Source organism: Streptomyces sp. NPDC052043 (assembly GCF_044548235.1).
Taxonomy (GTDB): Bacteria; Actinomycetota; Actinomycetes; order Streptomycetales; family Streptomycetaceae; genus Streptomyces.
On sequence record NZ_JBIUBT010000024.1, the window covers coordinates 1 to 56,926 of the forward strand.

A 56,926-nucleotide genomic window follows, 5' to 3' on the forward strand; every position below is an offset into this window, starting at 1 on the left:
AGTGGAAGGCCATGTGGCACTCGTCGCCGCCGGCGGCGTAGTCGCCGAAGTAGTCGACCACGTCCTCCGGCCACTGGTTCGCCTCCGCCAGCAGCGCCTTGTCGGGGTACTGGGCGTCGATCTCCTTGCGGACCCGCTTCAGGAACTCGTGCGTGGCCGGGAGGTTCTCGCAGTTGGTGCCCTCCTGCTGGTACAGGTAGGGCACCGCGTCGAGGCGGAAGCCGTCGATGCCCAGGTCCAGCCAGAACCTCAGCGCGGAGATCATTTCCTCCTGGACGGCCGGGTTCTCGTAGTTGAGGTCCGGCTGGTGGGAGAAGAACCGGTGCCAGTAGTACTGCTTGCGGACCGGGTCGTAGGTCCAGTTGGACGCCTCGGTGTCGACGAAGATGATCCGCGCGTCCTGGTACTGCTTGTCGTCGTCGGCCCACACGTAGTAGTCGCCGTAGGGGCCGTCGGGGTCCTTGCGGGACTCCTGGAACCACGGGTGCTGGTCGCTGGTGTGGTTCATGACGAAGTCGATGATCACGCGCATACCGCGCTGGTGGGCGGCGTCGACGAACTCCACGAAGTCGGCCAGGTCGCCGAACTCGGGGAGCACGGCGGCGTAGTCGGACACGTCGTAGCCGCCGTCCTTGAGCGGGGACTTGAAGAACGGGGGCAGCCACAGGCAGTCGACGCCGAGCCACTGGAGATAGTCGAGTTTGGCGGTCAGGCCCTTCAGGTCACCGACGCCGTCGCCGTTGCTGTCCTGGAAGGAGCGGACGAGGACCTCGTAGAACACGGCACGCTTGAACCACTCCGGGTCCCGGTCCTGGGCCGGAGTGTCCTCGAACGTGTCCGGGACGGGCTCATTGACGATCATGTTGTGGGTGACCCTCCGATCTGCGAGGGGGACGGTCGCAGGACGGTGAGGACGTGCGCGGGCCGGTGGCCCGGCTCGAGACGCACATAGTTGGCCCTGCCCCAGTGGTAGGTCTCGCCGGTGAGCTCGTCGCGCACCGGCACCGACTCGTGCCAGTCCAGGCCGAGTTGCGGCATGTCCAACGAGACCGTGGCCTCCTGGGTGTGGTGGGGGTCGAGGTTGGCGACCACCAGAACCGTGTTCGATCCGCTCCGCTTCGAGTAGGCGATCACCGCGTCCTTGTCGGCGTGGTGGAAGTGCAGGTCCCGCAGCTGCCGCAGGGCCGGACTCCGTCGGCGGATGTCGTTGAGGCGGGTGATGAGGGGGGCGATGGTGCGGCCCTCGCGTGCGGCGGCCGCCCAGTCACGGGGCTTGATCTGGTACTTCTCCGAGTCGAGGTATTCCTCGCTGCCCGGTTTCACGGGGGTGTTCTCACACAGTTCGTAGCCGCTGTAGATGCCCCAGGAGGGGGCGAGGGTGGCGGCCAGGACAGCGCGGACCTCGAACGCGGGACGGCCGCCGTCCTGGAGGTAGGCGTGCAGGATGTCGGGGGTGTTGGCGAAGAGGTTCGGCCGCATCCAGGCCGCCGCCTCGCCGGACAGCTCGGTGAGGTACTCGGTGAGTTCCTGCTTGGTGGTGCGCCAGGTGAAGTAGGTGTAGGACTGCTGGAAGCCGATCTGGGCCAGGGTGTGCATCATCGCGGGCCGGGTGAACGCCTCCGCCAGGAAGATCACGTCGGGGTCGGTGGCGTTGACGGCGGCGATCACGCGTTCCCAGAACATCACCGGTTTGGTGTGGGGGTTGTCGACGCGGAAGATCCGTACGCCGTGGTCCATCCAGTGCCGCAGCACGCGCAGGGTCTCGTCGATCAGGCCGTCCAGGTCGGCGTCGAAGGCCAGGGGGTAGATGTCCTGGTACTTCTTGGGCGGGTTCTCGGCGTAGGCGATGGTGCCGTCGGAGCGGTGGTGGAACCACTGGGGGTGCTTGTGCACCCAGGGGTGGTCCGGGGAGCACTGCAGAGCGAAGTCGAGGGCGATCTCCAGGCCGAGTTCGCCGGCGTGGGCCACGAAGTGGTCGAAGTCGTCGATCGTGCCCAGGGCGGGGTGGACGGTGTCGTGGCCGCCCTCGGGGGAGCCGATGGCCCAGGGCACGCCGACGTCGTCGGGGTGGGCGTCGAGGGAGTTGTTGCGGCCCTTGCGGTAGGTGGTGCCGATGGGGTGGATCGGGGGGAGGTAGACGACGTCGAAGCCCATCGCGGCGATCGCGGGCAGGCGGCGGGCGGCGGTGCGGAAGGTGCCGTGCGGCTGCTCGGGGGTGCCCTCGGAGCGGGGGAAGAACTCGTACCAGGACCCGTACAGGGCCCGCTCGCGTTCGACGAGCAGGCCGAGTGGTGCGGAGGCGGTGACCAGGTCCCGCAGCGGGTGCCGGGCGAGGACCGCGTCCACCTCCGGCGTCAGCGCCGCCGCCAGCCGGGCCGCGGCCGGCCGGTTCTCGTCCCGCAGCGCCGCCACGGCGGCCAGGACGACCTCACGGCCACCGCCGTCGCGGGGCACTGAGGCGGCGGCGCGCTCGTACAGGCGCGCGCCCTCCTCCAGGACCAGGTCGGTGTCCAGACCGGCGGGGATCTTGATCTGCGCGTGGTGCCGCCAGGTGGTGACCGGATCCGACCAGGCCTCGACCGTGTACGTCCAGTGGCCGGGGTCGCCGGCGGTCACGGTGGCGACCCAGCGGTCGGTGCCGGGGTTCGGCTCGTGCATCGGCGTCCACGGGCCGGGCCGGCCCTCCGGATCGCGCAGGACGACGTTCGCGGCCACGGCGTCGTGACCCTCGCGGAAGACGGTGGCCGAGATCTCGAACGATTCTCCGGTCACCGCCTTGGCGGGCCTGCGGCCGTGCTGGACGACCGGGCGGACGTCGAGGACGGGTATCCGGCCGACGGCCGTGGCACCCCCCGCGGAGGACCGATCCGGGGCCGACGGGGTCTGCCGCGCGGCGCCGGGGCCGCTCTTGCTGGTTTTCCGTGGTGCTGCCGAGTGGTGCGTGGCGGGCATGACCGCTCCTGTCCGCGTCAACGAGGGTGTGGGCGGATGTGTGTGGGGAGGTGGGTCCTGCGGTGTTCTACGGGTCCTGCGAGGTTCTGCGGGTCCTGCGAGGTTCTGCGGGTCCTGCGGTGTTCTACGGGTCCTGCGACGTTCTGCGGAGTTCTACGGGGTCCTGTCGTCGGTGTACCGGGGGAGCCTTCCCACCCTATTCGGGTGAGCAATCCGCCACTTTGTTAACTACTCGCGCGTATGTCCACACACAAGACCGGTCCCATCCGGACACGGACGCCACGGGGGTCGAACCGGTCCGTTCAGGTCGATGTCGGACGGTGTCCGAACCCAGCGGTGCCCGCACTAGGACCGGTACGGTGCTGTGTGACGGGGCGCACAGCGCAGTGCGTCCATCCAGCGAACGCGCCGAGGTGGCATGTGAAGGCGATCCGTCGGTTCACCGTCCGTCCCGTTCTCCCCGAGCCGCTGCGCCCGCTCAGCGAGCTGGCCCGCAACCTGCGCTGGTCCTGGCACGCCGAGACCCGTGACCTCTTCCAGTCCGTCGATCCCGAGCGCTGGGCCTCCTCGGGCGGCGACCCCGTACGCCTGCTCGGCAGTGTGCGTGCGGGACGGCTGACCGAGCTGGCCGGCGACCGTCGCTTCCTGCGCCGGCTGAGCGCCGCCGCCGACGACCTGCACGACTACGTGACCGGTGACCGCTGGTACCAGGCCCGGTCCGAGGGCCTGCCCGCCGCGGTCGCCTACTTCTCGCCCGAGTTCGGCGTCACGGCCGCGCTGCCGCAGTACTCCGGCGGCCTCGGCATCCTCGCCGGCGACCATCTGAAGGCGGCCAGCGACCTCGGCGTACCGCTGATCGGGGTCGGGCTGCTGTACCGGCACGGCTACTTCCGGCAGACCCTGTCCCGGGACGGCTGGCAGCAGGAGCACTACCCGGTCCTGGACCCCAACGAGCTGCCCGTCACCCTGTTGAAGGAGTCCGACGGCGCGTCGGCGCGGGTCTCGCTCGCGCTGCCCGGCGGCAAGGCCCTGCACGCCCGGATCTGGATCGCCCAGGTCGGCCGGATTCCGCTGCTGATGCTGGACTCCGACGTCGAGGAGAACGACCTCGGCGAGCGCGGGGTGACCGACCGGCTCTACGGCGGGGGCAGCGAGCACCGGCTCCTCCAGGAGATGCTGCTGGGCATAGGAGGGGTGCGGGCGGTGCGGACGTACTGCCGCCTCACCGGCCACCCCGAACCGGAGGTGTTCCACACCAACGAGGGCCACGCGGGCTTCCTCGGCCTGGAGCGCATCGCCGAGCTGCGCGACCGGGGGCTGGACTTCGACGCCGCTCTGGAGGCGGTGCGCGCGGGGACCGTCTTCACCACCCACACGCCCGTCCCGGCCGGGATCGACCGCTTCGACCGGGAACTGGTCGCCCGCCACTTCGGGCCCGACGCCGAGCTGCCCCGCATCGACGTCGAGCGGATCCTGCGGCTGGGCATGGAGACGTACCCGGGCGGCGAGCCGAACCTGTTCAACATGGCGGTGATGGGCCTGAGGCTGGCCCAGCGGGCCAACGGCGTCTCGCTGCTGCACGGGAGGGTCAGCCGGGAGATGTTCGCCGGACTGTGGCCGGGATTCGACCCCGAGGAGGTGCCGATCACCTCGGTGACCAACGGGGTGCACGCCCCGACCTGGGTGGCCCCCGAGGTGTTCCGGCTCGGTGCCCGGCGGGTCGGCGCCCAGCGCACCGAGGACGCGCTGAGTGTGGGCGGCTCCGAACGCTGGGACGCCGTCGCCGACATTCCCGACCAGGATGTCTGGGAGCTGCGCCGCGAACTGCGCGAGCAGCTGGTGACGGAGGTGCGGGACCGGCTGCGGGCCTCCTGGCGGCAGCGCGGCGCCGGGACCGCCGAGCTGGGCTGGATCGACGGCGTCCTCGACCCGGAGGTGCTGACGATCGGCTTCGCGCGCCGGGTCCCGTCGTACAAGCGGCTGACGCTGATGCTGCGTGACCGGGACCGGCTGATGGACCTGCTGCTGCACCCCGAGCGGCCGGTGCAGATCGTGGTCGCGGGCAAGGCGCATCCGGCGGACGACGGCGGCAAACGGCTCATCCAGGAGCTGGTCCGCTTCGCCGACGACCCGCGGGTGCGCCACCGGATCGTCTTCCTGCCGGACTACGGCATGGCGATGGCGCAGAAGCTCTACCACGGCTGCGACGTCTGGCTGAACAACCCGCTGCGGCCGCTGGAGGCGTGCGGGACGTCCGGGATGAAGGCCGCGCTCAACGGCTGTCTGAACCTGTCCGTGCTGGACGGCTGGTGGGACGAGTGGTTCCAGCCGGACTTCGGCTGGGCCATCCCGACCGCGGACGGGGGTACCCCCATGCGTTCGGCCATGGGGGACGACCCGGACCACCGCGACGACGTCGAGGCCGCCGCGCTCTACGACCTGCTGGAGCAGCGGGTGGCGCCCCGCTTCTACGAGCGCGGCCGGGGCGGGCTGCCCGAGCGGTGGATCGAGATGGTCCGCCGGACCCTGTCCCTGCTCGGCCCGAAGGTGCTGGCGGGGCGCATGGTCCGCGAGTACGTGGAGCGGCTGTACGCTCCCGCCGCGCAGGCCCACCGCGCCCTCGGCCCGGACACGGCGCGTGAGCTGGCGGCGTGGAAGGCGCGGGTGCGTGCGGCGTGGCACGAGGTGACCGTCGACCACGTGGAGACGTCGGCCAGTACGGCCACCGCCGAACTCGGTGCCACCCTCGGCCTGCGGGTGCGGGTGGGCCTCGGCGGTCTCGGCCCGGACGACGTGGAGGTGCAGGCCGTCTCCGGCCGGGTGGACGAGGAGGACCGCATCACCGACGCCACGGCCGTCCCGCTGAAGCCCGCGGGCGCCCCCGACTCCGACGGCCGCTGGGCCTACGAGGGCCCCCTGTCCCTGGACCGCACCGGCCCCTACGGCTACACGGTCCGCATCCTCCCGGCCCACCGCCTGCTCGCCTCACCCGCGGAGCTGGGCCTTCTGACCACCCCGCCGGAGAACCCCACCGAAAAGGCAGGCGTACTCCTGCGCTGACGGTCGGGGTTCGCCGCGCGCTGCCGGGCTGGGCGGGGTGCGGGGTGCCGGGTCAGGGCTGCGGGATGTCGGCGCACAGCTTGCGCAGGACGGTGCCGCAGCGGCGGGCGTAGGCGTGTTGGAAACCGCGGGTGGCCGGGCCGGCCGCCCGGGCGTACCACTTGGCGGGGCGGCTGAACGCGGTGACCGTGAGCCAGACGGTGCCGTCGCCCGTGCGGTCGACCAGGAAGGCCTCCTCACCGCACTCCGGATGTCCGGGCAGGGTGCCGTAGGCCCAGCCGGCGCGGCGGTGCTCCTGGGCCGTCCAGACCACCTGGCAGGGGGCCCTGACCAGGCCGGCGAGGCTGACGGTGACGTCGACGCCGGGCGCGGCCCGGTCGGCGCTCGCCTCGATGCCGACGCCGAGGGCGCGGTGCATCTCCCACGTCATCACGGCCTCGGAGGCCCGGTGGAAGACCTCCGTGCCCTCGCCTATGCGGGTGCGCACGTGCAGAGGGTGGAAGCCGGGCGGGCAGTGACCCTGCTCGCGGGTCGCGCCGACCTCCTCGTAGGTGAAATGTGCCGTCGACATGCCACCCAAGCGTAGGGCGGCCCCCGGGAGGGATGTCCTCCCGGGGGCCGCCCCCGTTCAACGGGCCGGAGGTCAGGTCACGTTGACCGCGCTCCAGGCCGCCGCGACCGCGTTGTACTCGGCGCTGCCGGAGCCGTACAGCGCCGTCGCCGCGTTCAGGGTCGCCGTGCGGGCGGCCTTGTAGTTGGTGGTCGACGTCATGTACGTGGTCAGCGCCTTGTACCAGATCTGCAGCGCCTTGGCCCGACCGATGCCGCTGACCGCGGAGCCGCTGTACGTCGGCGAGTTGTAGCTGACGCCGTTGATCGTCTTGGCGCCGCTGCCCTCCGAGAGGAGGTAGAAGAAGTGGTTCGCGACACCGGAGGAGTAGTGCACGTCCTTGTTGCCCACGGTGGAGGACCAGTAGTCGGCGGAGGCGCCGTCCTTGCTGGGCTTGTCCATGTAGCGCAGCGGAGTGCCGTTGCCGTTGAGGTTGAGCTGCTCCCCGATCAGGTAGTTGCCCGGGTTCTGCGCGGTGTGGGCGTAGAACTCCACACCGGTGCCGAAGATGTCGGAGGTGGCCTCGTTCAGGCCGCCGGACTCGCCCGAGTAGTTGAGGCGGGCGGTGTTGGCGGTGACGCCGTGGCTCATCTCGTGGCCGGCGACGTCGAGCGAGGTCAGCGGGTGGACGTTGCCCGAGCCGTCGCCGTAGGTCATGCAGAAGCAGCTGTCGTCCCAGAAGGCGTTGACGTAGTTGTTGCCGTAGTGGACCCGGGAGTAGGCGGCCGCGCCGTTGTTCTTGATGCCGTTGCGGCCGAAGGTGCTCTTGTAGAAGTCCCAGGTCATCTGGGCACCGTAGGCGGCGTCCGCGGCCGCCGTCTGGTCGTTGACGGAGCTGGAGGCGGTGCCGGTGCCCCACACGTCGGTGGTGTTGGTGAACAGGGTGCCGGTGCCGGAGGTCCCCCCGGCCAGGTTGTTCGTCTTGTGACCGCCGCGGGTGGTGTCGTACAGCTGGTACGTCGAGCCCGACAGGGTGGTGCTGAGGGTCACCGTGCCCGAGTACAGGGTCTTGCCGGTGCCGGTCTCGATGCCCTGGTACTCGAAGAGCTTCTTGCCGGTGGCCGCGTCGGTGATGACGTGCAGCTGGTTCGGGGTGCCGTCGTCCTGGAAGCCGCCGACGACGGTCTCGTAGGCGAGGACCGGCGTGCCGTCGCCCGCCCAGATGACCTTGCGCGGGGCCTGGTCGGCGGTGGTCTTCTCCGAGCCGGCGGCCTGGGCCAGGGTCACCGCCTGCTTCTCGGCCTTGGCCGTGGCGACCTTCGGGGTGAGCGTGGCGACCTTGATGGTCGCCTTGTTCGCTCTGGTCACGCCCTCGGTCTTGCCGGCCTTGGAGGTGTGGACGATCAGGTCGCCGCCGAGGACGGGCAGACCGGCGTAGGTGCGCTCGTAGCGGGTGTGCAGGGTGCCGTCGGCGTCCTGGACGACGTCTCGGGCGACCAGCTTCTCCTTGACGCCGAGGCCTATCTCCTGGGCGGTCTCGGAGGAGTCGGTCTGCGCCTGCTCGATCAGGGAGGTGCGGGCCGCGGAGGTCAGGAAGGTGGGGGCGGCGGCGAGGTGGGCCGCGCCGGTGGATTCGGCCGTGGTCTGGGCCGAGGCACTGGTGGTCAGACCGGTGCTGAGGAGGGCTCCGGCGGCGACAGCGGTGGCGACGGCCAGAGTGATGCGCTTGTGACGCGCGTAGCGGGGAGTCACACAAGCTCCTTATGTGGGGGTGATCCGGAAGGGCGTGGGGCTGCCGACCCGGATCGGGGGTGGGGGTGCTGTGCTCGTGCGGCGGGTGGAGGAAGAGTGGCACCGCGGACGCGTACATGTCAGCGCCCCGAAGTGATGTTGGCCGAAAAATGGATGTCCGGTAAACGGTGCGGCGTCCTGAATGGGCCTCAGCAGGCCGTGTGGGCAACGGAGCGGTGCCCGAGGTCCCGGGCCCGGGGTGGGCCGGGACAGGGGCGGTTTTCAGCCATCGGGGCGGCCGGATCGGTACGCGGGCCACCACGCCGGGAAGGCCCGATGTCGACCGAAACCCGAAGGTTGTGCGGCCTGTCGCGACCGGGCGAGCCGTGGTGGCCGCTACGCGACCGCGCCGCCGCCCCCACCCGGCGGCGTCACGCCGTTCCCGTGCCAGGTGTGCCACAGCGCCGCGTACGCCCCGCCGGAGGCGACCAGGTCGTCATGGGTGCCCAGTTCGGTCAGGTGGCCGTCCTCCATGACGGCCACCCGGTCGGCGTCATGGGCGGTGTGGAGGCGGTGGGCGATGGCGATGACGGTCCGGCCCTGGAGGACGGCGGCGAGGGCCCGCTCGGTGTGGCGGGCCGTGGCCGGGTCGAGCAACGCCGTGGCCTCGTCCAGGATCAGGGTGTGCGGGTCGGCCAGCACCACGCGGGCGAGGGCGAGTTGCTGGGCCTGTGAGCCGTCGGTGCGGTGACCGGCCGCACCCAGCCCGGTGTCCAGGCCCTCCGGCAGGTCCCGCACCCAGATGTCGGCCCCCACGGCCGCCAGGGCCGACCACAACCGCTCGTCGTCGGCGGCGGGTTCGGCGATCCGCAGGTTGTCCCGGACCGTGCCGAGGAACACGTGGTGCTCCTGGGTGACCAGGACGACCTGGCGGCGCAGCCGCTCCGGTTCCAGACCGGCGACGGGCACCCCGCCCACCGTGACCGAGCCCGCGGTCGGCGCGTCGACGCCGGCCAGCAGCCTGCTCAGCGTGGTCTTGCCCGCGCCGGACGGCCCGACCACGGCGAGCCGCTCCCCGGGCCGCACCGTCAGGTCGACCCCGCGCAGCACCTCGCCGCCGCGCTCGTAGGCATAGCGCGCCCCGGTCACGTCGATGCGGTCGTCCGCCGGTGCCGGACCGTCACCCTTCGGCGCGGGCCCCAGGGCCCGGGCGAGCCCCTCCACCCGGGCGAAGGAGGCACCGCTGTTCTGCAGTTGCTCGACCCGCATCAGGATCTCGTCGAGCGGCTGGCTGAACTGGCGCAGATACAGCGCGGCCGCCACCACCGCGCCCAGGCTCACCGTCCCGTGCGCGTACAGCACCCCGCCGACCAGGAGCACTCCGGCAACGGGCAGCACGTAGGACACTTCCACCACGGGGAAGAACACCGTGCGCAGGTACAGCGTGTGGAACCGGGTGCGCCGGGACGTCTCCAGCGCCTCGCGGCTGGCGGCGGTCCGCACCTTCGCCAGCCGGAACGCCTCGACCGTGCGCGAGCCCGCCGCCGTCGCCGCGAGGATTTCGGCGACCTCGGAGGTGGCCGCGCCCTCGGCGAGGTAACCGGCCCGCGCCCGGCGCAGGTACCAGCGCAGGGCGAACCAGACGGGCACCAGGCACACGACGCCCACAGCGCCGAGCAACGGGTCGAGCACGAAGACCGCGCCGAGCACGAACAGCGCCTGCACGGTGCTGATGAGCAGCTCGGGCCCGGCATCGCGCAGGGTGGTGCCGGCGGTGGCCACGTCGGCCGTGCCGCGCGCCGTCAGGTCGCCGGTGCCGGCCCGCTCCACCACGGACGCGGGCAGCGCCAGCGCCCGGTCCACGAACTCCTCGCGCACCCGGGCCAGCGTCCGCTCGCCGAACCGGTGCCCCACGTACCGCGCCCAGCGCACCAGCAGAAGCTGCGCCAGCGAGCACAGCAGGATGCCCAGTGCCATCCGGTCCACGGCACCGACGCCGCCCCCGGCCCGCACCGCGTCCACGATGCGCCCGAGCAGCCACGGCCCGGCCAGCCCCGCCGCGGCCGCCGCCGCGTTCAGCGCCAGGACACCGGCGAAGGCCCGCGCGTCGGCCCGCACCAGCCGCAGGGCGGCGCGACGCACCTCGGCGGGTTCGGCGACCGGCAGGTGACGGCTCGTCATCGCACGACCTCCTCGGCCGCGTCCGAGGAGGCGTCCCGTGCCACCAGCGCCCGGTAGCCGGCCTCCTCCGCCAGCAGCCGCTGGTGGCTTCCGGTGGCCGTGACCTTGCCGTCGACCAGGAAGTGCACCACGTCCGCGCGGTCCAGGACGAGCGGGGAGGTGGTCGTCACCACGGTGGTACGGCCCTCGCGGGCCGCCCGCAGCCGGTCCGCCACCGTCGCCTCGGTGTGCGCGTCCAGCGCGGAGGTGGGCTCCACGGCGAGCAGCACCTCCGGGTCGGCCAGCAGCGCCCGCACCAGCCGTACGCGTTGGCGCTGGCCGCCGGAGAGGTTGCGTCCCTGCGCGTCGATCGCCGAGTCGAGCCCTTCCGGCAGGCCCTGCACGATGTCGTCGGCCGCCGCCGTGCGCACGGCCCGCGCGATCTCCGCCTCGTCGATGTCGCCCGGCTCCCGGCAGCCGCCGACCAGGTGCCGCAGTGTCCCGGCGAACAGGTCCGCCTCGTGGTCGGCGACCAGGATCCGCTCGCGGACCCGCGGCAGGGCGATCCTGTCCAGGCGCACGCCGCCCCAGGTGGCCTCGGAGGGCGCGTACCGGCCCAGGCGGTCGACGACGGCGGAGGCGTCGGCGGGCCGCGCCGCGGCCAGCGCGGTCAGCCGCCCGGGCAGCACCCGCACCCCCGACTCCGGATCGTGCAACGGCGACGGCTCGGCCGGCGCGTCCGCCGTGCCGGCGTCCGGCGCGGGCTCCAGCCGCAGCAGCCGCACGACGCGCCGGGCGGCGACCACGCCCCTGCTGAGCTGGTAGCTGCCCTCGATCAGGAAGGCCACCGGCCACCCGGCCAGCACCGCGACATACCCGTACACCGACACCAACTCACCGATGCTGATGGCGCCCTGGGCGGCCATCCGGGCCGCCAGCCAGGTCACCACGGCGAGGAACAGCGTCGGCAGCCCCACCCCGAGCGCCTGGATCCAGCTGGTCACCGCCCCGACCCGATACCCCTGGGCGCGCAGCCCCTGCGAGTCCCGGCGGAAGGCGTCGGCGAACAGCGACTTGCCGCCGAGGCCGTTGAGGACGCGCAGCCCGCCCGCCAGGTCGCCGATCCGCGCGGTCAGCACGCCCTGACGCTCGCGGTACTCCGTCTCCGTCCCCTGGAGCCGCCCGAGCAGCGGCCCGACGATCACGCCGAGCAGCGGCACCCCGACCAGCACCACCACGGCCAGCGGTACCGACAGCGTGAGCAGCAGCCCCGCGACCACCAGGTAGGCGACGACCGCGCCGACGCCCGGTCCGACGACCGTCAGGGACTGGCTGATCGTCTGCACGTCGCCCACCCCGATCGTCACTACCTCCCCGGCCCCGACCTGGGCGGGCAGCGTGGCACCCAGCCGTACCGCCTGCCGGACGACCACCTTCACCGTGCGGAAGTTGGCGTCCATCCGCACCCGGGTCATCGTGCGGTGCCGCATGATGCTCAGCCAGGCGTTGAACGCGCCCACCAGGAACAGCAGCGTCGTCCACCCGGCCAGCGCGCCCATGTCGCCGGGCTCCAGACCCTCGTCGATCGCCTTGGCCATCAGATAGGGCGTCGCCGCCAGCAGCACCATCCAGATGCTGCCGAACACCGCCCCGGCGACGGACCGCCCCGGCTGCCGGGTGACCAGCCACCACAGGTAGCGCGGGCCGCTGCGGCGGTCGGCGTCGCCGGGGTCCTCGTATGCGTCGATCATCCGCGCCGGATCCCCCGTTCGCTCATGCAAGGCTCTCCCGCCAGGCCCGGTGCAGCTCCGAGAACCGCCCGGTGCCCGCGATCAACTGGTCCGGGCTGCCGTCCTCGACGATGCGCCCGTGTTCCATCACCAGCACCCGGTCGGCGATCTCCACGGTGGACAGCCGGTGGGCGATCACCACCGCCGTACGTCCCCGCAGCACCGTGGTCATCGCCGTCTGCACCGCCCGCTCGCCCGGGATGTCCAGGGAGCTGGTCGCCTCGTCGAGAATGAGCACCGCCGGGTCGGCGAGCAACGCCCGTGCGAAGGAGACCAGTTGCCGCTGGCCCGCGGAGATGCGGCCGCCCCGCTTGCGTACGTCCGTGTCGTAGCCGTCGGGCAGGGCGCTGATGAAGTCGTGCGCGCCGATCGCCTTCGCCGCCTGCTCGATCTCCTCGCGGGTGGCGTCCGGGCGGCCGATCGCGATGTTCTCCGCGACCGTGCCGGAGAACAGGAAGGCCTCCTGCGTCACCATGACCACCCCGCGCCGCAGTTCGCTCACCGCGAGGTCGCGCAGGTCCACCCCGTCGAGCAGCACCCGCCCGGCGGTGGGGTCGTAGAAGCGGGCCAGCAGCTTGGCCAGGGTGGACTTGCCCGCGCCGGTGGAGCCGACCACGGCGACGGTCTGCCCGGCCGGGACGACCAGCTCGAAGCGGGGCAGCACCTCGCCGCCCGTGCGGTAGCCGAAGCCGACCCCGTCGAAGACCACCTCGCGGCCCGGCAGGTCCGGCCTCGGCGCCGGGAGCGGCCGGGGCGCCGGCGACTCGGGCACGGACGGCGTCTGCGTCAGCAAACCCGCGATCTTCTCCAGCGACGCGGCCGCCGACTCGTACGAGTTGAGGAACATGCCGAGCCGGTCGATCGGGTCGTACAGCCGGCGCAGGTACAGCACCGCCGCCGCCAGCACCCCCAGCTCCAGCGAGCCGTCCGCCACCCGGTAGGCGCCCCACAGCACGATCGCCGCGACCGCCGTGTTGGCCACCAGCCGGGAGCCGACGACATAGCGGGCCATCTCCAGCAGGGCGTCGCCGTTGATGCGCTCGTGGCGCCGGTTCAGGACGCGGAAGCCGGCGTCGTTGGCGGCCTCGCGGCGGAACGCGCGCACCGGCCGGATGCCGTTCATCGTCTCCACGAACTTCACGATCACCGCGGCGATCGCGGTCGACCGCTCCTGGAACACCCGCCCCGCGCGCCGCCGGTACGCCCGGATCAGCAGGTGCAGCGGCACGAACGACGCCACCGCCACCGCGCCGAGCCCCAGGTCCAGCCACAGCAGCATCGCCGAGATGCAGATGAAGGACAGCACGACCGTGACGAGTTCCTGGAGCCCCTCGCTGAGCAGCTCGCGCAGCGACTCCACGTCCGTGGTGGAGCGGGAGATCAGCCGGCCCGAGGTGTAACGCTCGTGGAAGTCGACGCTGAGCGCCTGCCCCTGGCGGAAGATCCGGCCGCGCAGATCCAGCAGCACGTCCTGGTTGACCCGGGCCGAGGCGACGATGAAGGCCCACTGGAGTCCACCGGAGGCGAGCGCGCACAGCAGATAGCCGACCGCCACCGCGACCAGCGGGCCGCGGTCGTGGTCGCGGAACGCCGGTACGGCGGTGTCGATCGCGTACGCCACGAGGAGCGGGCCCGCCTGGACGGCCAGCTGCTGGAGCAGCAGCAGGAGCGTGGTGCCGGCGACCCGGGCCTTCATGGGCGCGAGCAGGGAGCGCAGCAGGGTCGCGGTGGCGCCCGGCGGGGTGGGCAGGACGTCGCGGTCGAAGGGGTCGCCGGTGTCCTCGGGGCGCGGCGGGTCCTGCTCGTCCCCGGTGGCCGGGACGGGTTTCGTGGGGGCCGTCATCGCTCGGCGTCCTCCTCGTGCGGCGAGTGTCCGCCCGACATCAGGTGGGCGTACTCGGTGTTGGTGCGCAGCAGTTCGTGGTGGGTGCCCACGGCGGCGATCCGGCCGCCGGAGAGCAGGGCGACCCGGTCGGCCAGCAGGACCGTGGAGGGGCGGTGCGCCACGATCAGCGCGGTGGTGTCGGCCAGCACCTGGCGCAGGGCCGCCTCCACGGCCGCCTCGGTGTGCACGTCCAGGGCGGACAGCGGGTCGTCCAGGATCAGGAACCGGGGCTGCCCGACGACCGCACGGGCCAGCGCGAGGCGCTGCCGCTGGCCGCCGGAGAGGCTGAGGCCCTGCTCGCCCACCTGGGTCGCGGTGCCCTGGGGGAGGGCGTGCGCGAAGCCGGCCTGGGCGACGGACAGCGCGCGGTCCAGTTCGGCGTCCCCGGCGCTGCCGTCGGCGCCCATCAGGACGTTGTCGCCGACGCTCGCCGAGAACAGGGTCGGCTCCTCGAAGGCCACCGCGACCCTCGTGCGCAACTCCTCGCGGGACAACGCGGTGATGTCCTCGCCGTCCAGCGTGATCCGCCCCGACGTCACCTCGTGGAGGCGGGGGACGAGCGCCGTCAGGGTCGTCTTGCCGCTTCCGGTCGCACCGACCAGGGCCATCGACTCACCGGGGCGGATGTGCAGGTCGACACGGTCCAGGAGGGGCGGGGAGCCGGGCGGGGCGTCGGGGTAGCGGAAACGGACGCCGTCGAAGCGGAGCCCCGCGTGCGCCGGGTCGGGCAGCTCCGGGCCGCGCGTCGCCGGCTCCCCGGACCCTGCCTCCTCGTCTTCCTCGTCCATCACTTCGAAGTACCGCTCGGTCGCCGTGGCCGCCTCCTGACTCATCGCCAGCAGGAAGCCGATCGACTCCACCGGCCAGCGCAGGGCGAGTGCCGTGGACAGGAAGGCGACCAGCGTCCCCGCCGAGAGACCGCCCGAGGCGACCTGCACCGCGCCCACCACCAGGGTGGCCCCGATGGCCACCTCCGGCAGGGTCATGATGACCGCCCAGATGGCCGCCAGCAGACGGGCCTTGTGCAACTCCGTGCCGCGCAGGGTCCGCGACAGGTCCCGGAACGCCCGCGCCTGACTGCGGTGCCGGCCGAACCCCTTGATGACGCGGATGCCGAGCACGCTCTCCTCGACCACCGTCGTCAGGTCCCCCACCTGGTCCTGCGCCAGCCGTGCCACGTGCGCGTACCGCTTCTCGAAGACCGCGCTGAAGGCGACCAGCGGCACGGCGGGCGCCAGCATCACCAGGCCCAGCGTCCAGTCCTGCAGCAGCATGATGACCACGCCCACGAGGATCGTGACCCCGTTGACCAGTAGGAACGTCAACGGGAAGGCAAGGAACATGCGTACCAGCATCAGGTCCGTCGTGCCCCGGGACAGCAACTGCCCGGACGCCCACCGGTCGTGGAAGGCCACCGGCAGCCGTTGCAGACGCCCGTACAGGTCCGCCCGCATCTCCGCCTCGACGTTCGACAGCGGCCGCGCCACCAGCCACCGCCGCAGCCCGAACAGCAGCGCCTCCCCGACCCCGAGCAGCAGCAGGTACAGCGCGCCGAGCCACACGCCGCGCGGATCCCGCTCGGCGATCGGCCCGTCCACCATCCACTTCAGGACGAGCGGGATCACCAGCCCCACGCAGGAGGCGACGATCGCGATGAACGCGGCGGTGAACAGCCGTACGCGGACGGGCCGTACGTACGGCCACAGGCGCAGCAGGGTGCGGACGGCCGAACGGCCTGCCGGACCGGAGCGGTCGGTACGGTCCTCGGGGGTGTCAGGTGTCGTGGGCATCAGGGGCGAGCCTACGGACCCGCGCCGACATCGCCCACCGAGTTTTGGCCGGACCGGGCTCCGCCGCTGGTCCTACGACCTGCGTGTTCGACCGCGGGAACCGGAAGGGGACCGGTCCGGTCGTAGGGCCGCGTCAACCGATCGGCTGATGCGGCATCGAGCGCGCCGGGCGATGTACGCGGGCCCCGTCCACCGGGATCCTGGTCGCATGTCCGTCATCGAAGTCAGCGAACTGCGCAAGTCCTACGGCGGCCGGGCCGTCGTCGACGGCGTCTCCTTCGCCGTCGAGGAGGGCGAGATCTTCGGCATCCTCGGCCCGAACGGCGCCGGCAAGACCACCACCGTCGAGTGCGTCGAGGGCCTGCGCGTCCCCGACGCGGGCCGCGTCCGCGTCACCGGCCTCGACCCCGTCGCGGACCACGAACAGGTCGCCCGCGTGCTCGGTGCCCAGCTCCAGCAGAGCGAGTTGCAGACCAAGCTCACCGTCCGCGAGGCGCTTCAGCTGTACGCGTCCTTCTACCCGGATCCGGTCGACTGGGGGCCCCTTGCCGAACGCCTCGGCCTGGAGGAGAAGCTCACCACCCGATTCGCCAAGCTCTCCGGCGGCCAGAAGCAGCGGCTGTTCATCGCGCTCGCCCTCATCGGCAACCCCCGGATCGTCGTGCTCGACGAGCTGACCACCGGGCTCGACCCGCGCGCCCGCCGCGACACCTGGCAGCTCATCGAGGACGTCAGGGCCCGCGGTGTCACCATCCTCCTGGTCACCCACTTCATGGAGGAGGCCCAGCGGCTGTGCGACCGGATCGCCGTCATCGACCGGGGACGGATCGCCGCCCTGGACACCCCGGAGGGCCTGATCCGGCGCTCGGCGGGCGCCACCGTCATCAGCTTCACCCCGTCCGAACCGCTGGACGAGGACGATCTGAACGGGCTGCCCGAACTCGCCTCCGTGGCGCACAAGGACGGCCGGATCACCCTCTCCGGGACCGACAGGACCGTCAACGCCGTCATCACGCTGCTCGCCCGCCACCACATCACCGCCCACCAACTCCGCGTCACCGACGCCACGCTCGACGACGCCTACCTGGACCTGACGGAGGTCGAGGCATGAGCAACACCCTGGTCAACCCGGCCGTCCTGCGCGCCGAGATCCGCCTGTTCGGCCGTGAGCCCGGGGCGATCTTCTGGATCCTGCTGTTCCCCGTCCTGCTGCTGGTGATCCTGGGCTCCATCCCGTCCTTCCGGGAGGCCGACCAGTCCTTCGGGGGGCTGCGCCCCATCGACGCCTACGTGCCGATCGCGGTGCTGCTCGGGCTGATCGTCAGCGGTGTACAGGGCCTGCCGCAGGTCCTCACCGGCTATCGCGAACGCGGCATCCTGCGCCGGATGTCCACCACCCCGGTCCGGCCCGCCGCCCTGCTGGCCGCGCACATGGTGGTGTTCGGCGGCGCGGCCCTGGTCTCGGCGCTGCTGGCGCTCACCGTCGGCCGGCTCGCCTTCGACGTGACCCTGCCGAGGCAGCCCTTCGGCTACCTCGTCGCCCTGCTGCTGGCCGTGTTCGCCGCGCTCGCGCTGGGCGCGGTGGTCTCCGCGCTGTCCCGCACCACGAGGATCGCGGGCGCGGTCGGGTCCGCGGCGCTCTTCCCGATGATGTTCTGCGCGGGCGTGTGGCTGCCCGTGCAGGCCATGCCGGACGTGCTCGCCCGGATCGTCGGCTACACCCCGTTCGGCGCCGCCGCGCAGGCCCTGAACCAGGCCGCGGCGGGCCACTGGCCGGGCTGGTCCCACCTGGGGGTGACGGCGGGGTGGGCGGTGCTGCTGACCGCGGCGGCCTCACGCTGGTTCCGCTGGGAGTGAGCAACGACGTGCGCGGCTCCTGTCATCACGCCGCGGGGATGGACGTCATCGAGGTGGTCGAACAGCGGTGGGCGATGTTCCACCGCTGGGGGCCGGTCGCGCTGCTGACCGTCGCCACCCTGGTCGCCTCGGCGTCGGCCGACGTGGTCGGCACGACCGGCGGCAAGCGGTACGCGGCCGCCGGCCTGGTCGTCGCGGCGTACGCCCTGGAGACGTGGTGGACACGGGCCTCGCGCCGCGGCCCCGCCCCGTCCCGGGCGAGCGCCGGCTACTACGTCCTGCGCTGGGCGCTCGCCTTCACCCTGACCTGGCTGAACACGTTCTTCGCCTTCTACGCCGTCATCGGCTACTTCTACGTCGACCGGCTGCTGCCGCAACGGCTGCGCAAGGCCGGCCTGTTCGCCTCCGCCGTGACGGTCGCCGGCTCCCAGGCGGGCGGGCTGCCCCCGCACGACCACGTGGCCTGGGCCATGTTCGGGGCGATCCTCGCCGTGAACGTCATGCTGCTGGCGCTGTTCGCCCACCTCGCCGGCCTCGAGGACGCCAGGGCCCGCGTCCAGGCCGAGACCATCGCCGAACTGGGGCGCACCAACGCGGCGTTGCAGCAGGCCCTCGACGAGAACGCCGCCCTGCACGCGCAACTCCTCGTGCAGGCCCGCGAGGCCGGGGTCGCCGACGAGCGCCGCCGGCTGGCCGCCGAGATCCACGACACCCTCGCCCAGGGCCTGACCGGCATCATCGCCCAGCTCCACGTCGTCGCCGGCACACCGGACGGGACCGTGGCCCGCGAGCACGTCGACCGCGCCCTCGGCCTCGCCCGGCACAGCCTGGGCGAGGCCCGCCGCTCCGTGCACAACCTCGCCCCCGTGGCCCTCGACGGCAACGGCCTGCCCGAGGCGCTCAAGCGGACGGTCGCCGAGTGGGGCGAACGCACCGGTGCCCGGGCCGACTTCACCGTCACCGGCACCGCCGAGCACCTGCACGACGAGGTCGCGGCCACCCTGCTGCGGATCACCGAGGAGGCCCTCTCCAACGCCGCCCGGCACGCCGGTGCCTCCCGCGTCGGCGTCACCCTGTCCTTCATGGGCGACGAGGTCGTGCTCGACATCCGCGACGACGGCCACGGCTTCGACCCGCTCGCCGTCCCCGCCCGCACCCGTGCCGGCGGCTTCGGCCTGGACGGCATGCGCGCCCGCGCCCAACGCATCGCCGGCACCCTCACGGTCGAGTCCGAGCCCGGGCACGGCACGGCCGTCTCGGCTCGCGTACCGTTGGTGCGCCATGACCGATGACGCCGTGATATCCCTGCTGATCGTCGACGACCATCCCGTCGTACGCGACGGCCTGCGCGGCATGTTCGAGTCCGCGCCCGGATTCACCGTCCTCGGCGAGGCGCCGAACGGCGTCGAGGCGGTCCGTATGGCCGCCGCGCTCGACCCGGACGTGATCCTGATGGACCTGCGCATGCCGGGCGGCTCCGGCGTGGACGCCATCCGCGAGCTGACCCGCCGCCGCGCCCGCGCCAAGGTGCTCGTGCTGACCACGTACGACACCGACTCCGACACCCTGCCCGCGATCGAGGCGGGCGCGACCGGCTACCTGCTCAAGGACGCCCCGCGCGAGGAGCTGTTCACCGCCGTCCGCGCCGCCGCGGAGGGCCGTACGGTCCTCTCCCCGGCCGTGGCCTCCCGGCTGGTCTCCGCCGTCCGCGCGCCCGCGCCCGGCAACGAGCCGCTCTCGGCCCGCGAGCGCGAGGTGCTGGCCCTGGTCGCCAGGGGCACCTCCAACCGGGAGATCGCCCGCGAGCTGTTCATCAGCGAGGCCACCGTGAAGACCCACCTCACCCACCTGTACGCCAAGCTCGGCGTCAAGGACCGGGCGGCGGCGGTCGCGGTCGCCTACGACCGGGGCATCCTCGGCTGAGTCCGTCTACTCCACGACCTCGAGCAGCAGCACGGACCTCGCCGGCACCGTGATCGCGGCGCCCGAGACGTGCGCCGTGCCCGGCGCCCGGGCCTGCTCCTCCCGCGAGGTGTCCACGACCACCTCGTACCGCCGCGCCCACGGCGGCCCCGGCAGGACGAAGCCCACCGGGCGGTCCCCGGCGTGCAGCACCGCCAGGAAGCTGTCGTCGACGATCGGGTCACCGCGCTCGTCGCGGCCCGGGATGTCGCGGCCGGACAGGTACATCCCCAGGGTGGCCGCGTGCGCGTACCAGTCCCGCTCCGTCATCTCCGTGCCGCGTGCGGTGAACCAGGCCAGGTCCCGCAGGCCGTCGGCCGAGTGCGCGCGGCCCGAGAAGAACGCACGGCGGCGCAGCACCGGATGCCGGTGGCGGAGCGCGATCAGACGGGCGGTCAGCCGGCACATCTCCCGCCAGCCGGGGTCCTCGAGCAGGCTCCAGTCCAGCCAACCGGTCTCGTTGTCCTGGCAGTAGGCGTTGTTGTTGCCGCCCTGGGTGCGTCCCAGTTCGTCGCCCGCGACCAGCATCGGCACACCCGTCGAGAGCAGCAGGGTGGTCACGAGGTTGCGCAGTTGCCTGCGCCGCAGCGCCCGCACCCGCTCGTCGTCGGTCTCGCCCTCGACGCCGCAGTTCCAGGAGCGGTTGTCGTCCGTGCCGTCCCGGTTGTCCTCGCCGTTGGCCTCGTTGTGCTTGCGTTCGTAGGACACCAGGTCGCGCAGGGTGAAACCGTCGTGCGAGGTGACGAAGTTGACGGAGGCGTAGGGGCGTCGGCCGCCCCAGGCGTACAGGTCGCTGGAGCCGGACAGCCGGTAGCCCATCTCCCGCACGTCCGGCAGTGCGTGCCGCCAGAAGTCCCGCACCGTGTCGCGGTAGCGGTCGTTCCACTCCGTCCACAGCGGCGGGAAGGCCCCCACCTGGTAGCCGCCCGAGCCGACGTCCCACGGCTCGGCGATCAGCTTGACCCGGCGCAGCACCGGGTCCTGGGCGATCACCGCGAGGAACGGCGAGAGCATGTCGACGTCGTGCATGGCGCGGGCCAGCGCGGCGGCGAGGTCGAAGCGGAAGCCGTCCACGCCCATCTCCGTCACCCAGTACCGCAGCGAGTCGGTGATCAGGCGCAGCACGTTCGGCTGGACCACGTGCAGGGTGTTGCCGCAGCCGGTGTAGTCCGCGTACCTGCGGGCGTCCGTCTGGAGGCGGTAGTAGCGCTGGTTGTCGACGCCCTTCAGGGACAGGGTCGGGCCGTACTCGCCCGCCTCCGCCGTGTGGTTGTAGACCACGTCGAGGATCACCTCGATCCCGGCCGCGTGCAGCGCGCGCACCATCCGCTTGAACTCGCCCACCTGCGGGCCCGCGGTGCCGGAGGAGGCGTAGCCGGCGTGCGGGGCGAAGTAGCCGATCGAGTTGTAGCCCCAGTGGTTGCGCAGGCCGCGGCGCAGCAGGTGGTCCTCGTGCGCGAACTGGTGCACCGGCAGCAGCTCCACCGCGGTCACGCCCAGCCTCACCAGGTGCTCGATCGCCGCCGGGTGGGCGAGACCGGCGTACGTCCCCCGCAAATCCTCGGGGATCCCCGGGTGCAGCCTGGTGAAGCCGCGCACATGCAGCTCGTAGATCACCGAGTCCGCCCACGGCGTGCCGGGGCGGCGGTCGTCGGACCAGTCGTCGTCGTCGTGGACCACGACGCCCTTGGGCACGTACGGCGCCGAGTCCCGCTCGTCGCGCACGGTGTCCGCGACCTGCTGGTCCGGCCAGTCGCGGACGTGCCCGTAGACCTCGGGCGGCAGCCGGAACTCACCGTCCACGGCGCGCGCGTACGGGTCGAGCAGCAGCTTCGCCGGGTTCCAGCGGGCGCCCGTCCACGGGTCCCAGCGGCCGTGCACCCGGTAGCCGTAGCGCTGCCCCGGCAGGATCCCGGGCACGAAACCGTGCCAGGTCTCGTGGGTCAGCTCGGTCAGCGGGACCCTCGTCTCCTCCGCGTCCGGGCCCGGACCGTCGAACAGGCACAGTTCGACCGCCTCCGCCCCGCCCGCCCACAGCGCGAAGCCGGTGCCCGACGCCCCGTCAGGACCGGCCCGGAAACGGGCGCCCAGCGGCGTCGGCGCACCCGGCCACACGGGCACGCCGGGGCGCGGCGCGGCCCGGTCCGCGCCGTTCACGGCGGCGGCCGGCCGCCCCTCCTCGGTGGCGCGCCCGCCCGCCACCGCCTCCTGCTCGGCTGCGCTGGACACCAGGGCGGCCCCTCTTGTTCGGCTGTGCGGCTCTGTGCGGCTCTTCCGGCTCGTGTCCGCCTCCGGCCCGCTCCCCTGCGGCTGACCCCCGGTCACGGCTCCCCGTCGCGCGGTCCTCCCCCCTGTTCTGCCCAGAGCTTGCCTCGCACTCACGTTTCCCGGACGCGGTCGGACGACCGGGTGGGGGCGGAGCCGAGGGGTGAGGGGCGGCGTTTGCGGGGAGCCGTCGAACTTGGGACGGAACAGTGACAATCGCCTGACAGCTCGCTCCTGACCTTGTGGTTACTATGCGCCAGAGCGCGTACGGCGCGCTGGGGCGCGGGCCTGTTCCGGCCCGGGGAGGGGAGAACAAGTGAACGTGCGGCCGATTTCGGGGGCATCGGTGGGTGCGCGGAAACGGCGGGGGAGCAAGGGGCTGCTGGCGCTGGCCTCCGGGGTGCTGCTCCTCGCCGTCACCGCGTGCGGCGGAGGCGGCGCCCACGACCCGTCGTCCCGTGGGGGGAAGGACAAGGACGTCGACACGGTGCGCAGTGAGCAGTCGCAGGCGGTCGTGACCATCGCGCCCGAGAACGGCGCGAAGGCCGTCGACACGAGCGGCGCCCTCAAGGTCGGTGCGAGCAAGGGCAAGCTCACCCAGGTCGTCGTCAAGGACGCCAAGGGCACCGCGATATCCGGGCAGATAGCCGCCGACGGCTCCTCGTGGACCCCGGACATCCACCTCGCCGCCTCCACCAAGTACACGGTGCACGCCGTCGCCAAGGACGCCGCGGGCCGTGAGGCGGCCGAGGACTCCAGCTTCACCACACTGACGCCGCAGAACACCTTCGTCGGCTACTTCACGCCCGAGGACGGCTCCACCGTGGGCGTCGGAATGCCGTTCTCCCTCCGCTTCACCCGGGGCATCACGGCCCCGAAGGCCGTCGAGAAGGCGATCGAGATCACGACCGAGCCGGCCGTCGAGGTCGCCGGCCACTGGTTCGGCAACGACCGCCTCGACTTCCGGCCCGAGCACTACTGGAAGGCCGGCACCAAGGTCACCGTCAAGCTCAACTTCGACGGTGTCGAGGGCCGCGCCGGCGTCTACGGCAAGCAGACCAAGACCGTCTCCTTCACCATCGGCCGCAACCAGGTCTCGGTGGTCGACGCCAAGAAGCACACCATGAAGGTCATGCGGGAGGGCAAGGTCATCAGGACCATCCCCATCACCGCGGGAGCGCCGGGCACCGCCACCTGGAACGGCCAGATGGTCATCACCGAGAAGCTCACGGTCACCCGGATGAACGGTGAGACGGTCGGCTTCGGCGGCGAGTACGACATCAAGGACGTCCCGCACGCCATGCGCCTGACCAACTCCGGCACCTTCATCCACGGCAACTACTGGGGCGGCGGCGCCTTCGGCAACTACAACGCCAGCCACGGCTGCGTCGGCCTGCGCGACGTGCGCGGCGGCTACGACAGCGGGGTGCCGGCCGCCTGGTTCTTCAACCGCTCGATCGTCGGCGACGTGGTCGTCGTGAAGAACTCCCAGGACCGTACCGTCGCCCCGGACAACGGGATGAACGGATGGAACATGTCCTGGGACGAGTGGAAGGCCTGACCGTCCCCGACGGCAGCACGACGGCACCGCCCGGTGTGAGGGACCGCACCGGGCGGTTCGCCGTTAGTGGACGTTAACCTGCACTCATGACCGTATCTCTGGAAGTCGCCGAGGGCGTCGGCACGCTGCGCCTGGACCGCCCGCCCATGAACGCGCTCGACGTCGCGACGCAGGACCGGATCAGGGAGCTCGCCGAGGAGGCCACCCGCCGCGAGGACGTGCGCGCCGTGGTGATCTACGGCGGGGAGAAGGTGTTCGCGGCCGGCGCGGACATCAAGGAGATGCAGGTGATGGACCACGCGGCGATGGTCGTGCGGGCCCGTGCCCTGCAGGACTCCTTCACCGCCGTGGCCCGCATCCCCAAGCCGGTGGTCGCCGCCGTCACGGGCTACGCGCTGGGCGGCGGTTGCGAGCTCGCGCTCTGCGCGGACTACCGGATCGCCGCCGACAACGCCAAGCTCGGCCAGCCGGAGATCCTGCTCGGCCTCATCCCCGGCGCGGGCGGCACCCAGCGGCTGTCCCGGCTGATCGGCCCCTCCAAGGCCAAGGACCTCATCTTCACGGGCCGTCAGGTCAAGGCCGACGAGGCCCTCACGATCGGCCTGGTGGACCGCGTGGTCCCGGCCGCCGAGGTCTACGAGGCCGCGCACGCCTGGGCCGCGCGGCTGGCCCAGGGACCGGCCATCGCGCTGCGCGCGGCCAAGGAGTCGATCGACGCCGGCCTGGAGACGGACCTCGAGACCGGACTCACCATCGAGCGCAACTGGTTCGCGGGCCTGTTCGCCACGGAGGACCGCGAGCGCGGGATGCGCAGCTTCGTCGAGGAGGGCCCCGGCAAGGCGAAGTTCCTGTGAATCCCCGCCCGCCCTCTTGCAATTGACGCGACGTCTGATTCCGGGCCCCTCGGCGGGCGGTTTGTGGCAGCCTTGACGCAGCCGTGAGCCCGCCGTGCCGAGGGAGCCGGTCGATTGCCTCCAACCGATCCGTCCGCCCAGGTCAACGGGGCCGCCGACGAGCCCGAAGTGCCATCGGCATATGCCGTTCGAATCCCGTGCGCAGAGGACACCCGGGGGGCGTATTCCGCGGGAACCGCCCCGCGGGGGGCCGCGGACGGCCATGATGGGGGCATGGCCGGGCTGGAAGGCATCGAACAGCCGCGGGGGCAGTCACGTGCGGCCGCGGCGCGCTGGTCGCCCGCGGTCGAGGACGAACGGGCGCTCAAGGCACTGGAGTTGTACGGCAACCCGACGGAGTCGGAGGTTCCGCTGCCGTCCCGCCCCGAATCCGCCGCCACCGCCCGCAGGCTCGCCCAGGTCGTCGTCCTGCGCCAGTGGGGGCTGTCCCCGAAACTGACCGAGGACACCGTCCTGCTCGTCTCCGAACTGGTGGGAAACGCGGTGCGGCACACCGGCGCCCGCATCTTCGGGCTGCGGATGCGCCGCCGCCGCGGCTGGCTCCGCGTCGAGGTCCGCGACCCCTCCCGGGGGCTGCCCTGCCTGATGCCCGTGCAGGAACTGGACATCAGCGGGCGCGGCCTGTTCCTCGTCGACCAGCTGTCCGACCGCTGGGGGGTCGACCTGCTGCCGCGGGGCAAGACGACATGGTTCGAGATGCGCGTGGCCGACCGCTGACCCCGGGTTCGGCCGGACCTGACGGACGCTCATCCCGTATCCCTACGTGTGAATCGCCCGTTTTCTTACCCTCTGCCTCTTAAATGGTGCGGTGACCACGACCGACCGCCGCGGTGTACTGCGGGCCGGTGCCGGGCTCGTCGCCGGTGCCGGGCTCGCCGCCGGGTGCTCCTCCACCGGTGCCGCTCCGCACACCACCGCGTCCTCCACCTCGTTCGCCGCGTCCTCGGCCTCCTCCGCCGAGTCCCCGCGTGCCGCGCCCGCGCCGCGCCCCTTCCCCGGGCAGCCCGCGCAGATCGCCCACGGCCCGCGCGACCGGCCGCGCGTCGCCCTCACCTTCCACGGCCAGGGCGACCCCGAGACCGCCCGCGCCCTGCTCACGGCGGCCGAGAAACACGGCGCCCGCCTCACCGTGCTCGCCGTCGGCACCTGGCTCGACCAGTATCCGCAGCTGGCCCGCCGGATCCTCGACGGCGGCCACGACCTCGGCAACCACACCCAGCACCACGAGGCCGTCAACACCATGGCGGAGGCCGACGCCCGCGCGGAGATCACCGACTGCGCGGACCGGCTGAAACGGCTCACCGGCTCGATCGGCACCTGGTTCCGCCCCTCGCGCGCCCCGACCGCCTCCCCCCTGGTCCAGCGGCTGGCCCGCGCGGCCGGGTACCCGCACGTGCTGTCCTACGACGTCGACTCCCTCGACTACACCCGGCCCGGAGCCCCCGCCGTCACCCGCACGGTCCTGGCCGGAATCCGCAACGGATCCGTGGTGAGCCTGCACTTCGGGTACCCGGACACGGTCGCCGCCCTCCCCGACGTCCTCAAAGAACTCGACCGCCGCGGCCTCCACGCGGTCACCACCACGGAGCTGCTGAGCTGATGCCATCCACTTCCATCGCCCGGGTCCTGACCGCCGGCGCCGCCTGCCTCGTGCTCACCGCGCTGTCCGCCTGCACCGGCGGGGGCTCGAAGAACCACGCCGACCAGGCCGTCGCCAGCAAGGAGCCCGTCCGGCCCCAGCAGCAGGCCGCCGACGTGCTGCCCGGCATGCCGCCGGTCCTCGACCCGACCGACGTCTACGCCGCCGACCGCCCGGGCAAACTCTCCCCGGTGGTCCGGGACTTCCCGTCCCGCGTCTACGTCCCCAACACCAACTCCAACACCGTCACGGTCATCGACCCCGAGACGTACAAGGTCATCGAGACCATCCCGGTGGGCCGCCAGCCCCAGCACGTCGTGCCGTCCTGGGACCTGAAGACGCTGTGGGTCAACAACGACCTCGGCAACTCCCTGACGCCCATCGACCCGAGAACCGGCAAGGCGGGCAAGCCGGTCGACGTGCACGACCCGTACAACCTCTACTTCACGCCCGACGGCAAGTACGCCGTCGTCATGGCCTCCAAGGACCACCAGCTCGTCTTCCGCGACGCGCACACCATGAAGACGGTCAAGGCCGTCCCGGTCGCCTGTGCCGGCGTCAACCACGCCGACTTCTCCGTGGACGGCCGCTACTTCATCGTCTCCTGCGAGTTCAGCTCCGAACTGCTCAAGGTCGACACGGCGAGGATGGAGGTCGTCGGCCAGCAGAAGCTGGACTTCCCCGGCGCCATGCCGCAGGACGTGAAGATCTCGCCCGACGGCAAGAAGTTCTACGTCGCCGACATGGTGGCCGACGGGCTGTGGATCCTGAACGGCGACACCTTCGGCAAACCGACGTTCCTCCCCACCGGCAAGGGCGCCCACGGCCTGTACGTCAGCCGCGACTCCCGCGAGATGTACATCTCCAACCGCGGTGAGGGCACCATCTCCGTCTTCGACTTCACCCAGGGCAAGCTGACCAGGAAGTGGCGCCTGCCGCACGGCGGAAGCCCCGACATGGGCGGCGTCTCCGCCGACGGCAAGGTGCTGTGGCTGTCCGGCCGCTACAACTCCGAGGTGTACGCCATCGACACCCGCACCGGCGCCCAGCTCGCCCGCATCAAGGTCGGCAACGGCCCCCACGGCCTCGCGGTCTACCCCCAGCCGGGCCGCTACTCGCTGGGCCACACGGGCATCTTCCGCTGACCCGACTTGAGTCTCCAGCCGCTGGAAGGTCCACACTCGCCGACATGACCGAAGACGGCACCGGCCTTCTCACCATCGGCGAGCTGGCCCGGGTCACCGGACTGACCGTACGCACCATCCGCTACTGGTCGGACGAGGGCGTCCTGCCCCCGGTGGCCCGCTCCACGGGCGGCTACCGGCTCTTCGACGCGGCCTGCGTCGCCCGCCTGGAGCTGATCCGCACCCTGCGCGAGCTGGGCCTCGGCCTGGCCGAGGTGCGCAGGGTGCTCGCGGGGGAGCGGACGGTCGCGGAGGTCGCGGCGGCCCACGTGGTCGCGCTGGACGCGCGGATCCGCTCCCTGAAGGTGACCAGGGCGGTGCTGTCGACCGTGGCCCGACGCGGCTCGAGTGCGGAGGAGACGACCCTGATGAACAAGCTGGCCCGGCTGTCGGTGGCCGAACGCAGGAGGATCATGGAGGAGTTCGTGGAGGAGATGTTCCACGGGCTCGACACCGCCGACCCCGAGATCCACGAACGCATGCGGCGCACCGCGATGGACCTGCCCGAGGACCCGACACCCGAGCAGGTCGACGCCTGGGTGGAGCTGGCCGAGCTGGTGCAGGACCCGGGGTTCCGGGCACAGATGCGCCGGGCGGCCGAGTTCAACGCCGCCGACCGCAGCCACGAGACGCCCGCCGGGGCGTCCATGTGGTTCGTCAAGCGGCTCGTCCAACTGGCCGGGCAGGCGGTGGAACGCGGCATCGCCCCGCAGGACCCGGAAGCCGGCGAGGTGCTGGACGACCTGCTCGGCGACGCCGACCCCGCGACCGTCCTCGAACGCCTGGAGGCGTCCCACGACGTCGGGCTCGCCCGCTACCGCGAACTGCTGGCGACCCTGAAGGGGACGTCCGCACCGGCGTACCGGACGGAGTTCGCCTGGGTGATCACCGCCCTGCGCGCCCGTGTGAACGACTGATCCGCGCGGGCCCGCGACAGCCGGCGCCGACCCGGATCAGACGGCCGCCCACTGCTGCAGCGCCGCCTTGCTGGCGAAGTTCGCCACGTCCGTGTCCAGCGGATTGTCGGTGTACTGGTGGAAGAGCCACTTGGCCTTGATCCGGGGCTGCCCGGCGGTGACGTAGTCGGCGATCCACAGGCCGTCGCCCGCGTAGGACGTGGTGTCGATGGTGAGCCAGAAGTTCCTGTTCGTGTAGAGCACGACCCGGTTGTGCGGGCGCAGGGACTTGACCTTCCGGATGAACGCGTCCTTCTCCGCGTTGCTCGCGTGCGTGCCCCCACCCGTCGTCTCCCAGTCGACGGCGAGGACGTCGCCCGCCTTCTCGGGGGCGTGCGCGACGAAGTACTCCGCCTGCGCGGTGATGTCGCCCGGCCACAGGAAGTGGTAGAAGCCGACCACGAGACCGGCGTCGCGGCCGTGCTTGGTCTGGGCGCTGAGCTTGGAGTTGACGTACGAACGGCCCTCCGTCGCCTTGATGAAGACGAAGGAGAGGCCGCTCGTGCCGTAGGTGGAGGACTGGTAGGCGCTCACGTCGATGCCGTGCAGCATGCGCACTCCCTGAAGGTGCTGTGGGGGAGGAGTCGTCGGTTGGGTTCTGCCCCGTCCTGATACGGACGATCCCCGCAGGGCGTTCGAACATCAGCTCCGGGTGACCACCGAACCCGCTACGGCGGCCACCTCCGCGCAGGTCAGCGGCGATTGCTATCGTGCGGTCGCGAAGCACGCCGCATGCAGAGGAAACGGGGGCGGACCATGGGACTGATGGACCGTATACGTGGTGAGTTCATCGACATCATCGAGTGGACCGACGACAGCCGGGACACCATCGTCTGGCGCTTCCCGCGCTACGAGAACGAGATCAAGATGGGCGCCCAGCTCGTCGTCCGCGAGTCGCAGACGGCGGTCTTCGTCAACGAGGGGCAGATCGCCGACGTCTTCACGCCCGGCACCTACACCCTCGAGACGCAGAACCTGCCGGTGCTGTCCACCCTGAAGGGCTGGAAGTACGGCTTCCACTCGCCCTTCAAGGCCGAGGTCTACTTCGTCACCACCCGCCAGTTCACCGACCTCAAGTGGGGCACCCAGAACCCGGTCATCGTCCGGGACCCCGAGTTCGGCATGGTCCGGCTGCGGGCCTTCGGCGCCTTCACCGCCCGCGTCGTGGACGCCGCCGCGCTGCTGCGCGAGCTGGCCGGCACGGACCCGCAGTTCCGCACCGAGGAGGTGCAGGAGTACCTGCGGCAGCTGATCGTCGGCCGGCTGGCCACCGCCCTGGCCACGGCAGGCGTGCCGATGCTGGACCTGGCCACACGGCAGGACGGGCTCGGTACCAGGCTGGCGGGCGCCCTCACCGAGGAACTGGCCCCGGTCGGCATCGCCGTGCCGAAGTTCATCATCGAGAACATCTCGCTGCCGCCCGAGGTCGAGGCCGCCGTCGACGCCCGCTCCCGGATGGGGATCGTGGGCAACCTCGACCAGTACACCCAGCTCCAGGCGGCCGACGCGATCGGCGACGCCGCGCGCAACCCCGGCGCCGCCGGCGAGGGCGTGGGACTGGGCGTCGGCATGGCCCTGGGCCGCCGCATGGCGGAGGGCCTCACCCCGCAGCAGCCCCCCGCCGCCCCGGCACCCGCTCCCGGCGCCGCCCCGGCCACCCCGCCGCCGCTGCCCCAGCAGCAGTGGTTCGTCGGCGTCGGCGGCGCCCAGCAGGGCCCGTACGACACCGCCGCGCTGACCGGCCTGATCAGCGCGGGCACCCTCACCCGGACCACCCTGGTCTGGCAGAACGGCATGGCCGGCTGGCTCCCCGCCGAGCAGGTCCCTGAGGTCGAACGGCTCTTCGGCAGCGTCCCGCCGCCGCTGCCGCCCCAGGCCTGAGCGGGCGGGGACGACGACCATGACCGAGGACCAGGCCACCGCCGCCCGCTCGTACCCGTGCGAGGCCTGCGGTGCCACCGTGGAGTACGCCCCGGGGACCGACGCGCTGCGCTGCCCCTACTGCGGGCACCAGCAGGCCATCGTGCCCGTCCCGCGTGCGGTGCGGGAGCACCCGATCCAGGAGCTGGCGGCCCTCCCCGCCAAGCCACTGGCCGGACCCGGCTCCGTGAACGCCTTCGTCTGCCCGGGGTGCGGGGCCCGCACCGAGAGCGACTCGCTGTCCGTGCGCTGCCAGTTCTGCGCCACGCCCCTGGTGGCCGACGCGGGCGCCACCGAGCGGGTCGTGCCCGAGGCCGTCGTCCCGTTCGGCCTGGACCGCGACGCGGCCCGGGAGGCGCTGCGCACCTGGACGTCCTCCCGCTGGTTCGCCCCGAAGGACCTGAAGAAGGTCACCGAGGCGGAGTCCTTCAAGGGCAGCTACCTGCCGCACTGGACGTACGACGCGGCCACCGTCTCCGACTACCGGGGCCGGCGCGGCGTGTACTACTACGAGACCGTGACGCGCACCGTCACCGAGAACGGCCAGACCCGCACCGTGACCGAGCAGGTCCGGCACACCCGCTGGTACCCGGCCTCGGGGACGGTCTCCCGGGACTTCGACGATGTGCTGGTGCCCGGCACCAGCCATGTCACCGCCAAGCAGCTCGACAAGCTCACGCCCTGGCCGCTGGAGGAGGCCAGGCCCTACCAGGAGGAGTACCTGGCGGGCTTCCAGACGGTGCGCTACGACATCGAGCCCGAGGACGGCCTGGCGACGGCCAAGCAGCGGATGGCCGAGGTCATCGAGGGCGACTGCCGCAGCGACATCGGGGGCGACGAGCAGCGGGTCGAGTCGGTCGACACCCACTACTCCGACGTCACCTTCAAGCTGATGCTGCTCCCGGTGTGGTTCCTGACCTACCTGCACGCCGGGCGGACCTGGCAGGTGACGGTGAACGCCCGCACCGGCGAGGTGGTCGGCGAGCGCCCGTACAGCGCCGGCAAGATCGTCGCCGCCTCGCTCGCGGCGCTCGCGGTGATCGCACTGATCGTCTGGCTGAGCGTCAGAAGGTAGCGGCCCGCGCGGTGGGCCCGGGCCGCACCTCCTCAGCACTCGATGATGTTCACCGCCAGGCCGCCCCGGGCCGTCTCCTTGTACTTCACCGACATGTCCGCGCCGGTCTCCTTCATGGTCTTGATGACCTTGTCGAGGGAGACCTTGTGGGAGCCGTCGCCGCGCATGGCCATGCGGGCGGCGGTGACCGCCTTGACCGCGGCCATGCCGTTGCGCTCGATGCAGGGGATCTGGACCAGGCCGCCCACGGGGTCGCAGGTGAGGCCGAGGTTGTGCTCCATGCCGATCTCGGCCGCGTTCTCGACCTGCTCGGGCGTGCCGCCCAGGACCTCGGCCAGGGCGCCCGCCGCCATTGAGCAGGCCGAGCCGACCTCGCCCTGGCAGCCGACCTCGGCGCCGGAGATGGAGGCGTTCTCCTTGAAGAGCATGCCGATCGCGCCGGCGGCGAGCAGGAAGCGGACCACGCCGTCCTCGTCCGCGCCGGGGATGAAGTTGATGTAGTAGTGCAGGACCGCCGGGATGATGCCGGCCGCGCCGTTGGTCGGGGCGGTGACCACCCGGCCGCCGGCCGCGTTCTCCTCGTTCACCGCCATCGCGTAGAGGGTGATCCACTCCATCGCGCGGGCCGCCGCGTCGCCCTCGGCGCGCAGCTGGCGGGCGGTGACGGCCGCGCGGCGGCGCACCTTCAGGCCGCCCGGCAGGATGCCCTCGCGGTTCAGGCCGCGCCCCACGCACGCCTGCATCACCCGCCAGATCTCCAGCAGGCCCTCGCGGATCTCCTCCTCGGTGCGCCAGGCCCGCTCGTTCTCCAGCATCAGGGACGAGATCGACAGGCCGGTCTCCTGCGTCAGGCGCAGCAGCTCGTCGCCCGAGCGGAACGGGTACTTCAGCACCGTGTCGTCCAGCTTGATGCGGTCCGCGCCCACCGCCTCCTCGTCCACGACGAAGCCGCCGCCGACCGAGTAGTACGTCTTGGCCAGCAGCTCGGCCCCGGAGGCGTCGTAGGCCCACAGGGTCATGCCGTTGGCGTGGTAGGGGAGCGCCTTGCGGCGGTGCAGGACCAGGTCGTCGTCGTAGGAGAACGCGATCTCGTGCTCGCCGAGCAGGCTCAGCCGGCCGGAGGTCCTGATCGTCTCCACCCGCTCGTCGGCCGTCTCCACGTCCACCGTGCGCGGCGAGGCGCCCTCGAGACCGAGCAGCACCGCCTTCGGCGTGCCGTGGCCGTGGCCCGTCGCCCCGAGGGAGCCGTACAGCTCGGCGCGGACCGACGCGGCCCGCTCCAGCAGGCCCTCGTTGCGCAGCCGGCGGGCGAACATGCGGGCCGCCCGCATCGGGCCGACCGTGTGGGAGCTCGACGGGCCTATGCCGATCGAGAACAGGTCGAAGACCGAGATGGCCACGGAGACTCCTCAAGACGGGGTGGTGCTGGGGGTGCCAGGGGCGGGGCGCCGCGCACGGACCGGGGTCTCCGGCCGTACGCGGCACTCCTGGGGACGGGACCTACTTGTTCAGCCCCGGGTACAGCGGGTGCTTGTCGGCCAGGGCGCGCACCCGGGCCTTGAGGGCGTCGGCGTCGTACGACGGCTTCAGCGCCTCGGCGATCACGTCCGCGACCTCGGTGAAGTCCTCGGTCGTGAAACCGCGGGTGGCCAGGGCCGGCGTGCCGATCCTGAGGCCGGAGGTGACCATCGGCGGGCGCGGGTCGTTCGGGATCGCGTTGCGGTTGACGGTGATCCCGATCTCGTGCAGGCGGTCCTCGGCCTGCTGACCGTCCAGCTCGGAGTCGCGCAGGTCGACCAGGACCAGGTGCACGTCCGTGCCGCCGGTCAGGACGTCCACGCCGACCGCCCGGACGTCGTCCTGGACCAGGCGCTCGGCCAGGATGCGGGCGCCCTCCAGGGTACGGCGCTGGCGCTCGCGGAACTCCTCACTCGCGGCGACCTTGAAGGACACCGCCTTGGCGGCGATCACGTGCTCCAGCGGGCCGCCCTGCTGACCGGGGAACACCGCGGAGTTGATCTTCTTGGCCAGCTCGGCGGTGGACAGGATGACACCGCCGCGCGGGCCGCCCAGCGTCTTGTGGGTGGTGGTGGTGACCACGTGGGCGTGCGGCACCGGGTTGGGGTGCAGGCCCGCGGCCACCAGGCCGGCGAAGTGCGCCATGTCGACCATGAGGTACGCGCCGACCTCGTCCGCGATCCGGCGGAACGCGGCGAAGTCCAGCTGGCGCGGGTAGGCGGACCAGCCGGCCACGATCAGCTTCGGCTTGGACTCCTTCGCCAGGCGCTCCACCTCGGCCATGTCGACCTGGCCGTCCTCGCCCACGTGGTAGGCGACGACGTCGTAGAGCTTGCCGGAGAAGTTGATCTTCATGCCGTGGGTCAGGTGCCCGCCGTGGGCGAGGTTCAGACCCATGATCGTGTCGCCGGGCTTGAGCAGCGCGAACATCGCGGCCGCGTTCGCCTGCGCGCCGGAGTGCGGCTGCACGTTGGCGTGCTCGGCGCCGAACAGCTCCTTGATGCGGTCGATGGCGATCTGCTCGACCACGTCGACGTGCTCGCAGCCACCGTAGTAGCGGCGGCCGGGGTAGCCCTCGGCGTACTTGTTGGTGAGGACCGAGCCCTGCGCCTCCATGACCGCGACCGGGGCGAAGTTCTCCGAGGCGATCATCTCGAGCGTGGACTGCTGGCGGTGCAGCTCGGCGTCGACCGCGGCGGCCACGTCCGGGTCGAGCTCGTGCAGGGGAGTGTTGAGAACAGTCATGTGCGTGTGTCCGATTCTCAGCCGGCCGTCTCGGCGGCGTACTCGTCGGCGGAGAGCAGGTCGGCGGGCTCCTCGGCCAGGCGCACCTTGAACAGCCAGCCGCCCTCGAAGGGCGCGGAGTTCACCAGCGACGGGTCGTTCACCACGTCCTCGTTGGTCTCGGTGACCTCACCGCTGACGGGGGAGTACAGGTCGGACACCGACTTGGTCGACTCCAGCTCACCGCAGGTCTCGCCTGCGGCCACCGTGTCGCCGACCTCCGGGAGCTGGGCGTAGACGACATCGCCGAGCGCGTTGGCCGCGAACTCGGTGATGCCGACCGTCGCCACGCCGTCCTCGACGGGCGACAGCCACTCGTGCTCCTTGCTGTAGCGCAGATGCTGAGGGTTGTTCATGGCCTGAATTCTCCTGTACGCGGGTCAATGGTGATGAATGGGGAGCGCGAAAGGTGTGCGCGACCAGGGGTGACGTGTCTCACGTCGCCTCCGTGGCGGCTACGACGGTGTCACTTCTGGCGCTTGTAGAAGGGCAGCGCCACGACCTCGTACGGCTCGTGCTTGCCCCGGATGTCCACGCCCACACCGGGCGTGCCCTCGGCGGCGTGCGCGGCGTCGACGTACGCCATGGCGATCGGCTTGCCCAGGGTGGGGGAGGGGGCGCCGGAGGTGACCTCGCCGATCACCTCGCCGCCCGCGACGACCGCGTACCCGGCGCGCGGGACCCGGCGGCCCTCGGCGACCAGGCCGACGAGCACCCGGGGCGGCTCGGCGGCGGCGCGCTCGGCGGCGGCCAGCAGGGCCTCACGGCCGACGAAGTCGCCCTCCTTCTCGAACTTGACCACCCGGCCGAGGCCCGCGTCGAACGGGGTCAGCGAGGTCGACAGCTCGTGCCCGTACAGCGGCATGCCCGCCTCCAGGCGCAGCGTGTCCCGGCAGGACAGCCCGCACGGGACCAGGCCGGCGTCCGCGCCCGCCTCGGTCAGCGCCTGCCACACCTTCTCCGCGTCGCCGGGGGCCACGAACAGCTCGAAGCCGTCCTCACCGGTGTAGCCGGTGCGCGCGATCAGCGCGGGGACGCCCGCGACCGTGCCGGGGAGACCGGCGTAGTACTTCAGGCCGTCCAGGTCGGCGTCGGTCAGGGACTTCAGGATGCCGGCGGACTCGGGGCCCTGCACGGCGAGCAGCGCGTAGGCGTCCCGGTCGTCGCGCACCTCGGCGTCGAAGCCCGCCGCCCGCTCGGTCAGCGCGTCGAGCACCACCTGGGCGTTGGAGGCGTTGGCGACGACCAGGTACTCGGTCTCGCCCAGCCGGTAGACGATCAGGTCGTCCAGGATGCCGCCGTCGGCCCGGCAGATCATGGTGTAGCGGGCGCGGCCGAGGCCGACGGTGGCGATGTTGCCGACCAGGGCGTGGTTCAGCAGGGCGACGGCCTGCGGGCCGGTGACGGTGATCTCGCCCATGTGGGACAGGTCGAACAGGCCGGCCTTCGTCCGCACGGCGATGTGCTCGTCGCGCTCGGAGCCGTAGCGCAGGGGCATGTCCCAGCCGGCGAAGTCGGTCATCGTCGCGCCGAGCGAGCGGTGCAGCGCGTCGAGCGCGGTGCGGCGGAGTCGGTCGGGTGGGGTACTGCTCATCGGGCGGTCTCCAAGGCGATGGGGTCCCCCGCGCGAACGAAACCGGGCGTGGGGGAGGGCAAGGACGGATCCATGTCCTCCCCATCTGTCATCGGAACCTGAGAGGTTCGCCATGACCGCCGTCGGACGGACGGTGCACGGCTTGCACCTTGGGTGGAGCCGCTGCGCCCAGCGACCCGCTTTTCAGATGTGCCTCGCCCGCGCGGTAACGGTGCCTGAGAGATTCAAGGGAGGTACTTGCTCCTTCGGCGCCCCGGTGAGACGGCTGGGGACTCTCCCGCGCGGATTCAAACGGCCGATATGCAGTTGCGCGGACATCATTGCACGCCCGGCCCGCTTCGCGGCAGGGCGGCATCCGTGACCGTGCCGTGGCAGGACGTGCACGGGGCCGCGGGGGCGCTCGCCGGGGCAGCCGTGATCGCGGGCCCGGGATTTCTCGTGAGGTTCGGGCCGGTACCCGATAGCCTTTCGGCCACAGCAGTGTTCACAGCAGGCGGTAGCAGATGGACTTCCCGACGGACTTCTCCGCGGACTTTCCGGCACAGACGCACTCCCACCCGCACAGCGGATGGCCCGGCAACGAGCTGGAGGAGGTGCTGTCCGCCTCCCTCGGTGTCCCGTCCGCCGGTGGCCGGATCCTTGAGGTGCTCGGCCGCAGCCTCGTCTGGGTTCCCCTGCCCAACGGCGGCGGTCCGCAGAGCGGGCCGCTCGACCTGCCCACGGTGGAGATCGACGGTCAGGCGTACGTGCCCGTCTTCAGCTCCGAGGAGCAGTTCCGCCAGGTCGCGGGCGCCCACATGGCGTACACCGTCGCGCCCGCCGTCGAGTTCGCGCGCGGACTGCCCCCGCAGGCCGGCATCGCGCTCAACCCGGACGGCGTGGTCGGCGTCCCGCTGCCGCCGGCCGCCGTGGCCGAACTGTGCCGGGCCGGGCGCGCCCACCTGGACGGTGCCTCCGGCGGCGGCCGCGTCCGCCTCTTCGAACCGGACTGGCAGGACGACCCGGTGGACTTCCTCGCCGCCGCCTGCGCCGAGTTCGCCGAGACCGGCGTGGTCAGCACCGCCCGCCGCTGCCTGGCCGCCGTCGAGACGGACGACCCGGTGATGTTCATCGGCGTCGAACTGTCCCAGTGGGACGGCGACCCGCAGGCCCGCCCCCTGGACGCCCTGGGCCGGGCCCTGGCGAAGACCCCGGCCGGGTGGCCGGTCAACCTGGTCCTCCTGGACGTGGCCCAGGATCCCGTGGCGGACTGGATGAGGGAGCACGTCCGCCCGTTCTACCAGCACGCCCACTGAGTCCGACCGGGGACGCCGGGCGGGCGCACACGATCCGCAGTCGGCGGCGTACGGCGAGTCCCCGGCCGCCGGACGGCGGCTTAAGCTAGGGCTGCCGTCACCTTCCCGCCTGCCCGCCGGGCGGGCGACGCGAAGGTGACGACAGGACCCGGACCCACGGCTCGGTCGAAACGTCGGTTGTATGGAGGGGCGGTACAAGTGAGCGCCAGCGGCACCACGGCCGGGCAGGTCGAGCAGACGCTGCGCCAGGTGACGCCCGGGCGTTACGACGCCTACGAGGCGCTGCTGCGTGTGCTGGCGACCCCGTCCTCCGGCCAGGTATGGATGCTGCTGTGGCACGGCCAGGCGGGTTCCTCCGACGCGCAGTACGGCCACATGGAGGTCGACGGCCACGGCTACGCGCCCTGCGTGACCTCCGCCCAGGAGCTGTCCGCCAGCGGCTGGAACCGTTCGTACGAGGTCGTGGACGGCCTCGACGTGGCCCGCACCCTCTACCCCGATCACTACGGCCTCTGGCTGAACCCGCACGCCCCGGGCGGCGGCGTCGGCGTCCCGTGGTTGGATCTGCGCCGCATCGCCACCGGTCTCGACCGCCAGCCCGCGGGCCCGCTGCGGCTGTCCGAACCCACCGTCGAGGCCTCGCGGTTCTACGCCCTGCTCACCCAGAACGCCCACCGCACCCCGGCCCTGCGCTCGCTGCGCCACGCCTGGGTGCAGCCCGCGCTCGGAGTGCCGTACCTCGCCATCGGCCTCGACGTGTACGACACCTCGCCGCCGGCCGTCGACTCGGTGCGCGTGATGATGCAGCAGTCCATCGGAGCCGTCCCCGACGGTCTGCCGGTGTCGACGGTCGCGATGTCCGACGAGTACGACCCGGTCGCCATGTGGCTGCGCGCCAACTCCCGCCCGTTCTACGACCGGGAGAGCCACGTGGCCCCCGCGCAGGCCCCGGTGGCCGGCTACGGCTACCCGCCGGTCCACGGCGGCTACTGAGCCGGGCCGACCGACGTGACCGGGGCCGCCTCCCCCAGGGGAGGCGGCCCCGCGGTGTTTCGCCGAAGGCGCGTGGAAATCGCGTCGGGTCGATTCGGCGTCGGAGTGCCGGCCCGGCTCCTGGACCGGCGGGAAGCGAAAAGCGGGTGTGCGGTGAGTGACGGGAATTCCTCTTTGCGTGATTGCGTCGATTGGTCGATCCGGTAGGGCGGACGAAAGGGCGCTTCTTTGTCCCGAGGGGGCAAAACCACGGGCCGGGCGTGATGTGCGTCATGCGCCGGTCGGCTGGTCAAGTTGCCTTTGCGTTTGAGGAGTTGACCGTCCGCTGCTGGTGCCGGCGGAGAGCGGTCGGGCGTCACGCTCTCTGCGCGTAGAGTCGGAGCTTTGGTCCCCCGGTGCCGTCAAATGTCCCAACTAGGACCCGTCCGACCCCCGTTACCCACTGTCCGGATAACGGAACCTCTCAACTCGTGTCACGTTTGCGCATCCATTCTTCACCAGATCTGGCGGGTGATCGTGAGCGCGTTGAAGACTCGCCTTCCAGATACGAGGCCGACGATCCTGTGATCGAGCCCAATCGGGGAACCCGCAGGGCAGTTGAGCCGCATCCATCTGTGGCCACCGCGCGGCAGGTAAGCGAACCAAGGCCGCCCACCGCGGCGGACGAAAGGCCGGTCACCACCGGCGAGAGGGGTCGGGTCACTGTGACCGCACCGATCGAGACCACCGGGGCGGAAGCCGGAGCACAGCCTGAGGCCGTGCTCGCCGGGGCCAAGAAGAGCCAGATCGAAGGGCGTTCACTGACACAGATCGCCTGGACCCGGTTCAAGCGGGACAAGGTGGCCATGGCCGGCGGTGTCGTCGTCATCCTGCTGCTTCTGATGGCGATCCTGGCCAAGCCCATCGAGTGGATCTTCGGGCTCGACCCCGACAAGTTCCACCAGGACCTCATCGACCCCGCCCTCCTGGCCCCCAAGGGCGGCTGGGGCGGCATGAGCTGGTCGCACCCGCTGGGTGTCGAGCCCCAGTACGGGCGCGACATGCTCGCCCGCATCATCGACGGCTCCTGGGTCTCGCTCCTGGTCGCAGGCGGCGCCACCCTGCTCTCGGTGGTGATCGGCACGGTGCTGGGCGTCGTCGCCGGGTACTACGGCGGGTGGGTGGACAGCCTCGTCAGCAAGCTGATGGACACGTTCCTGGCCTTTCCGCTGCTGCTGTTCGCCATCGCCATCTCGGCCTCGGTGCAGGACGGCTTCTTCGGCCTGGACGGGCTGTCGCTGCGTATCTGCGTGCTGATCTTCGTGATCGGCTTCTTCAGCTGGCCGTACATCGGCCGCATCGTGCGCGCCCAGACCATGAGCCTGCGCAAGCGGGAGTTCGTCGAGGCGGCCCAGAGCCTCGGGGCACGAGGTCCGTACGTCCTGTTCCGGGAACTGCTCCCCAACCTCGTCGCGCCGATCATCGTCTACTCGACGCTGATCATCCCGACGAACATTCTCTTCGAGGCCGCGCTGAGCTTCCTTGGAGTCGGTATCGCCCCGCCGCAGGCCTCGTGGGGCGGCATGCTCAGCAACGCCGTGGATCTCTACACCGCAGATCCGCAGTTCATGTTCGTGCCCGGACTGGCGATCTTCGTCACCGTCCTGGCCTTCAACCTGCTGGGTGACGGGCTGCGTGACGCGCTCGACCCTCGCAGCAAGTGATCCATCAATAGAGGGGGCTTTCCTCACGTGAAGACGAGAAGGGTTACCGCGGCGATCGCGTCGGTCATGGTGCTCTCGCTGGGTGCCGCGGCCTGCGGCGGCGGCGACGACAACGGCGGCGGCAGCAAGGGCAGCGGTAACAGCGGTAAGAAGGACGCGGCGCTGGACTCCATCGTCAACGCGTCGAGCAAGAAGGGGGGGACGGTCACGCTCGAGGAGTCGGACGTGCCGGACTCCCTCGACCCGGGCAACACGTACTACGGCTTCGTGCTGAACTTCTCGCGCCTCTACGCGCGCTCGCTCACCACGTTCAAGCCCGCGGCGGGTACGGCAGGCCTCGAGGTCGTCCCCGACCTCGCCGAGTCCCTGGGCGAGCCCAGCGCCGACGCCAAGACCTGGACGTACCACCTGCGTGAGGGCCTGAAGTACCAGGACGGCACGCCGATCACGTCCAAGGACGTCAAGTACGCCGTCGAGCGCTCCAACTTCGCGCCCGAGGTCATGTCCAACGGCCCCACCTACTTCAAGAGCTACCTGGTGGGCGGCGACAAGTACAAGGGCCCCTACAAGGACAAGTCGCCCGAGGGCCTGAAGTCGATCGAGACCCCGGACGACCGGACGATCGTCTTCAAGCTGAACCAGCCGTTCGCCGACTTCGACTACCTGACGACCTTCTCCCAGACGGCTCCCGTGCCGCAGGCGAAGGACGACGGCGCCAAGTACGTCCAGCACATCGTGTCGTCCGGCCCGTACCAGTTCGAGTCGTACCAGGAGGGCCGCAGCGCCACCCTGGTCCGCAACAAGAACTGGGACCCGAAGACGGACCCGGTCCGCAAGGCGCTGCCGGACCGGTACGAGGTCAAGTTCAAGGTCAACCCCGTCACGGTCGACAACGACCTGCTGGCCGACAAGGTCACCGGTGACATCGCCGGCACCGGCGTGCAGCCGCAGACCCAGCCGAAGGTGCTGAGCGGCAAGTACGCCAAGCAGACGGACAACTCCTACGCGGGTGCCACGTCGTACATCGCGCTGAACGTGAACGTGAAGCCGTTCGACAACATCCACTGCCGCAAGGCCGTGCAGTTCGGCCTCGACAAGCAGTCGGTGGTCGACGCCATCGGCGGTGCGCCGAAGGGCGACGTGGCCACCACGCTGCTGCCGCCGTCGGTCAACGGCTACACCAAGTTCGACCAGTACCCGTCCGCCGGGAACAAGGGCGACGTGGACAAGGCCAAGGCCGAGCTGAAGGCGTGCGGCCAGCCGAACGGCTTCTCCACCACGCTGACGGCCCGCTCCGACCGTCCCGCCGAGGTGGCGCAGGCCACGGCGATCCAGAACTCGATGAAGGCCATCGGCATCAAGGTCGACATCAAGCAGTTCCCCTCCGGCAAGTACTTCTCCAACTTCGCCGGTGTCCCGAGCTACGTCCACGAGCACAAGCTCGGCATGATGTCCATGGCGTGGGGCGCCGACTGGCCGACCGGCTTCGGCTTCCTCGACCAGATCATCAACGGTGCGGCCATCAAGCCGTCGGGTGGCAACAACCTGATGGAGCTGAACGACCCGAAGATCAACTCCGCTCTGAAGGCCGCGATCGCCAACACCGACTCCGCGGCCCGCACCAAGGCCTGGGGCGACATCGACAAGATGGTGCAGGAGAACGCTTCGGTGGTGCCGCTGGTCTACCGCAAGAACCTGCTGTTCCGGCCGGATTCCGCGACCAACGTCACGGTCTCGCAGGCCTACCTCGGCATGTACGACTACCTGCTGCTGGGCTCTTCGAAGTAACTGCAGGCCCGATTTCCCTGAAAGGCAGGTGAAGGCACCGGGTGGCCGGGGCGGACACAACCCGCCCCGGCCTCCCGGAGCCGCACAGCTGTGGCTGCGTACATCATCCGACGCGTCTTCGGCGCATTGGTACTGCTGCTGGTGGTCAGCGCAGTCACCTTCGCCATCTTCTTCGTGGTCCCCCGTCTGGGCGGCCAGACAGCCACTCAGCTGGCTACCCAGTACGTCGGCAAGGACGCCAACCCCGAGGCCGTCGCCGCGATCAAGAAGAACCTGGGTTTCGACCACCCCATCTACATCCAGTACTGGGACTACATCAAGGGCCTGTTCGTGGGCGCCGACTACAAGTTCGGCCCTGACGCGTCGCACTGCGACGCCCCCTGCTTCGGGTACTCCTTCAAGAGTCACATCGAGGTCTGGCCCGAGCTCCAGCAGCGCATTCCGATCTCCTTCTCGCTGGCCGTCGGGGCAGCGGTGATCTGGTTGATCTTCGGCGTCACGACCGGCGTCATCTCGGCGCTGCGCAAGGGCCAGCCGGTGGACCGCATCGCGATGTTCATCGCGCTCGCCGGCGTCTCGCTGCCCATCTTCTTCACCGGTCAGATCGTCAACGCACTCTTCGTGTACCAGTGGCCCATCTGGGACAGCACCGACTACGTGCCGTTCACCGAGAACCCGGCCGACTGGGCGTGGCATCTGCTGCTGCCGTGGATCAGTCTCGCGTTCCTCTTCTCCGCCCTCTACGCGCGACTCACCCGGGCGGGCATGCTGGAGACGATGAGTGAGGACTACATCAGAACGGCGCGCGCCAAGGGACTCAAGGAGACGACGGTGGTGACCAAGCACGGCCTGCGAGCCGCGCTGACCCCGATCGTCACCATCTTCGGCATGGACTTCGGAATCCTCATCGGTTCCGCGGTGCTCACCGAGACCGTCTTCTCCCTGCAGGGGATCGGCGCGTACTCCATCCAGGCCATCAGGGACAACGACCTGCCCATCGTCATGGGCGTGACCCTGGTCGCCGCGTTCTTCATCGTCCTCTGCAATCTCGTCGTCGACCTGGTGTACGCAGCCATCGACCCCCGCGTGAGGTTCTCGTGAGCAAGCTCGACAAGGCGACGTCCGGCGAACCGGCCACCGCCGCATCCTCCGACGCCGACGACGCGTTCCTCTCCGTGCGCGATCTGCGGATCCACTTCAACACCGACGACGGCTTGGTCAAGTCGGTGGACGGCGTCAGCTTCGACGTCCGCCGGGGCGCGACCCTGGGCATCGTCGGTGAGTCCGGGTCCGGCAAGTCCGTCACCTCGCTCGGCGTGATGGGCCTGCACCGTTCGGCCAACGCCACGGTCTCCGGCGAGGTCTGGCTGGACGGGCAGGAACTGATCGGCGCCAACCCCGACGAGGTGCGCCGCCTGCGGGGCCGGAAGATGGCGATGATCTTCCAGGACCCGCTGTCCGCGATGCACCCGTACTACACGGTCGGGCAGCAGATCGTGGAGGCCTACCGGGTCCACCACAACGTCTCCAAGAAGGCCGCCAAGCAGCGCGCGATCGAGATGCTGGACCGGGTGGGCATCCCCGAGCCGGCCAAGCGTGCGGACAGCTACCCGCACGAGTTCTCCGGCGGTATGCGCCAGCGCGCGATGATCGCGATGTCGCTGGTCAACAACCCCGAACTGCTCATCGCGGACGAGCCGACCACGGCTCTGGACGTCACCGTGCAGGCGCAGATCCTCGATCTGATCCGCGACCTGCAGAAGGAGTTCGGCTCCGCGGTCATCATGATCACGCACGACCTCGGCGTCGTCGCCGAGATGGCCGACGACCTCCTGGTGATGTACGGCGGCCGCTGCGTCGAGCGCGGCCCGGCCGACAAGGTGTTCTACGAGCCCCGGCACCCCTACACCTGGGGCCTGCTCGGCTCGATGCCGCGTCTGGACCGCGAGCAGCAGGACCGGCTCATCCCGGTCAAGGGCTCCCCGCCCTCCCTGATCAACGTCCCGTCCGGCTGCGCGTTCAACCCGCGCTGCCCGTACGCCGACGTCCCGAAGGACAACGTCACCCGCACGGTCCGCCCCGAGCTGACCGAGGTCGGCAGCCGGCACTGGGCCGCCTGCCACATGACGCAGGAGCAGCGGGAGCGGATCTGGACCGAAGAGATTGCGCCGAAGCTGTGAGTGAGAACGCAGAGGACAACGCAGTGAGCATCCCTGCACAGAGCGACGGCGCCGAGGAGCAGGCCTCCGGTACGGCCACCCTCACCAAGGACGCCGCCCCGGGCGAGGTTCTGCTGAAGGTGACCGGCCTGCAGAAGCACTTTCCGGTCCGGAAGGGTCTGCTGCAGCGCCAGGTCGGCGCGGTGCGTGCGGTCGACGGCATCGACTTCGAGGTCCGCTCCGGCGAGACCCTCGGTGTCGTGGGCGAGTCCGGCTGCGGCAAGTCGACGATGGGCCGGCTGATCACGCGGCTGCTCGAACCGACCGCGGGCAGCGTCGAGTTCGAGGGCAAGGACATCACGCACCTCGGTGTGAGCGGTATGCGTCCGCTGCGCCGCGACGTGCAGATGATCTTCCAGGACCCGTACTCGTCGCTGAACCCGCGCCACACCATCGGCACCATCGTCGGCGCCCCCTTCCGGCTCCAGGGCGTCGAGCCCGAGGGCGGGATCAAGAAGGAGGTGCAGCGGCTGCTGTCGGTGGTCGGTCTCAACCCCGAGCACTACAACCGCTATCCGCACGAGTTCTCCGGCGGTCAGCGCCAGCGCATCGGCATCGCCCGGGCGCTCGCGCTCAAGCCGAAGCTGGTCGTGGCGGACGAGCCGGTCTCCGCGCTCGACGTGTCGATCCAGGCGCAGGTCGTCAACCTGCTCGACGACCTCCAGCAGGAGCTCGGCCTGACGTACGTGATCATCGCGCACGACCTGTCGGTCGTCCGGCACGTCTCGGACCGGATCGCGGTGATGTACCTCGGCAAGATCGTGGAGCTGGCCGATCGGGAGTCGCTGTACAAGGCGCCGATGCACCCGTACACCAAGGCGCTCATGTCGGCCGTCCCGATCCCGGACCCCCGCCGCAAGAACGCCAAGAGCGAGCGCATCCTGCTCCAGGGCGACGTGCCCTCACCGATGTCCCCGCCGAGCGGCTGCCGCTTCCACACCCGGTGCTGGAAGGCGACGGAGATCTGCCGTACGGCCGAGCCGCCGCTCAAGGAGCTGAGGCCCGGTCAGCGGGTGGCCTGTCACCACCCGGAGAACTTCGAGGACCAGGCCCCGCAGGACACCGTGCTGCTCACGGTCGCCAAGGAGGCCGCGGAGCTCGTGGCCGACGAGGTTCTGGCGGAGTCGGCGGCGACGTCGGCGGCGGTCGCCGCGGAGGTCGGCGAGACGCCGAACCCGGCTGAGTCCACCGAGTCCTCCGGGACCTCGGAGTCCGCCGAGTCGTCCGAGTCCGTCGGGACTTCGGAATCTGCGGAGTCCACCGAGTCCACCGAGTCCTCCGAGTCCTCCGGGTCCTCCGAGTCGGCCGGGACTTCGGAATCCGCCGAGTCCTCGGAGTCCGCCGAGTCCGCCGGGGCCTCTGAGCCTGCCGGGTCTTCGGAGACCTCGGGTGAGGGCTCCGAGTCCGCCGGGTCCGCGGAGTCCGGTGCCGACGGTGGCGACGACGCCGGCTCCGGCTCTCAGGAGCCGAGCGGGAAGTAGGCGGGGCGGCTCGACGGGGTCGTACGCGTGATCGAGCGGGGGAGTGCGGAGCCGGTGCCACCGGCTCCGCACTCCCCCGTTCCGTCGTGTTCGGGGGCGAACCGGCCGCGCGTAAGAATGTGGCGTGCTTCAGCAACTGTTCAGCCCTTCCGTCCAGCACACGCTCGACGTGGTCGGCATCTTCGTCTTCGCCATCTCCGGCGCGCTGCTGGCCGTCCGCAAGAACTTCGACGTGTTCGGCATCGCCGTCCTGGCCGAGGTCACCGCGCTGGGCGGAGGGCTGTTCCGCGACATCGTCATCGGGGCCGTGCCCCCGGCCGCCTTCACCGACCTCGGCTACTTCCTCACCCCCCTGTTCGCCGCGCTCGTGGTCTTCTTCCTGCACCCGCACATGGAGCGCATCCAGACCGCGGTGTACGTGTTCGACGCGGCCGGGCTCGGCCTGTTCTGCGTGGCCGGCACGACGAAGGCGTACGCCTATGGGCTGAACCTCACCGCGTCGGCGACGTTGGGCATGGCCACCGCCGTGGGCGGCGGTGTGCTGCGGGACGTGCTCGCCAACGAGGTCCCGTCGCTGCTGCGCTGGGACCGCGACCTGTACGCGGTCCCGGCGATCGTCGGCGCGACCATGGTGGTGCTGTGCATCCACTACGACGCGCTGAACCCGTTCACCAGCGGGCTTGCGGTGGTCACCGCCTTCGTCCTGAGGCTGCTCGCGATGCGGTATCACTGGCGAGCTCCGCGGGCCTGGAACCGCCGCTCGACCGTACGGGAGGAGTGAGCGCCGTCCGGACGTGGTGGGGTGAGCGCGGCCCCAGCTGCCTGGTCAGCCAGCGGAACGCCGCCGGGATCTGGGGGCGCCACAGCGCCATGCTGTGGCCGCCCGCGCTGCGCGGCAGGAAGACCACGCGCACGTGCGTCGGAGGCTTGGCGATCCGCGCCAGGGCGACGCCCGCCTGGTACCCGTCGCCGCTCTGCCCCGAGAGGTAGAGCGCGATGTGCGGCGGGGTGCGGTAGTTCTTCAGCAGGACGTAGGGGTTGTTCGCGCGCCGCAGCCGGAGGGTCTGGGCGGCGAGCGAACCGCGTTCGCCGATCGGGTCGTTGTAGCCGGACAGGCTCACCGCGGCCCGGTAGCGGTCGGGGTGGGCGACGGCGAGCTTGGTCGCGCAGTGTCCCCCGGCCGAGTAACCGGCCGTGGCCCAGCCGTTCGGAGCGGACTGGGCACGGAAGTTGTCCGTGATCATCTTCGGTACGTCGATGCTCAGCCAGCTGTCCGCGTTCACCGCGCCCGGGATGTTGGCGCAGCCCGTGTCGATCCTGGCGATCAGGTTGGTGCGCGGCGACACCAGTATGAACGGGGCGATCCGCCCGCTCCGCATCAGCGGCTCCAGTTGCTCGTGCACCCTCAGGGAGCCGAACCAGGCCTTGGCCGAGCCCGGGTAGCCGGACAGCAGTTCGACCACCGGGAACCGCTTGTTCTTGTAGGCGGGGTCGTCGTACTGGGGCGGCAGCCACACGTAGACCTCGGCGTTCACCCCCGAGACCCGGCCTCTGAGCTGGGTGACCCTCACCCCGCCGGACGCGCGCATCCCGGGCCCCTCGGCCGGGCCGAACTTCTGCACGACCCGGGGCAGCTCCCGGTAGGCGATGCCTCCGGTGCCGTCGGCGCCCAGGTCGGCGGCCTGTTGCACATGGTTGCCCGTGCCGAGCAGGTCGGCCCAGTTGTCGTACAGGTTGTTGGCGTTGTTCACCAGCACGAAGACCAGGGCGATGGCCGTGGCCTGGGCGAAGACCAGCATCAGGGCCCGGACGGCCGCACGCAGCGCTCGGGGGCCCTTCAACCGCGTCCACAGGACGAACGGCAGGACCAGCGCGACGACGGCCAGCGCGATGGCGGTGTACAGGAACGGAGTCCCGGTGAGGCTCATGTCCCCATAGAGGGAGAACAGGACCTCGGGGTTACGGGCGAGTACGGACACTTACCGAGAAATGGCCTGATTCTCACCCGGTGAAGTAATCGTCATATGAGCACACTGGGTAAAAGCTACCGCTTAGTAGTGGCCTGTTGTACCGTTCACCCATGTCTGAAGCAGCCACCGCCGCGGCCGCCCGGGCCATGATCGGCGACAGCGAGTTCGACCGGGACACCGCGCTCACCCGGAGCGAGCCCGGTGTCTACGGCATCGACCTCTCCGCCGGCTGGACGATCGCCAACGCCGTCAACGGCGGGTACCTGCTGGCCGTCCTCGGCCGCGCGCTCGCGGACGCCCTGCCGCACCCGGACCCGTTCACGATCTCGGCGCACTACCTGACCGCGTCCCGGCCCGGTCCCGCCGTCGTCCGCACGGACGTGGTCCGTGACGGCCGCACCCTGTCGACCGGCCAGGCCTCCCTCTTCCAGTGCGACGACGACGGCCGCGAGGTGGAGCGCATCCGCGTCCTGGCCTCCTACGGCGACCTCGACGCGCTTCCCGACGATGTGCGCACCTCGGCGAAGCCGCCCGTGATCCCGCCCCTGGCGCAGTGCTTCGGCGCCCAGGACGCCCCCGACGCCCCCGCGCCCGTACCCGGGGGCTCGGGCATCACCGACCGCCTGATGCTCAAGCTGGACCCCGCCACCCTCGGCTGGGCGCTCGGCTCGCCCTCCGGGAAGGGGGAGATGCGGGCCTGGTTCGGCCTCGCCGACGGCCGGGACCACGATCCGCTCTCCCTGCTGCTCGCGGTGGACGCGCTGCCCCCGACCGCGTTCGAACTGGGCATCACGGGCTGGGTGCCGACCGTCGAGCTGACCGTGCACGTCCGCTGCCGCCCGGCGCCGGGCCCGCTGCGCGTGTCCGTCACCACCCGCAACCTGGCCGGCGGCTTCCTGGAGGAGGACGCCGAGGTCTGGGACGGTGCCGACCGGCTGGTGGCACAGTCCCGGCAGCTCGCGCGGGTCCGGCTCGACTGAACGGTCGCGCCCCGGCGGCGCCCGGCCGGACCGTCACTCCAGCCAGTGCCGGCGGCCGATGCTGATCAGGCGCAGCTGCCGGGTCGCGACCCGGCAGACGCGCTCGCGCTCCTCCTCGGGGGCGTCGAGCGCCTCCAGGAGCAGTGAGCCGGTGATCAGCATCTGATCGACGTACAGCTGGGCGAGCATCAGCAGGTCGTCCTCGCTCCACCCCGCAGACTGGCGGTCCTCGGCGAGTTCGTCCCTCACCTCGCGGGCGAACCGGGCCAGCTGGTCGCGGACGACCTCCCGCACCCGCTGCACCCCGCCGTGGCGTTCCCGCGCGATGAAGCGGACGTGGGCGGGGTACGCCTCGACGTGGCGGGCGATCAGCCGGACCGCGCGCGTGATGCGCTGCTCGCTGTCGTCCGCCGCGGACACCGTCGACCGGATCATCGGGTGCAGGCTGCTCAGCGCCTCCTCGACCAGGGCCACGCCGAGATCCGCGGTGGAGTGGAAGTGGCGGTAGAAGGCGGTCGGGGCGACACCGGCGGCGCGGGTGACCTCGCGCAGGCCGAGGCTGCTCAGGCTCTGCTCCTCCAGCAGCCCCAACGCCGCGTCCATCAGGGCCTGTCGGGTTTTTTGCTTCTGGGCCTGCCGGACGCCGGGAGTGTGACTCATGCCATTCAGTCAACAAGTGTTCTCCGGATTGTCAAAGCCGGCCGCGCGTTAGACTGCTTAGTCAGTGAACAAGTGTACCTACAACCGTTCACCGACAAGGGGGATCCGACCTCATGCTGTTCCTCGTCGCCGCACTGCTGCTGTTCGGTGTCGTCCTGGGCACGGTGGCCCACGCGCCGCTGGACCTCACGGCCGTCGCCGCCGTGGTGATCGCCGTCTGGCTCGGCGTCTTCGCGCTCCGCGAGCGCCACGGCCGCAGGCGCGGCACCTCCCGCTGACGCCTCACCCGCCCGGCCCGTTCCCCATGACCGTCTGGAGCAGACCCGCCATGCACCTCACCGCACCGGCCGCACGCCGCACCGGCACGCACGACGCGGACGGCATGGCCGTCGCGTCCTTCGTCCTCGGCCTGCTCGGCCTGCTCGTCCTCAACCTGTTCCTCGGCCCCGTCGCCATCGTCCTGGCCGGTGCCGCCCTGTGGCGCGGCACGACCCGCCGCGGCCGTGCCTGGCTCGGCCTCGCCCTGGGCATCGCCGACCTCGTGGTCCTGCTGGCTTTCGTGCAGATGGACAACACCCTGTCCTGGAGTCTGTGACACCTGGCCCATCCTGATCTCCAGGTAGGCCGGGGGCGCCCGTAGAATCGGGCTCACCATGGCTTACCTCGACCACGCGGCGACCACCCCGATGCTCCCGGAGGCGGCAGAGGCGCTGACCGCGGCACTGGGTCTCACCGGCAACGCCTCCTCCCTCCACGCGTCCGGGCGCGCGGCCCGCCGCAGGGTCGAGGAGGCCCGAGAAACCCTCGCCGAGGCGCTGGGCGCCCGTCCCAGCGAGGTCGTCTTCACGTCCGGCGGCACCGAGGCGGACAACCTCGCCGTCAAGGGCCTGTACTGGGCCCGCCGCGACGCCGACCCGGCCCGTACCCGCGTCCTGGCCAGCCCCGTCGAGCACCATGCCGTCCTCGACGCCGTGCACTGGCTCGGCGAGCACGAGGGCGCCACCGTCGAGTACCTGCCGGTCGACGCCCACGGCCGCGTCCATCCCGAGACGCTGCGCGAGGCCGTCGCCCGCAACCCCGACGACGTGGCCCTGGTCACCGTCATGTGGGCCAACAACGAGATCGGCACGCTGTTGCCGGTGCGCGAACTGGCCGCCGTGGCCGCCGAGTTCGGCGTCCCGATGCATGCCGACGCGGTGCAGGCCTTCGGGCAGGTCCCGGTCGACTTCGCGGCCTCCGGACTGGCCGCGATGACGGTGTCCGGCCACAAGATCGGCGGCCCGTACGGCGTCGGCGCGCTGATCCTCGGCCGCGAGTACACCCCCGTGCCGGTCTTGCACGGCGGCGGCCAGGAACGGCACGTCCGCTCCGGCACCCTCGACGTGCCCGCCATCGCCTCCTTCGCCGTGGCCGGCCGGCTCGCCGCCGAGCGGCGCGAGTGGTTCGCCCGCGAGATCGGCGCGCTGCGCGACGAGTTGGTCACGGCTGTGCGCTCGGCGGTCCCGGACGTGATCCTCGGCGGCGACCCGGCACCGGAGGGCCGCCTCCCGGCCAACGCCCACTTCACCTTCCCCGGCTGCGAGGGCGACTCCCTGCTGCTCCTGCTGGACGCCCAGGGCATCGAGTGCTCGACCGGCTCCGCCTGCACCGCGGGCGTCGCCCAGCCCAGCCATGTGCTGCTCGCCACGGGCACCGACCCGGACCTGGCCCGCGGCACCCTCCGCTTCTCCCTCGGCCACACCTCCACGAAGGCCGACATCGACGCGGTCGCGAAGGCCATCGGCCCGGCGGTCGAACGAGCCCGTGCGGCCGGCCTGACGTAGGCCGACGGGACGGGGCCGGCAGTTCGGGTCCTGCGGGGCGGGCCCCTTGCTTCAGGTCCGGGCGGTTCTGGCCGCGCGGACCAGGCGTATGTACCGGTCCCAGTCCCAGTAACGGCCCGGGTCCGTGTGGTCGGTGCCCGGGACCTCGACGTGGCCGATGATGTGCTCCCGGTCGACGGATATGCCGTACCGGCCGCAGATCGCGGCCGTCAGCCGCGCCGAGGCGGCGTACATCGCGTCGGTGAACGACGAGGCGTCGTCGACGAAGCCCTCGTGCTCGATGCCGACGCTCCGCTCGTTGTACGCCCGGTTGCCCGCGTGGAAGGCCACGTCCAGCTCGCGGATCATCTGCGTGACCTGTCCGTCCGCGCCGACGACGTAGTGTGCGGCGGCCCCGTGTCCCGGGTCCTGGAAGACCTTCACCGCGCTCGCGTAGCTGCCCTGCGTGACGTGGATGACGACCCGGTCGATCCGGTAGTCGTCCGGACGGTCCGCCAACCGGTAGTTCGCCGGCGAGGCGGCGACCCACCGAGCGCCCGTGAAGTCGACCGCGCCCGCCACCCGGGGCTTCTGCGCGCCGGGCAGCCGCCACCACAGCCGGGACAGCCCGCTGCGCTCCAGCGCGGCCCCGCCCACCACCAGTGCCACCCCGCCGACCAGCAGGGCCCGTCGGCCCAGCCGCCGCTTCGGATCCGCCTTCTTCGCCCCCACGCGATCTTCAACGCAGCCCGGACGGCCCCGGTTCCCGCGCCCCGTACTCTGGAAGGGCTATGACTGACATCCCGCAGCGCTCCCGCCCCCTCCGCGTCCTCGCCGCCATGTCGGGCGGGGTCGACTCCGCCGTCGCCGCCGCGCGCGCCGCGGAAGCCGGCCACGACGTCACCGGCGTCCACCTCGCGCTCTCCGCGAACCCGCAGTCCTTCCGCACGGGCGCCCGGGGCTGCTGCACCATCGAGGACTCGCGCGACGCCCGCCGCGCCGCGGACGTCATCGGCATCCCGTTCTACGTGTGGGACCTCGCCGAGCGCTTCCGCGAGGACGTCGTGGAGGACTTCGTCGCCGAGTACGAGGCCGGCCGCACCCCGAACCCGTGCCTGCGCTGCAACGAGAAGATCAAGTTCGCCGCGCTCCTTGACAAGGCGCTCGCCCTCGGCTTCGACGCGGTCTGCACCGGCCACTACGCCAAGGTGCTCGTGAACGAGGACGGCACCCGCGAGCTGCACCGCGCCTCCGACATGGCCAAGGACCAGTCGTACGTCCTCGGCGTCCTCGACGACCAGCAGCTCGCACACGCCCTGTTCCCGCTCGGGGACACGCTCACCACCAAGGACGAGATCCGCGCGGAGGCCGAGCGCCGGGGCCTGGCCGTCGCCAAGAAGCCCGACTCGCACGACATCTGCTTCATCGCCGACGGCGACACCCAGGGCTTCCTGGCCCGCCGCCTGGGCAAGGCCGAGGGCGACATCGTCGACGAGTCGGGAGCGGTCGTCGGCACCCACGAGGGCGCGTACGGCTTCACCGTCGGCCAGCGCAAGGGCCTGCGCATCGGCACCCCGGCCCCCGACGGCAAGCCGCGCTACGTCCTGGACATCTCCCCGGTGACCAACACGGTGACGGTCGGCCCGGCCTCCGCCCTGGACGTCACCGGCCTCACCGCGATCAAGCCCCGCTGGTGCGGCACGGCTCCGTCCGGCCCCGGCACCTACACGGCCCAACTACGTGCCCACGGCGGCGAGACCGAGGTCACCGCCGAACTCGTCGGCGGCGAACTCCGGGTCACCTTCACCGAGCCGGTCCGCGGCGTGGCGCCCGGCCAGGCGGTCGTGCTGTACGACGGCACGCGCGTGGTGGGCTCGGCGACCATCGCCTCGACGATCCGGGCGAAGGAGCCGACCACGGCCCTCTGATCCCGGACCGCGGCCGGCCCGGCTAGGACCGGCCTTCCGCCGTCTCCTTGATGCCGGTCAGGGTGGTGTCCATGCCCTTGCCGAGGTCGTCCAGGCGGTAGGCGATGATCGCCTCCTCCTGGTCGGGGGCCTGGTCGATGTACGCGCTCAGGCCGGAGCGGCCGGGGCCGATCGTGACCGACTGGCGCACGACGGTGCCGCCCTCCGGCGCCGGGGTCAGGGCGAAGGACCAGGTGGACATCCGGTCCTCGGGGTCCTCGCTGGCCTTGCCGTAGCGTCCGTCGGGGTCCAGCACGCACCAGGTGAGGGTGCGCTCGGGGACGACCTCCGTGATGTGCGAGAGGGTCCGCCACTCGCCCACGATCGGGTTCTTGTTGTGCCCCAGGTAACGGGCGCCCGGCACCGGCCGGTCGGCTCCGTCCTGCCACTCCACGCCCACCAGCTCGGGACTCCACCCGGTCATGGCCTCGACATCGGTGACGACTTCCCAGACCCGTGAGGGTTCCGCCGCGATGTGCACCTCGCGCTGGATGCTGGGCCGGTCGGCGTAACGCATGGCTGCTCCCCGTGCGGACGCGGTCGTTCGCCGCCTCCGCACCGGGAGTCTAGGCTCGCCAACTCTCGCTGAAATATGTCACGTTGGTCACAGGCGCGGCAGTTCGGACACCAGCCGGGCGGCGGTCGGCGCCGGAACGCCGTGCCGCTTCGCGGTGCGCAGCACGGCGCCGCCGATCGCGTCGAGCTCCAGGGGGCGGCCCGCCTCGGCGTCGCGCTGCATCGAGGACTTCATCCCGGCCGGAAACGCGTCGTACATCGCGAGGGTCCGGTCCGGGTCGAGCGGTGCCCCGGCGGCGCGGCCGACGGCGGTGATCTCGTCGACGAGGGCGAGCAGTTCCTCGCGGTGATCGGTGCGGACGGTGCCGATGGCGACGCCGTAGCGGGTGGTGAGGAGGGCGAAGGGGGCGAGGAAGGCCAGCTTCGCCCACAGGACGGCGGTCTCGGACCCGGCCACGCGGCTGCGCACCCCGGCGGACTCCAGCACGGCGGCCAGGCCGGTGAGCCGATCCGTACCCGCCCCGGCCAGGTCGATCTCGGTGAACGGGCTGCCGTGCTCGACGACCCCGGGCGCCACGCGGGTCGACTCGACGCGGATGACGCCCGCGGCCACCCGGTCGTCGCCGTAGCGGCGGCGCAGTGTTTCGGGGTGCTCGACGCCGTTGAGAAGCGGCAGGACGAGGCCGTCCGTGCCGAGCATGGCCGGTGGGACCCGGTCCAGTGCGGCGTCCAGGCTGGTGTGCTTGACGGTCACCACGCACAGGTCGACCGGTTCCCGCAGCTCGGTGTCCGCCTCGACCTCGGCGGTGAAGTCCCCGAACTGGCCGCTGCGCACGCGTATCCCGCTCTCGCGCAGGGACCGCGCCGTCGCGTCCCCGGCCAGGCAGATCACCCGGTGACCCGCCCGGGACAGCAGCGCGGCGAGCAGTCCGCCGACGCCGCCGGGGCCGAGCACGGCCACGGTCCAGGGGCGGGGTGCGGTCCTCGCGGAAGTGGCTTCGGTGGCGTCGGGAGTGGTGCTGGGCATGGCTGAGGTGTCCCTTCCGGTCGCGATCCGGTCGCGGGGCGGCGCCCGTTGGGCGGGCCGCCTTCTCGGTGGAGGCCAACAAGGAAGCGACGCCGCGCATTTCCGGCCCGGCCCGAGCCGCCGGCGGGGACCGTGCCGGGCCCGCGGGAGGGCCGGGCGGCGCGCGGGCGCGGCGGGCGACCACGACCGGGGACACGGTCGCCCGCCCGGTCGCCCGTCCGGCCAGCGCCCGTCCGGCCAGCGCCCGTCCGGCCAGCGCCCGTCCGGCCGGTACTCGCCCACCCGGGGAGAACACCGCCAGGGCGTGACGACCCGGGGGCTCGCCGGGCGCGAGGGACCGCGGCGGCGTCCGGGCGTGGCCTGCGGCGGCGTCCGGGTGTGGGGGCCTGCGGCGGCGCCCTGTTCAGGAGGTGAAGAACTCCGCCAGCACCGGCGCCAGCGCCTCCGGCTCCACCGCGTGGGTCTGGCCCTCCAGGGCCCGGTACGTGCCCCGGGGCGCGGCCTCGGCGATCGCTCTGGCCGCCTCGCGCAGCCAGGCCGGGCTCGCGCCGCCCGCCACGGACAGAACCGGCACGGTGACCGAGGCCAGCAGGTCGCGGGGGACCAGTCCGTCCCCCATCACCGCGTCGTCGTGGGCGAGCGTGGGCGCGATCGCCTCCATGCCCGCCCACATGGGGGACTGGCGGGCGCTGGCGATCATCTGCGGGGCCAGCCCGGTCAGGAGCAGGAACAGCTCCACCGCGTCCCCGCGCCGGCCCTCGGCGAGCGCCGCGGTCAGCTTTCCGGTGTACTCGGCGCGTTCCTGATCGCCGCCCTCGTACACGGCGAACGGCGGCTCGTAGACGGCCACCTGACGGACCGGCAGTCCGCTCGCCGCCGCCCTCAGGGCCAGCGCGCCGCCCGAGGAGACGCCGTACAGCGCCGCCTCGCCGCCCACCGCGTCGATCAGCGCCGCCAGGTCCTCGACTTCGCGTTCCACCGCGTACGGCGCCGTGTCACCGCTCCCGCCGCGGCCCCGGCGGTCGTAGACGACGACGCCGACGCGGTCCGACAGCGCCGCCGCCAGCGGTGCCACCGTGGCGCCGGTCGACATCGCGCCGCTGACGAGGACGACCACCGGGCCCTGTCCGGTGCGGTGGTAGGCGAGGGTTGTGCCGTCACGCGAGACGGTCTTCTTGTCCATCCCAGTCATGCCAGTCATGCCATTGAAGACTGCCACGCCGCGGCGGCCTCACCGGGTCACAACACTTCGACGTCGTAGAAGCACAGGTGGTCCTTGATCTCGGCGACGTCCGGCTTCGGGGCGGGGTAGGCCCACACCAGGTCCGCCGCGTCGGGCAGGGACCAGTAGGACGCCGTGCCCTTGAAGGGGCAGTACGTGTGCGTGTCGGACGCCGTCAGGAGATCCAGGCGTACGTCCTCGGGCGGCAGGTAGTAGCGCGGGGGGCACCCCGTCTCGCGCAGTACCAGGGCGCGGTCGCTCTCCGCGAGGACCTGGCCGCCGCGCACCACACGCACGTGCTCACCGCTCTTGTCGATCGTGATCGTGTGTCCTTGGGTCATACCGGTACAGCACCCGCCGGCCCCCGCTTCTTCCCCCACCACCCCCGCTTCTTTCCGGCCGCTCCTGCTTCTTCCCGCCCACGGGGCCGGTGGACCCGCCGCGTACCGTGGGCCCATGAACATCTGCGTCTTCCTCTCCGCCGCCGACCTCGACGACCGCTACACCCGCCCCGCGCGGGACTTCGCCCGGCTGATCGGCAAGGGCGGGCACAGCCTGGTCTGGGGCGGGTCCGACACCGGGCTGATGAAGGTGGTCGCGGACGGGGTGCAGGAGGCGGGCGGCCGGCTCGTCGGGGTGTCGGTCGACTTCCTGTCGGCGAAGGCACGGCCCGGCGCGGACGAGATGGTGATCGCCGGGGACCTCGCCGAGCGCAAGAAGCTGCTCCTGGAGAAGGCCGACGCGGTCGTGATCATGGTGGGCGGCACCGGGACGCTCGACGAGGCCACCGAGATCCTGGAGCTGAAGAAGCACGGCAGGACCGCGAAGCCGGTGGTCCTGCTGAACACCGACGGCTTCTACGACGGCCTCAAGCAGCAGTTCCGCCGGATGGAGGAGGACGGGTTCCTGCCCCGGCCGCTGGCCGAGCTGGTGTTCTTCGCCGAGGAGCCCGCGGGCGCGATGGCGTACCTGGACGAGGCGCTCGGCGGCAGCTGAGCCGGTGGTGCGAGCATGGCGGACATGGCTACTCATGTGATCACCGGGGCCGGCTCCGGCATCGGCGCGGCCGTCGCCCGCCGCCTGCACGCGCGCGGGGACGAGCTCGTGCTGCACGCGCGCGACGCCGGGCGGGCCAAGGAACTGGCCGCCGCGTTCCCCGGCGCCCGGACACTCGTCGGCGACCTGGCCGACCCCGACCGGCTGAGCTGGGCGTTCTCGCACCAGACGCTGCCCGAGCGGGTGGATTCCCTGCTCCACATCGCGGGCGTGGTCGACCTCGGCCCGGTCGGCGAGCTGACCCCGAAGAGCTGGCGTCACCAGCTCGACGTCAATCTGATCGCCCCCGCCGAACTGACCCGCCTCTTCCTGCCCCAGCTGCGTGCCTCGCGCGGCCACGTGGTGTTCGTCAACTCGGGCGCGGGCCTGAGCGCCCACGCCGACTGGTCCGCGTACGCCGCCTCCAAGCACGGCCTGAAGGCGCTGGCGGACTCGCTGCGGCAGGAGGAGCACGCGGGCGGCGTCCGGGTCACCTCGGTCTACCCGGGCCGCACCGCCAGCCGTATGCAGGCCAAGATCCACCAGCAGGAGGGCAAGGAGTACGACCCCGGGAAGTGGATCGACCCCGACTCCGTCGCCACGACCATCGTCATGGCGCTC

At 71.7% G+C, this 56,926-nt stretch carries 49 protein-coding genes and 1 riboswitch (1 of these 50 cut by a window edge); of the genes, 28 read left to right on the forward strand and 21 right to left on the reverse strand.

The annotated features are described in order from the left end of the window. Together ACIHCX_RS36875 and ACIHCX_RS36880 are read right to left on the reverse strand one after the other, a co-directional pair. A partial coding sequence (locus ACIHCX_RS36875; RefSeq protein WP_400037546.1) for an alpha-amylase family glycosyl hydrolase occupies positions 1–862 on the reverse strand: 862 nt, incomplete at its 3' end. Next, positions 859–2,952, reverse strand: a complete 2,094-nt coding sequence (locus ACIHCX_RS36880; protein ID WP_400037548.1) for an alpha-1,4-glucan--maltose-1-phosphate maltosyltransferase — start codon at positions 2,950–2,952, stop codon at positions 859–861. The genes ACIHCX_RS36875 and ACIHCX_RS36880, both read right to left, overlap by 4 nt. 420 nt (positions 2,953–3,372) lie before the next feature. On the opposite strand from ACIHCX_RS36880, the gene ACIHCX_RS36885 reads away from it, so the two are divergent. Further along, on the forward strand, positions 3,373–6,012 hold the full coding sequence (locus tag ACIHCX_RS36885; protein ID WP_400037550.1) for a glycosyltransferase family 1 protein: 2,640 nt from the start codon (positions 3,373–3,375) through the stop codon (positions 6,010–6,012). 52 nt (positions 6,013–6,064) lie between these two features. Here the strand turns inward: ACIHCX_RS36885 and ACIHCX_RS36890 are convergent, their stop codons facing one another. From ACIHCX_RS36890 to ACIHCX_RS36915, 6 genes are all read right to left on the reverse strand, one after another. Beyond that, positions 6,065–6,583, reverse strand: a complete 519-nt coding sequence (locus ACIHCX_RS36890) for a DUF1990 family protein (protein WP_400037552.1) — start codon at positions 6,581–6,583, stop codon at positions 6,065–6,067. 72 nt (positions 6,584–6,655) lie between these two features. Continuing rightward, complete coding sequence (locus tag ACIHCX_RS36895; protein ID WP_400037554.1) at positions 6,656–8,314, reverse strand: M4 family metallopeptidase; 1,659 nt, start codon at positions 8,312–8,314, stop codon at positions 6,656–6,658. A gap of 375 nt (positions 8,315–8,689) precedes the next feature. Then, positions 8,690–10,474, reverse strand: a complete 1,785-nt coding sequence (locus tag ACIHCX_RS36900) for an ABC transporter ATP-binding protein (protein ID WP_400037557.1) — start codon at positions 10,472–10,474, stop codon at positions 8,690–8,692. Further along, positions 10,471–12,204: an ABC transporter transmembrane domain-containing protein gene (locus tag ACIHCX_RS36905; RefSeq protein WP_400037559.1), complete on the reverse strand. Its 1,734-nt coding sequence runs from the start codon at positions 12,202–12,204 to the stop codon at positions 10,471–10,473. The genes ACIHCX_RS36900 and ACIHCX_RS36905 overlap by 4 nt, the downstream gene beginning before the upstream one ends. Positions 12,205–12,226: 22 nt before the next feature. Next, positions 12,227–14,086 (reverse strand): ABC transporter ATP-binding protein, encoded by a 1,860-nt coding sequence (locus ACIHCX_RS36910; RefSeq protein ID WP_400037561.1) that lies wholly within the window; start codon positions 14,084–14,086, stop codon positions 12,227–12,229. Further along, positions 14,083–15,918 carry an ABC transporter ATP-binding protein gene (locus tag ACIHCX_RS36915; protein ID WP_400037563.1) on the reverse strand — a complete coding sequence of 612 codons (1,836 nt, stop codon included), beginning with the start codon at positions 15,916–15,918 and terminating at the stop codon, positions 14,083–14,085. The genes ACIHCX_RS36910 and ACIHCX_RS36915 overlap by 4 nt, the downstream gene beginning before the upstream one ends. 208 nt (positions 15,919–16,126) lie before the next feature. Here ACIHCX_RS36915 and ACIHCX_RS36920 point away from each other — a divergent pair, with 208 nt between their 5' ends. The 4 genes from ACIHCX_RS36920 to ACIHCX_RS36935 are packed head-to-tail and all read left to right on the forward strand — an operon-like array spanning position 16,127 to position 19,698. Further along, positions 16,127–17,029, forward strand: a complete 903-nt coding sequence (locus ACIHCX_RS36920) for an ABC transporter ATP-binding protein (protein ID WP_400037565.1) — start codon at positions 16,127–16,129, stop codon at positions 17,027–17,029. Further along, a complete protein-coding gene (locus ACIHCX_RS36925) occupies positions 17,026–17,775 on the forward strand; it encodes an ABC transporter permease (protein ID WP_400037568.1) in 750 nt (249 codons plus the stop codon). Before ACIHCX_RS36920 ends, ACIHCX_RS36925 begins: the two co-directional genes overlap by 4 nt. A 38-nt stretch (positions 17,776–17,813) precedes the next feature. Next, on the forward strand, positions 17,814–19,067 hold the full coding sequence (locus ACIHCX_RS36930) for a sensor histidine kinase (protein ID WP_400037570.1): 1,254 nt from the start codon (positions 17,814–17,816) through the stop codon (positions 19,065–19,067). Continuing rightward, positions 19,057–19,698, forward strand: a complete 642-nt coding sequence (locus ACIHCX_RS36935; RefSeq protein WP_400037572.1) for a response regulator — start codon at positions 19,057–19,059, stop codon at positions 19,696–19,698. The genes ACIHCX_RS36930 and ACIHCX_RS36935 overlap by 11 nt, the downstream gene beginning before the upstream one ends. A gap of 6 nt (positions 19,699–19,704) precedes the next feature. Here the strand turns inward: ACIHCX_RS36935 and glgX are convergent, their stop codons facing one another. Next, entirely contained in the window at positions 19,705–21,966 is a 2,262-nt protein-coding gene (gene glgX, locus ACIHCX_RS36940) for a glycogen debranching protein GlgX (protein WP_400037574.1), read from the reverse strand. 352 nt (positions 21,967–22,318) lie between these two features. Between glgX and ACIHCX_RS36945 the strand changes: the two genes are divergently transcribed. The 6 genes from ACIHCX_RS36945 to ACIHCX_RS36970 all read left to right on the forward strand — a co-directional run bounded on the left by ACIHCX_RS36945 (position 22,319) and on the right by ACIHCX_RS36970 (position 28,217). Beyond that, positions 22,319–23,563, forward strand: a complete 1,245-nt coding sequence (locus ACIHCX_RS36945; RefSeq protein ID WP_400037576.1) for an Ig-like domain-containing protein — start codon at positions 22,319–22,321, stop codon at positions 23,561–23,563. Between the two features lie 86 nt (positions 23,564–23,649). Then, entirely contained in the window at positions 23,650–24,417 is a 768-nt protein-coding gene (locus ACIHCX_RS36950; RefSeq protein ID WP_400037578.1) for an enoyl-CoA hydratase/isomerase family protein, read from the forward strand. Positions 24,418–24,690: 273 nt separating this feature from the next. Next, the gene (locus tag ACIHCX_RS36955) at positions 24,691–25,194 is read left to right on the forward strand and encodes an ATP-binding protein (RefSeq protein WP_400037580.1); all 504 of its coding nucleotides are present in this window, start codon (positions 24,691–24,693) and stop codon (positions 25,192–25,194) included. 91 nt (positions 25,195–25,285) lie between these two features. Further along, on the forward strand, positions 25,286–26,077 hold the full coding sequence (locus ACIHCX_RS36960) for a polysaccharide deacetylase family protein (RefSeq protein WP_400037582.1): 792 nt from the start codon (positions 25,286–25,288) through the stop codon (positions 26,075–26,077). Then, a complete protein-coding gene (locus ACIHCX_RS36965) occupies positions 26,077–27,261 on the forward strand; it encodes a YncE family protein (protein WP_400037584.1) in 1,185 nt (394 codons plus the stop codon). Before ACIHCX_RS36960 ends, ACIHCX_RS36965 begins: the two co-directional genes overlap by 1 nt. A gap of 44 nt (positions 27,262–27,305) precedes the next feature. After that, entirely contained in the window at positions 27,306–28,217 is a 912-nt protein-coding gene (locus ACIHCX_RS36970; protein WP_400037586.1) for a MerR family transcriptional regulator, read from the forward strand. 36 nt (positions 28,218–28,253) lie between these two features. On the opposite strand, the gene ACIHCX_RS36975 is transcribed toward ACIHCX_RS36970, so the two are convergent. Beyond that, positions 28,254–28,808, reverse strand: a complete 555-nt coding sequence (locus ACIHCX_RS36975) for a GH25 family lysozyme (RefSeq protein WP_400037588.1) — start codon at positions 28,806–28,808, stop codon at positions 28,254–28,256. Between the two features lie 213 nt (positions 28,809–29,021). Here ACIHCX_RS36975 and ACIHCX_RS36980 point away from each other — a divergent pair, with 213 nt between their 5' ends. Further along, positions 29,022–30,137, forward strand: coding sequence for an SPFH domain-containing protein (locus ACIHCX_RS36980; protein ID WP_400037590.1), 1,116 nt, complete (start codon positions 29,022–29,024; stop codon positions 30,135–30,137). 19 nt (positions 30,138–30,156) lie between these two features. Further along, positions 30,157–31,251: a hypothetical protein gene (locus ACIHCX_RS36985; protein ID WP_400037592.1), complete on the forward strand. Its 1,095-nt coding sequence runs from the start codon at positions 30,157–30,159 to the stop codon at positions 31,249–31,251. Positions 31,252–31,283: 32 nt separating this feature from the next. Here the strand turns inward: ACIHCX_RS36985 and ACIHCX_RS36990 are convergent, their stop codons facing one another. The 4 genes from ACIHCX_RS36990 to gcvT form a co-directional block, all read right to left on the reverse strand. Next, the gene (locus ACIHCX_RS36990; RefSeq protein WP_400037594.1) at positions 31,284–32,651 is read right to left on the reverse strand and encodes an L-serine ammonia-lyase; all 1,368 of its coding nucleotides are present in this window, start codon (positions 32,649–32,651) and stop codon (positions 31,284–31,286) included. 100 nt (positions 32,652–32,751) lie between these two features. Continuing rightward, on the reverse strand, positions 32,752–34,014 hold the full coding sequence (gene glyA, locus ACIHCX_RS36995; protein ID WP_400037596.1) for a serine hydroxymethyltransferase: 1,263 nt from the start codon (positions 34,012–34,014) through the stop codon (positions 32,752–32,754). A gap of 17 nt (positions 34,015–34,031) precedes the next feature. Further along, complete coding sequence (gene gcvH / locus ACIHCX_RS37000) at positions 34,032–34,409, reverse strand: glycine cleavage system protein GcvH (RefSeq protein WP_400037597.1); 378 nt, start codon at positions 34,407–34,409, stop codon at positions 34,032–34,034. 110 nt (positions 34,410–34,519) lie between these two features. Then, positions 34,520–35,647 (reverse strand): glycine cleavage system aminomethyltransferase GcvT, encoded by a 1,128-nt coding sequence (gene gcvT, locus ACIHCX_RS37005; protein ID WP_400037599.1) that lies wholly within the window; start codon positions 35,645–35,647, stop codon positions 34,520–34,522. Between the two features lie 193 nt (positions 35,648–35,840). After that, positions 35,841–35,937: riboswitch (glycine riboswitch) on the reverse strand. Between the two features lie 213 nt (positions 35,938–36,150). Between gcvT and ACIHCX_RS37010 the strand changes: the two genes are divergently transcribed. The 8 genes from ACIHCX_RS37010 (at position 36,151) to ACIHCX_RS37045 (ending at position 45,907) form a co-directional block, all read left to right on the forward strand. Beyond that, entirely contained in the window at positions 36,151–36,942 is a 792-nt protein-coding gene (locus tag ACIHCX_RS37010; RefSeq protein WP_400037601.1) for an enhanced serine sensitivity protein SseB, read from the forward strand. A 198-nt stretch (positions 36,943–37,140) separates the two neighbouring features. Continuing rightward, on the forward strand, positions 37,141–37,935 hold the full coding sequence (locus ACIHCX_RS37015; RefSeq protein WP_400037603.1) for an enhanced serine sensitivity protein SseB C-terminal domain-containing protein: 795 nt from the start codon (positions 37,141–37,143) through the stop codon (positions 37,933–37,935). 704 nt (positions 37,936–38,639) lie between these two features. Next, positions 38,640–39,638: an ABC transporter permease gene (locus ACIHCX_RS37020; RefSeq protein WP_400037605.1), complete on the forward strand. Its 999-nt coding sequence runs from the start codon at positions 38,640–38,642 to the stop codon at positions 39,636–39,638. A 66-nt stretch (positions 39,639–39,704) separates the two neighbouring features. After that, entirely contained in the window at positions 39,705–41,426 is a 1,722-nt protein-coding gene (locus ACIHCX_RS37025; protein WP_400037662.1) for an ABC transporter substrate-binding protein, read from the forward strand. A gap of 90 nt (positions 41,427–41,516) precedes the next feature. Then, the gene (locus tag ACIHCX_RS37030; protein ID WP_400037607.1) at positions 41,517–42,527 is read left to right on the forward strand and encodes an ABC transporter permease; all 1,011 of its coding nucleotides are present in this window, start codon (positions 41,517–41,519) and stop codon (positions 42,525–42,527) included. Continuing rightward, positions 42,524–43,606, forward strand: coding sequence for an ABC transporter ATP-binding protein (locus tag ACIHCX_RS37035; RefSeq protein ID WP_400037609.1), 1,083 nt, complete (start codon positions 42,524–42,526; stop codon positions 43,604–43,606). The genes ACIHCX_RS37030 and ACIHCX_RS37035 overlap by 4 nt, the downstream gene beginning before the upstream one ends. A gap of 23 nt (positions 43,607–43,629) precedes the next feature. Further along, positions 43,630–45,126: an ABC transporter ATP-binding protein gene (locus ACIHCX_RS37040; protein WP_400037611.1), complete on the forward strand. Its 1,497-nt coding sequence runs from the start codon at positions 43,630–43,632 to the stop codon at positions 45,124–45,126. A 124-nt stretch (positions 45,127–45,250) separates the two neighbouring features. Further along, on the forward strand, positions 45,251–45,907 hold the full coding sequence (locus ACIHCX_RS37045; RefSeq protein ID WP_400037613.1) for a trimeric intracellular cation channel family protein: 657 nt from the start codon (positions 45,251–45,253) through the stop codon (positions 45,905–45,907). Here the strand turns inward: ACIHCX_RS37045 and ACIHCX_RS37050 are convergent. Continuing rightward, on the reverse strand, positions 45,816–47,054 hold the full coding sequence (locus ACIHCX_RS37050; protein ID WP_400037664.1) for an alpha/beta hydrolase: 1,239 nt from the start codon (positions 47,052–47,054) through the stop codon (positions 45,816–45,818). The genes ACIHCX_RS37045 and ACIHCX_RS37050 overlap by 92 nt on opposite strands. Positions 47,055–47,206: 152 nt before the next feature. On the opposite strand from ACIHCX_RS37050, the gene ACIHCX_RS37055 reads away from it, so the two are divergent. Beyond that, the gene (locus ACIHCX_RS37055; protein ID WP_400037615.1) at positions 47,207–48,076 is read left to right on the forward strand and encodes a thioesterase family protein; all 870 of its coding nucleotides are present in this window, start codon (positions 47,207–47,209) and stop codon (positions 48,074–48,076) included. A 33-nt stretch (positions 48,077–48,109) separates the two neighbouring features. Here ACIHCX_RS37055 and ACIHCX_RS37060 read toward each other — a convergent pair whose 3' ends face one another. Continuing rightward, the gene (locus ACIHCX_RS37060) at positions 48,110–48,736 is read right to left on the reverse strand and encodes a TetR family transcriptional regulator (RefSeq protein WP_400037617.1); all 627 of its coding nucleotides are present in this window, start codon (positions 48,734–48,736) and stop codon (positions 48,110–48,112) included. A gap of 113 nt (positions 48,737–48,849) precedes the next feature. Here ACIHCX_RS37060 and ACIHCX_RS37065 point away from each other — a divergent pair, with 113 nt between their 5' ends. From ACIHCX_RS37065 to ACIHCX_RS37075, 3 genes are read left to right on the forward strand one after another with little or no spacing between them, the layout of a single operon-like run. Then, positions 48,850–49,014, forward strand: a complete 165-nt coding sequence (locus tag ACIHCX_RS37065) for a hypothetical protein (RefSeq protein ID WP_400037619.1) — start codon at positions 48,850–48,852, stop codon at positions 49,012–49,014. A gap of 50 nt (positions 49,015–49,064) precedes the next feature. Continuing rightward, a complete protein-coding gene (locus tag ACIHCX_RS37070) occupies positions 49,065–49,331 on the forward strand; it encodes a DUF4190 domain-containing protein (protein ID WP_400037621.1) in 267 nt (88 codons plus the stop codon). A gap of 58 nt (positions 49,332–49,389) precedes the next feature. Beyond that, positions 49,390–50,559, forward strand: a complete 1,170-nt coding sequence (locus ACIHCX_RS37075; protein WP_400037623.1) for a cysteine desulfurase family protein — start codon at positions 49,390–49,392, stop codon at positions 50,557–50,559. 51 nt (positions 50,560–50,610) lie between these two features. Here the strand turns inward: ACIHCX_RS37075 and ACIHCX_RS37080 are convergent, their stop codons facing one another. Then, positions 50,611–51,270 carry an N-acetylmuramoyl-L-alanine amidase gene (locus tag ACIHCX_RS37080; protein WP_400037625.1) on the reverse strand — a complete coding sequence of 220 codons (660 nt, stop codon included), beginning with the start codon at positions 51,268–51,270 and terminating at the stop codon, positions 50,611–50,613. Between the two features lie 59 nt (positions 51,271–51,329). Here ACIHCX_RS37080 and mnmA point away from each other — a divergent pair, with 59 nt between their 5' ends. Next, the gene (mnmA, locus tag ACIHCX_RS37085; RefSeq protein ID WP_400037627.1) at positions 51,330–52,466 is read left to right on the forward strand and encodes a tRNA 2-thiouridine(34) synthase MnmA; all 1,137 of its coding nucleotides are present in this window, start codon (positions 51,330–51,332) and stop codon (positions 52,464–52,466) included. Positions 52,467–52,488: 22 nt separating this feature from the next. Here the strand turns inward: mnmA and ACIHCX_RS37090 are convergent, their stop codons facing one another. The 4 genes from ACIHCX_RS37090 to ACIHCX_RS37105 all read right to left on the reverse strand — a co-directional run bounded on the left by ACIHCX_RS37090 (position 52,489) and on the right by ACIHCX_RS37105 (position 55,611). Beyond that, positions 52,489–53,022: an SRPBCC family protein gene (locus tag ACIHCX_RS37090; RefSeq protein ID WP_400037629.1), complete on the reverse strand. Its 534-nt coding sequence runs from the start codon at positions 53,020–53,022 to the stop codon at positions 52,489–52,491. A gap of 87 nt (positions 53,023–53,109) precedes the next feature. After that, the gene (locus ACIHCX_RS37095; protein ID WP_400037631.1) at positions 53,110–54,048 is read right to left on the reverse strand and encodes a ketopantoate reductase family protein; all 939 of its coding nucleotides are present in this window, start codon (positions 54,046–54,048) and stop codon (positions 53,110–53,112) included. Positions 54,049–54,451: 403 nt separating this feature from the next. Beyond that, on the reverse strand, positions 54,452–55,231 hold the full coding sequence (locus ACIHCX_RS37100) for an alpha/beta fold hydrolase (protein ID WP_400037666.1): 780 nt from the start codon (positions 55,229–55,231) through the stop codon (positions 54,452–54,454). Positions 55,232–55,287: 56 nt separating this feature from the next. Beyond that, complete coding sequence (locus ACIHCX_RS37105; protein ID WP_400037633.1) at positions 55,288–55,611, reverse strand: DUF427 domain-containing protein; 324 nt, start codon at positions 55,609–55,611, stop codon at positions 55,288–55,290. 115 nt (positions 55,612–55,726) lie between these two features. Here ACIHCX_RS37105 and ACIHCX_RS37110 point away from each other — a divergent pair, with 115 nt between their 5' ends. Both ACIHCX_RS37110 and ACIHCX_RS37115 read left to right on the forward strand, forming a co-directional pair. Next, on the forward strand, positions 55,727–56,266 hold the full coding sequence (locus tag ACIHCX_RS37110) for a TIGR00730 family Rossman fold protein (RefSeq protein ID WP_400037635.1): 540 nt from the start codon (positions 55,727–55,729) through the stop codon (positions 56,264–56,266). A 15-nt stretch (positions 56,267–56,281) separates the two neighbouring features. Then, positions 56,282–56,926, forward strand: partial view of an SDR family oxidoreductase gene (locus tag ACIHCX_RS37115; protein ID WP_400037637.1) — the 5' portion only. It continues 54 nt past the right edge of the window; 645 of the gene's 699 nt are visible here — the first part of the coding sequence; it begins with the start codon at positions 56,282–56,284; the stop codon falls past the right edge of the window.

Coding starts and splice junctions, on each gene's coding strand:
- ACIHCX_RS36880 (WP_400037548.1), bottom strand. CDS start 2,952: ATGCCCGCCACGCACCACTCGGCAGCACCACGGAAAACCAGCAAGAGC.
- ACIHCX_RS36890 (WP_400037552.1), bottom strand. CDS start 6,583: ATGTCGACGGCACATTTCACCTACGAGGAGGTCGGCGCGACCCGCGAG.
- ACIHCX_RS36900 (WP_400037557.1), bottom strand. CDS start 10,474: ATGACGAGCCGTCACCTGCCGGTCGCCGAACCCGCCGAGGTGCGTCGC.
- ACIHCX_RS36905 (WP_400037559.1), bottom strand. CDS start 12,204: ATGATCGACGCATACGAGGACCCCGGCGACGCCGACCGCCGCAGCGGC.
- ACIHCX_RS36910 (WP_400037561.1), bottom strand. CDS start 14,086: ATGACGGCCCCCACGAAACCCGTCCCGGCCACCGGGGACGAGCAGGAC.
- ACIHCX_RS36915 (WP_400037563.1), bottom strand. CDS start 15,918: ATGCCCACGACACCTGACACCCCCGAGGACCGTACCGACCGCTCCGGT.
- ACIHCX_RS36920 (WP_400037565.1), top strand. CDS start 16,127: ATGTCCGTCATCGAAGTCAGCGAACTGCGCAAGTCCTACGGCGGCCGG.
- ACIHCX_RS36925 (WP_400037568.1), top strand. CDS start 17,026: ATGAGCAACACCCTGGTCAACCCGGCCGTCCTGCGCGCCGAGATCCGC.
- ACIHCX_RS36930 (WP_400037570.1), top strand. CDS start 17,814: ATGGACGTCATCGAGGTGGTCGAACAGCGGTGGGCGATGTTCCACCGC.
- ACIHCX_RS36935 (WP_400037572.1), top strand. CDS start 19,057: ATGACCGATGACGCCGTGATATCCCTGCTGATCGTCGACGACCATCCC.
- ACIHCX_RS36950 (WP_400037578.1), top strand. CDS start 23,650: ATGACCGTATCTCTGGAAGTCGCCGAGGGCGTCGGCACGCTGCGCCTG.
- ACIHCX_RS36955 (WP_400037580.1), top strand. CDS start 24,691: ATGGCCGGGCTGGAAGGCATCGAACAGCCGCGGGGGCAGTCACGTGCG.
- ACIHCX_RS36965 (WP_400037584.1), top strand. CDS start 26,077: ATGCCATCCACTTCCATCGCCCGGGTCCTGACCGCCGGCGCCGCCTGC.
- ACIHCX_RS36970 (WP_400037586.1), top strand. CDS start 27,306: ATGACCGAAGACGGCACCGGCCTTCTCACCATCGGCGAGCTGGCCCGG.
- ACIHCX_RS36975 (WP_400037588.1), bottom strand. CDS start 28,808: ATGCTGCACGGCATCGACGTGAGCGCCTACCAGTCCTCCACCTACGGC.
- ACIHCX_RS36980 (WP_400037590.1), top strand. CDS start 29,022: ATGGACCGTATACGTGGTGAGTTCATCGACATCATCGAGTGGACCGAC.
- ACIHCX_RS36985 (WP_400037592.1), top strand. CDS start 30,157: ATGACCGAGGACCAGGCCACCGCCGCCCGCTCGTACCCGTGCGAGGCC.
- glyA (WP_400037596.1), bottom strand. CDS start 34,014: ATGACTGTTCTCAACACTCCCCTGCACGAGCTCGACCCGGACGTGGCC.
- gcvH (WP_400037597.1), bottom strand. CDS start 34,409: ATGAACAACCCTCAGCATCTGCGCTACAGCAAGGAGCACGAGTGGCTG.
- gcvT (WP_400037599.1), bottom strand. CDS start 35,647: ATGAGCAGTACCCCACCCGACCGACTCCGCCGCACCGCGCTCGACGCG.
- ACIHCX_RS37010 (WP_400037601.1), top strand. CDS start 36,151: ATGGACTTCCCGACGGACTTCTCCGCGGACTTTCCGGCACAGACGCAC.
- ACIHCX_RS37025 (WP_400037662.1), top strand. CDS start 39,705: ATGGTGCTCTCGCTGGGTGCCGCGGCCTGCGGCGGCGGCGACGACAAC.
- ACIHCX_RS37050 (WP_400037664.1), bottom strand. CDS start 47,054: ATGAGCCTCACCGGGACTCCGTTCCTGTACACCGCCATCGCGCTGGCC.
- ACIHCX_RS37055 (WP_400037615.1), top strand. CDS start 47,207: ATGTCTGAAGCAGCCACCGCCGCGGCCGCCCGGGCCATGATCGGCGAC.
- ACIHCX_RS37060 (WP_400037617.1), bottom strand. CDS start 48,736: ATGAGTCACACTCCCGGCGTCCGGCAGGCCCAGAAGCAAAAAACCCGA.
- ACIHCX_RS37065 (WP_400037619.1), top strand. CDS start 48,850: ATGCTGTTCCTCGTCGCCGCACTGCTGCTGTTCGGTGTCGTCCTGGGC.
- ACIHCX_RS37070 (WP_400037621.1), top strand. CDS start 49,065: ATGCACCTCACCGCACCGGCCGCACGCCGCACCGGCACGCACGACGCG.
- ACIHCX_RS37075 (WP_400037623.1), top strand. CDS start 49,390: ATGGCTTACCTCGACCACGCGGCGACCACCCCGATGCTCCCGGAGGCG.
- mnmA (WP_400037627.1), top strand. CDS start 51,330: ATGACTGACATCCCGCAGCGCTCCCGCCCCCTCCGCGTCCTCGCCGCC.
- ACIHCX_RS37090 (WP_400037629.1), bottom strand. CDS start 53,022: ATGCGTTACGCCGACCGGCCCAGCATCCAGCGCGAGGTGCACATCGCG.
- ACIHCX_RS37095 (WP_400037631.1), bottom strand. CDS start 54,048: ATGCCCAGCACCACTCCCGACGCCACCGAAGCCACTTCCGCGAGGACC.
- ACIHCX_RS37100 (WP_400037666.1), bottom strand. CDS start 55,231: ATGGACAAGAAGACCGTCTCGCGTGACGGCACAACCCTCGCCTACCAC.
- ACIHCX_RS37105 (WP_400037633.1), bottom strand. CDS start 55,611: ATGACCCAAGGACACACGATCACGATCGACAAGAGCGGTGAGCACGTG.
- ACIHCX_RS37110 (WP_400037635.1), top strand. CDS start 55,727: ATGAACATCTGCGTCTTCCTCTCCGCCGCCGACCTCGACGACCGCTAC.